This is a genomic window from Paenibacillus polymyxa M1, assembly GCF_000237325.1.
GTDB classification, from domain to species: domain Bacteria; phylum Bacillota; class Bacilli; order Paenibacillales; family Paenibacillaceae; genus Paenibacillus; species Paenibacillus polymyxa_C.
Window position 1 is genome coordinate 576,372 of record NC_017542.1, and the last position, 57,671, is coordinate 634,042.

Genomic DNA, 57,671 nt, shown 5'->3' on the forward strand with positions numbered 1-57,671 from the left:
ATACCGTAGTAAAATTGATGCGGACGGCTGGACCGCGCGTACGTTGGACGGCGGTTTGTCGGCACAATACGAGCATACGCTGGCAATTACAGCAGACGGTCCAATCATTTTGACTCAGCAATAAAAGCAGGCATCCATCAGTAACGTACAGACTAACGAATTAAATAAGTAAACATATTACAGAAAAGAGGCTGTTCAAAGGACAGCCTCTTTTACCACGTGCATTCTATAAAAGAATTCTCTGACGCGGATTAGTTCTGTAAGTGGACTGTATTTCACGGTTCTGCATGTAGTGAGAATGACCGGACTGACAACCTATGGAAGAAGGCTACTTTTCTGCTGAAAAAAAGAAGAGCCTGATGCTGATCCAGAGGTATGGGGGTGATGCTGACGGTGATGGGAAAGTATATATGTGAAATATACAAGGATGCTATTTTTTGGGGTAAGTAATTTTAAAAAGTACCAAGCCAACATCAATCGTTAACGTTGATCCAATTATATAGGAAGCTTCGTCAGAGAGAATCAAGCGAACCTTTTGCAACTGCTGGATCGCCAGCTCGCTTCATTGGTAAGACCTTGAATTGCATGTTTTGGTGCCACGTAAGCGCCGTATGCCGGAAATGCTTTCAGACCAGCAATGGAAGAACCATTGAGAATTGACCCTCCGCCATTTTAGCATTTGTTGGATCTCGATTTTCATGCTCCAATATACACTTAAATGCATTAGTTTTATGGTATTCAAAAACAAGGTCATTATCGGACTTTAGCTAATGATGCTTGCTCTAAAGCAATTGCCTGCATGCAATAGATCCAGTTAAATACTCACGATGTCTATAATGAAGAAAAACAAATTCAAAGGTTTAATGGATACAGTTGTAGAACTGATGTTGAAAAAAATCGGTTGGCGGTTATTAATTGGAATTTTTTACAAGTTGTAATCAGTAAAGCTAAATGGTATATTATTTGAGCTGACAACAAAACAGCCGTTTCGAAAAAGAATAACTAGGGCGAAACAACCTTCGAAAAGAAGAAAAAAATAACCCTTGCATTTTTGAAATGAACATGATATGATCTTATAGCTGCTGAAAAATGCAGCGAAAAAGAATTTGATCTTTGAAAACTGAACAACGAGTGAGTAAATGATTTTGTTCGTAAAATCAAACAAGAGATATTTTTTATCTCGTCAGTTTCAAAATGAGCTAATCGCTCTTTCTATAAACCGACTTCGGTTGGTCTTTAATGGAGAGTTTGATCCTGGCTCAGGACGAACGCTGGCGGCGTGCCTAATACATGCAAGTCGAGCGGGGTTGTTTAGAAGCTTGCTTCTACATAACCTAGCGGCGGACGGGTGAGTAACACGTAGGCAACCTGCCCACAAGACAGGGATAACTACCGGAAACGGTAGCTAATACCCGATACATCCTTTTCCTGCATGGGAGAAGGAGGAAAGACGGAGCAATCTGTCACTTGTGGATGGGCCTGCGGCGCATTAGCTAGTTGGTGGGGTAAAGGCCTACCAAGGCGACGATGCGTAGCCGACCTGAGAGGGTGATCGGCCACACTGGGACTGAGACACGGCCCAGACTCCTACGGGAGGCAGCAGTAGGGAATCTTCCGCAATGGGCGAAAGCCTGACGGAGCAACGCCGCGTGAGTGATGAAGGTTTTCGGATCGTAAAGCTCTGTTGCCAGGGAAGAACGTCTTGTAGAGTAACTGCTACAAGAGTGACGGTACCTGAGAAGAAAGCCCCGGCTAACTACGTGCCAGCAGCCGCGGTAATACGTAGGGGGCAAGCGTTGTCCGGAATTATTGGGCGTAAAGCGCGCGCAGGCGGCTCTTTAAGTCTGGTGTTTAATCCCGAGGCTCAACTTCGGGTCGCACTGGAAACTGGGGAGCTTGAGTGCAGAAGAGGAGAGTGGAATTCCACGTGTAGCGGTGAAATGCGTAGAGATGTGGAGGAACACCAGTGGCGAAGGCGACTCTCTGGGCTGTAACTGACGCTGAGGCGCGAAAGCGTGGGGAGCAAACAGGATTAGATACCCTGGTAGTCCACGCCGTAAACGATGAATGCTAGGTGTTAGGGGTTTCGATACCCTTGGTGCCGAAGTTAACACATTAAGCATTCCGCCTGGGGAGTACGGTCGCAAGACTGAAACTCAAAGGAATTGACGGGGACCCGCACAAGCAGTGGAGTATGTGGTTTAATTCGAAGCAACGCGAAGAACCTTACCAGGTCTTGACATCCCTCTGACCGGTCTAGAGATAGGCCTTTCCTTCGGGACAGAGGAGACAGGTGGTGCATGGTTGTCGTCAGCTCGTGTCGTGAGATGTTGGGTTAAGTCCCGCAACGAGCGCAACCCTTATGCTTAGTTGCCAGCAGGTCAAGCTGGGCACTCTAAGCAGACTGCCGGTGACAAACCGGAGGAAGGTGGGGATGACGTCAAATCATCATGCCCCTTATGACCTGGGCTACACACGTACTACAATGGCCGGTACAACGGGAAGCGAAGCCGCGAGGTGGAGCCAATCCTAGAAAAGCCGGTCTCAGTTCGGATTGTAGGCTGCAACTCGCCTACATGAAGTCGGAATTGCTAGTAATCGCGGATCAGCATGCCGCGGTGAATACGTTCCCGGGTCTTGTACACACCGCCCGTCACACCACGAGAGTTTACAACACCCGAAGTCGGTGAGGTAACCGCAAGGAGCCAGCCGCCGAAGGTGGGGTAGATGATTGGGGTGAAGTCGTAACAAGGTAGCCGTATCGGAAGGTGCGGCTGGATCACCTCCTTTCTATGGAGAATCGTTTCCTGCAATGGAAACATTCAAATATGAAGCATAAGCTTCAAACTTACTCACTCGTTGCTCAGTTTTGAGGGTTCAAACTCTCGAATTGCACCTTGAAAACTGGATACCGAAACGAAATTGCGTTTTAGAATATTCCTTTAAGCTGATCTTGTGTAAACAAGTGAAATAAAGGTAGCATATCGTATTTACAATGTAGATACTAGGTTAAGCTACAAAGAGCACACGGAGGATGCCTAGGCGCCAGGAGCCGACGAAGGACGTGGCGAACAACGATAAGGCCTCGGGGAGCTGTAAGCAAGCTTTGATCCGGGGATGTCCGAATGGGGAAACCCGGCTGTCTTCATCGACAGTCACTACTCACTGAATTCATAGGTGAGTGAGAGGCAGACCAGGGGAACTGAAACATCTAAGTACCCTGAGGAAGAGAAAACAATAGTGATTCCGTCAGTAGCGGCGAGCGAACGCGGATTAGCCCAAACCAAGGAGCTTGCTCCTTGGGGTTGTGGGACGTCTCACATGGAGTTACAAAGGAACCGGTTAGATGAAGAGGTCTGGAAAGGCCCGCCAGAGAAGGTAAAAGCCCTGTAGTTCAAAACTTGTTCTCTCCGAGACGGATCCCGAGTAGTGCGGGGCACGTGAAACCCCGTATGAATCCGGCAGGACCATCTGCCAAGGCTAAATACTCCCTGGCGACCGATAGTGAAGCAGTACCGTGAGGGAAAGGTGAAAAGCACCCCGGAAGGGGAGTGAAATAGATCCTGAAACCGTGTGCTTACAAGAAGTCAGAGCCCGATCTATGGGTGATGGCGTGCCTTTTGTAGAATGAACCGGCGAGTTACGTTCCCGTGCAAGGTTAAGGTGAAGAGCTGAAGCCGCAGCGAAAGCGAGTCTGAATAGGGCGACTGAGTACGTGGACGTAGACCCGAAACCGGGTGATCTACCCCTGTCCAGGGTGAAGGTGCGGTAACACGCACTGGAGGCCCGAACCCACGCATGTTGAAAAATGCGGGGATGAGGTGGGGGTAGCGGAGAAATTCCAATCGAACCCGGAGATAGCTGGTTCTCCCCGAAATAGCTTTAGGGCTAGCCTCGGAAAGAAGAATCGTGGAGGTAGAGCACTGATTGGGTGCGGGGCCCGCAAGGGTTACCAAGCTCAGTCAAACTCCGAATGCCATAGATTTAGTTCCGGGAGTCAGACAGTGAGTGCTAAGATCCATTGTCGAAAGGGAAACAGCCCAGACCATCAGCTAAGGTCCCCAAGTGTGTGTTAAGTGGGAAAGGATGTGGAGTTGCACAGACAACCAGGATGTTGGCTTAGAAGCAGCCACCATTGAAAGAGTGCGTAATAGCTCACTGGTCGAGTGACTCTGCGCCGAAAATGTAACGGGGCTAAACACACCACCGAAGCTATGGCTTGATGCTTTGCATCAGGGGTAGGGGAGCGTTGAATGCGGGTTGAAGGTGTACCGGAAGGAGCGCTGGACTGCATTCAAGTGAGAATGCCGGTATGAGTAACGAAAAGATCTGTGAGAATCAGATCCGCCGAAAGCCTAAGGGTTCCTGAGGAAGGTTCGTCCGCTCAGGGTAAGTCGGGACCTAAGGCGAGGCCGATAGGCGTAGTCGAAGGACAACAGGTCGAAATTCCTGTACCACCGTAATCCGTGATGAGCAATGGGGTGACGCAGTAGGGTAGTGACGCGGACTGATGGATGTCCGTCTAAGCAGTGAGGCTGATGTGTAGGCAAATCCGCACATCGTAAGGCTGGGCTGTGATGGGGAGCGAAAATTATAGTAGCGAAGGTCATGATCTCAGACTGCCAAGAAAAGCCTCTAGCCAGGAGAAGGTGCCCGTACCGCAAACCGACACAGGTAGGCGAGAAGAGAATTCTAAGGCGCGCGGAAGAACTCTCGTTAAGGAACTCGGCAAAATGACCCCGTAACTTCGGGAGAAGGGGTGCCTCGGTAGGGTGAATAGCCCGAGGGGGCCGCAGTGAAAAGGCCCAAGCGACTGTTTAGCAAAAACACAGGTCTGTGCGAAGCCGCAAGGCGAAGTATACGGGCTGACGCCTGCCCGGTGCTGGAAGGTTAAGGGGAGTGGTAAGCTCTTCGGAGCGAAGCTATGAACCGAAGCCCCAGTAAACGGCGGCCGTAACTATAACGGTCCTAAGGTAGCGAAATTCCTTGTCAGGTAAATTCTGACCCGCACGAATGGCGTAACGACTTGGGCGCTGTCTCAACGAGAGATCCGGTGAAATTTTAATACCTGTGAAGATGCAGGTTACCCGCGACAAGACGGAAAGACCCCATGGAGCTTTACTGCAGCTTGATATTGAATTTGGGTACGATCTGTACAGGATAGGTGGGAGCCGTTGAATCTTGAGCGCCAGCTTGAGAGGAGGCATCCTTGGGATACCACCCTGATCGTATCTAGGTTCTAACTTGGTACCGTGATCCGGTACGAGGACAGTGTCAGGTGGGCAGTTTGACTGGGGCGGTCGCCTCCTAAAGAGTAACGGAGGCGCCCCAAGGTTCCCTCAGAATGGTTGGAAATCATTCGAAGAGTGCAAAGGCAGAAGGGAGCTTGACTGCGAGACCTACAAGTCGAGCAGGGACGAAAGTCGGGCTTAGTGATCCGGTGGTACCGCATGGAAGGGCCATCGCTCAACGGATAAAAGCTACCCTGGGGATAACAGGCTTATCTCCCCCAAGAGTCCACATCGACGGGGAGGTTTGGCACCTCGATGTCGGCTCATCGCATCCTGGGGCTGAAGTAGGTCCCAAGGGTTGGGCTGTTCGCCCATTAAAGCGGTACGCGAGCTGGGTTCAGAACGTCGTGAGACAGTTCGGTCCCTATCTGTCGTGGGCGTAGGAAATTTGAGAGGAGCTGTCCTTAGTACGAGAGGACCGGGATGGACGTACCGCTGGTGTACCAGTTGTTCCGCCAGGAGCACCGCTGGGTAGCTATGTACGGAAGGGATAAGCGCTGAAAGCATCTAAGCGTGAAGCCCCCCTCAAGATGAGATTTCCCAGTATGTAAGACCCCTTGAAGACGACGAGGTAGATAGGTTGGGGGTGGAAGTGCAGTAATGCATGGAGCTGACCAATACTAATCGGTCGAGGGCTTATCCTAAAGATAAGGCGCAATGAAGTTTCGGATCCAGTTTTCAGGGTGTAACCTTGAAGTTAGAATTTGCGAGGCAAATTCATGTTTGGTGGCGATAGCGGAGGGGTTCCACACGTACCCATCCCGAACACGACCGTTAAGCCCTCCAGCGCCGATGGTACTTGGACCGCAGGGTCCTGGGAGAGTAGGACGCCGCCAAGCATAAGCCCCTTCTCTGGGGATTTTTTTTCGCCTGTAAGACTAACCTCTACATAATCAGAATTTTAATGGTTATTTCTAAGATGGGGCTATAGCTCAGCTGGGAGAGCGCCTGCCTTGCACGCAGGAGGTCAGGGGTTCGATCCCCCTTGGCTCCACCAATATTCCCTGATAGCTCAGTTGGTAGAGCACTCGACTGTTAATCGAGTTGTCACAGGTTCGAGTCCTGTTCGGGGAGCCATATGGAGAGGTGTCCGAGTTGGCCGAAGGAGCACGATTGGAAATCGTGTAGGCGCCAAAAGCGTCTCGAGGGTTCGAATCCCTCTCTCTCCGCCAGCTCTTATAATAGATATGTGGCCCGTTGGTCAAGGGGTTAAGACACCTCCCTTTCACGGAGGTAACAGGGGTTCGAATCCCCTACGGGTCATAGTAGTATGGAGGCTTAGCTCAGCTGGGAGAGCATCTGCCTTACAAGCAGAGGGTCGGGGGTTCGATCCCCTCAGCCTCCACCATTAATAATATTGAGAAGTACCTTCAATGTCGCGGGGTGGAGCAGTTCGGTAGCTCGTCGGGCTCATAACCCGAAGGTCGTAGGTTCAAATCCTGCCCCCGCAATTAATTTCCTGATGGAAATGCCTCTGGAACTGTGGTGTAGAGGCCTAACATGCCTGCCTGTCACGCAGGAGATCGCGGGTTCGAATCCCGTCAGTTCCGCCATTTAACTTAATATGCCGGTGTAGCTCAACTGGTAGAGCAACTGACTTGTAATCAGTAGGTTGGGGGTTCAAGTCCTCTCGCCGGCACCATTTTGGAGGATTAGCGAAGTGGCCAAACGCATCAGACTGTAAATCTGCTCCCTTACGGGTTCGGTGGTTCGAATCCATCATCCTCCACCAGTTTTATTATTATGGTGGTCGTGACGAATGGATTAACGTACCGAATTGTGGCTACGGCATTCGTGGGTCCAAGGCCCATTGATCGCCCTGTTAAATACATAATGGGGATTAGCCAAGCGGTAAGGCAACGGACTTTGACTCCGTCATGCATAGGTTCAAATCCTATATCCCCAGCCATTAAGAGCCATTAGCTCAGTTGGTAGAGCACCTGACTTTTAATCAGGGTGTCGAAGGTTCGAGTCCTTCATGGCTCACCATTATCATTGTATGCGCGTGTGGCGGAATTGGCAGACGCACTAGACTTAGGATCTAGCGTCTTTGACGTGGGGGTTCAAGTCCCTCCACGCGCATATTGTTTTTGCGGACGTGGCTCAGCGGTAGAGCATCGCCTTGCCAAGGCGAGGGTCGCGGGTTCGATTCCCGTCGTCCGCTCCATATTTGCGCCCTTAGCTCAGCTGGATAGAGCGTTTGACTACGAATCAAAAGGCCGGGAGTTCGAATCTCTCAGGGCGCGCCATTAATTTCATAAGCCGGTGTGGCGGAATTGGCAGACGCGCGCGACTCAAAATCGTGAGGGAAACCGTGGAGGTTCGAGTCCTCTCACCGGCATCTATTTCGGGATGTAGCTCAGCTTGGTAGAGCACCTGGTTTGGGACCAGGGGGTCGCATGTTCAAATCGTGTCATCCCGACCATTTTTTTGCGGGTGTAGTTCAATGGTAGAACTCCAGCCTTCCAAGCTGGTAGCGTGGGTTCGATTCCCATCACCCGCTTTATATAGATGAAAAAAGAGACGGCTTATGCCATCTCTTTTTTTTGTGCTTTTAAAAACCAGCGTGTCCTTAATCAATAAAGCTCAAGAGTTAGAACATTATAGTCTAAATCGATGATGGTTCTGCAGTTGTTATTATACTTCATGGATTTACACAGACTGGTTACTCATCGTCCTTACTAACCTAACATGCCCCGTTATTTGCCCCACTATTTTAAAACTCCTTTTCTAATTCAAGTCGCTCGGAGCTCCAATCTCCTAACTCGATAGCACGATTGTAGTTGTATGATTTCTCTGAAGATTTGATTTTTCTGGATCCGTCCCACTTTGAATAGAGTTGGCACGTACAAGTTTTTCCAGACCATTTCCTGGTTGTTTGGTTGTACGAATGCTGGAACGAAACGGAGTTATGGCATTACATTATTCCACATAAATCGCAGGAAGAAGAATAGGAAACTGGGGAATAATAGTTTCACCTCTAAAAACCGAATTTGGCCCAAAGGCCGAATATCGGTTTTTTTGTTTCATGAGTGCCAAGCCAACATTTTAAAGAAAATAAACGCTATGTTTTCAGAGTGATCAGTTTAGTTCTAATAGACGCTAGTGATCCACCGTTGCTAACTATTCTGCACGTGTGTTTATTTTCTAGGCTACTGATAACAGGATACGTTAAGTGTGTGATTATGAATCTTCTATATAGTCCAAAAATAGCAATAATTTGAATCTGAATTCATAAGAGTGAAATAAAAAGATTACCTTTATTACACACTTAGTCTCTACCACACTTTGCAAAGTTTGTTTATTTAGTGTTATCTGAATTAATTTTTGATCTAATAGAACTATTTCAACCTTTTTCCTTGATGTCGATATAATTGAGGGTCGCAAAAGTGTATTCCTTTAGGCAAATGGAGATCAACTCGCTAAAACGAAAAATATGTAGGTTGCGAATCAGAATTGTCTTATTGAACAGGAGGGGTGTACTAGAAAAAAGACTCATTACGGAACTCAGAATTGAGGAAAAACGGAGGTTATGTTTATGGACAATAAGAATGATAAAAGTTGCTGGATGAAGTGATTGACCATAAGCCTTGCGATTACAAGCAGCAAGATATAAACATTAGGAGGATAACCAATATGAATTCATTCAAGAAAACGAAGAGCTTGATCAGCGCCCTGACCGGGGCTGCACTATTATTCTCGCTACCAATAACGGCAGGCGCGGAGAGCAATATCAACTATACAGGCATGTTCCTGGGCTATGACGGAAGTGTAAACACCAGCCCTGTCTGGACCTACAACCCTGACATTGTCTCCTATGATCTGCTGAACTGGAACCAGGGGGGCACCGATGCAGCCTCCATTACCTCTAATAGCGCCTCCGTCATCCAAGACCTGGGGAAAATCGTCACCGTTTCCACCCACATGCCCAATCCTCAGGGTGGAAATGTAAACGCCCCAATGTCTGATTCCGATTTTAATATCTTGGCCAATACAGACATTTCATCCATCAATTCGTCCAGCCCCGCATGGCTACAAAATTATAAGGCCCAGGTTGACAATGTTGTGACCGGTCTGCAAAAGTTTAACTCATCCCCCGTTTACTACAGACCCTTCCATGAAATGAACGGAGGCTGGTTCTGGTGGGGAAACAAGAATACGACAGACTATAAGAACCTGTACATCAATTTGTACAATTACATCGTGACGACCAATGGCATGTCCAACGTCAATTTTGTCTATGCCCCAAATAAAGGAGCTAACGCGGCTGCTTATTACCCCGGCTCTAGCTATGTCACATGGATTGGCATCGATGCTTACAGCGATGATCCGTCCAATGACAATGAAATCAAGGTGGCTTACAATGACATCAAAGGACTTGGCAAAACTTACGGCTTTTGCGAAATTGGACCAGCCGTGGGTGGCGACCATGTGGATCGCAACAATAATCAGCTCAAGGAATTCGATTATTCGCTTTGGAACAACGCCCTGAATGAAGTCTACACTGGAGCAAGTTTCTTTATCACCTGGGATGGCGCTTATGCCCCGCAGAATAACACAAACGGCAGCGTGCTGTTTACAAAGGAGAGCTCCCAGTAAGTGCCTAGCGCCCGGCGTCCAGGCAGCACGGCATCAAGGCGTTAATCCCAAGCTGACCGCAGAGCCTTGGGAGAGTGAGACGTTTTCAAGAACGACAACAAAAAGCACCACCTTAATGAATTGGCCCCTGATAGACTAAAAAGACCCAAAAGACACGACCTCCTGTTAGGAGAACGGGTCTTTTGGGTCTACACAGCAACATGCGAGTATGCACGTTAAATATCGGTTGGTCAGATGCGGACTTCCGTCTCTTCCGGAATGAACTGACGATATTGAAAATACATCCGGAGCCGCCAGTGTAACAACGTCCCGAAGGCTAGTATGAAAAATAGCCCTGCTGTTTGCGGGATGGTAATGTAATGCTGAATAAATTCATGCAGCAGCAATCGGACGATCAGCAGGCTGATCAGGATAAAAAAGAAGGTGCGCGAGCGTTGCACGAAAACCAGCCCTTCTTGTAACTCAAATTTGGTGCTGCGGATCAACGGGTAGGAAAAAATAAACCAGCCGATCAGAAAAGCGCCCAGCGCCCAAAGCCAGGGAACCCGTACTTCTGGCACCACAAACATCATAAAGCCGGTGCTCATGCCGAGCGGAGGAATGATGATTTTTTTGGCATTAATCGGGCGATGACCTGTCTTCATACGGATGAAAATAGCCGATATAGCGATTAAGATCATACCGAAAGTTGCGCCATATTGCAGCAATGGGGTGCTGATATGAAACATGGACTGGCCCCCTCTATAAGGAATATAAGCGTTATTGGACAGACTGCAAACCTTTTACATTATAGCACATATGCAATGGATATATTTAGTTACAGTCTTTCCTCCGGCAAGCGGATTATACGCCTTTTGGTGGTAACCGGCCCTATAATCGGGTCTCTTTCATCTTATGCGAGTTCTTGTGCTTGTACCTCACCTGCGGCTGATTTTTTCTCTTGGCGCATGATATAAACCATCGCTGCAATAATAAGGATAAAAGCAATGAGTGCGAGAAACGGAATGGTGATGAAATCCAACCAGTTCAAATAATCCTGTTCACAGGACACTCTGCCGCAGGCCGTTGAAGTTTGTGTGGCAGCTTTGGCGGCTGCATGGATGCGCTGAATAATAAAATGATAGGCCGAAATCGCACCACCGATGACGGCTAATGGCATAACGTAAATACGTATTTTCGTATCGCCTCGAAAATATGCGATTCCGAGCAGAAGGGTCAGGGGATACATTAGAATGCGCTGAAACCAGCACAGCTTACAAGGCTCATACCCCAAGATTTCGCTGAGATACAGACTGCCCAATGTCGCCACACAAGCTACTACCCACGCGGCAAATAAAGCAATATCCGTTTTTTTAAACGATCCGATCATAGTAACGCTCCTTTTTAAATTCAAATGAGAACAGTATGAACTCATCGTGTCTTGTCCCATCGGCAGGCATTTGCCGATATGCATGTCTTTATCCGTATTGTACTGTATTTTGAGTGCGGGGTCATACTTAAACATATTGACATCATTCACTATCATTTTTATAATTGCAGTAGTTTGGGAAGTTAATAAAGATTCAAGATATATATTAAGAAATTAGGAGTGTGCCCAGAATGTCGAGCAGCCGGAAAAATGAAACCTTATCTGTTATTAGTGAAAGACACGCGGTAAAAAGCTATGTAAAGGATTTTAAAATGCCAGAGGAAGATCTGGAAGCTATCTTGACTGCCGCGGTAGAAGCTCCTTCCGCTTGGAACCTTCAACATTGGAAATTCCTTGTTATCGAAAGTGAAGCGGACAAACAAAAATTGCTGCCTATCGCCTACAACCAAGGTCAAGTAGCAGAGAGCTCTGTTACGATTGCCGTACTGGGTGATTTGGAAGCCAACCGCAATGCTGTCATTTATGATCAAGCGGTAGAAGCAGGCGCATTGCCAGCGGAAATCCGTGACGCATTGGTAGGTCAAATCAATGGTGCTTATCAAAACCCGCAGGTAGCTCGCGATGCAGCGATCCTGAACTCTGCTCTTGCAGCACAAAACATTATGCTGGCTGCTAAATCTTTGGGCTACGATACTTGCGCAATGGGCGGATTTATTCCAGCACAATTGATCGAGCAATTCAATATTCCAGCACGATACCTGCCAACCATGCTCATTAGTGTAGGTAAGGCACAAGTGCCAGCACGTCCATCAGGACGTTTCCCACTGTCTGACGTTGTTGTAAAAGGCAGCTTCTAAGAAAAATAGTGAATATAAAAGGGTGTTCCTGCAACCATTTGTGGCGGGGAACACCCTTTTTTACATCGTTTTAAACTGTCAAAATCCTTTTGTATCGTACCTTGTTTAGTCCGAGCGTTTGGACACGAGATATACCAGCTCCAGCGTCAGGATCGGCAGAAAAACAGAAGCGGGATAGGCCAGATAGCGCGGCTCCCACTGCGGCTTGAATTTATCCTTAAAGCGTCGAAGCCCCTGGAAGCCGTAAAAATGTCCCCCGTATTGAAAAACGAGTCGAGCCAGCTTTTCCTCGCGCAATGCCTTTTCGCTTTGTCCTACCTGGGACAGCGGGGCCATGCCCAGGTTAAATGTCGTATATCCACTTTCCTTGGCCCACTCAATGACCCGTGTGAATAAGTAATCCATCGTTCCATTGGGTGTGTCGGGCAGGTGACGCATCAGGTCGATAGAGACCGTCTGCCCATGATCATAAGCTGGGGCCATCGTAGCGAAAGCAATGACCTTCCCTTCGGAGTCTCTAAGCAATGCAATTGGAGCCAACTGAAGGTAAGATTCTTTGAACCAGCCGAGAGAATATCCCTTCTCCTTGCGCCCATCCAGCCAAATATCCGAAATATGACGCATCTCCTCAATTAATGACGCCTCTAGAGGCGGCTGGACCATTTCGAATGAATAGCCTTCGCGGTCAAAGCGATTTTTGGCGCTGCGCAGCGCCTGATTGCTTTTGCCCGTTAGTGTAAAGGACTCGAGCGGCACGAGCGCCTCCTCGCCCAATTTAAAAAAGCGATAGCCGTTCTCGTGATAGATGGACAAATATTCCGGTGATGCTTGGTAAAATACAGCCGTCAATGCATATCGATCCGCGAACCGTTGGAATTCCTGAATGGCTTCACTCACACGTTCTTTTGGACCGAGAGGGTCACCTAATACAATCAGTTTGTCCCGGCTGCGAGCATAGGGGAGAACCACCTGTTCGTCCTTAGTCCAATACAGATATTTATCGCCCAGAAAAAGCATATGAGAAACGAGGTTACCACCCTGTCGTTCCAAAAATTCTTTTAGCTTAACCAGCTCCTGTGCGTCGGGTAGATTACTGATGCTACGCTGAGGACGAAGAAAGAAATACACCGTCAGGAATACCCATGCCAAAATCAAACTAAATACGGCTGTAACTCCGTAATCGCTGCGGTTCATAAAAAAGTCCAGATGGACCTTGGCATGTATATGACGCATAAATGGTGTATTGGAGCCTGCCCCGATCATAAAATAAGCGCCGGTTACGAGTAGAGATAATCCGCCCCATATTAAAATGTTGTGCCGATTCAGCGGCGCACTGACCCGATAAAACCTTGAACGCGAAATCCACAGCATTAATGCCACGAACAGCAGGAAAAAGGCTTCTTCAAAATCCAGACCTTTAGTGAAGGTGAAAATGGCTCCTGTCAGCAGAAGTATCAAGGTCAGCCGCAATGCTCTGCGAATACGCAGAGAGATTCCGTGGGACAGAACGACAAGCATAATTCCGATGATGACCGAGATTTCGTGCGATAAGCGCATAACGGGCAGGCTGAGCAAATGTTCAGCAAAACGGAGCCGATACAACAGACCAGGCGTAGCGGCCGACAACAGAAGCACCACGCCGGAGATGAGTACCAGTTTCCCAAGCGCCCATACCCCCAGATCGGCCAAAAACCGGAATTGACCAGGCCAGCCCCATACCTTCTGCCAGGCATTAAGGGAGTAATCCCAGCCTGTCTCAGCGAGCTGGCTCAGGCGCTCGTTACGCGGAATCATTTCCAGCGCGGCTAATACCAAGCCGATGAGCCACGGAATGATGTAATAAAAGACGCGAAAGACCAGCAGCACAGCCAGCGCCCGGTCCGAGTTGGCTCCTGCCATTTGCAGCCCGAGCAGGGCGATAATATCGAATGCACCGACTCCTCCGGGTGCAAGACTGATTAACCCCGCAATTGCGGCTATTACATAAATACCGAACACAGCATGGAGCGGCAGCTCATGGAGCAAGTGCGAGCCGATCCATGCAAAGGTAAGACCAGCCAGCAGCCATTCCAGCAGAGAGGCGCCAATGGAGGCAGAGATGGTGAACCAGGAGAGCTGTCCTTCTCCCTTGTTGAACCATGTGGCATACCTTTTGGAGCGCTGCATGATCAGAAATAGAGGCAGGTAAAGTGCCATTCCCCATAGTGCCCAATGAAGCCATGGGTGAGCATCAAGCACAGGCTGCACCGGATACAAATGGACAATAGCACCCCAAGCTAGCAAAGATAGTCCGGTAATGACGACAGGCGAAAGAAATACGACTGCCGAGGTGATGACACCCAATGGCACACCGCTCTTTTTATACAGTACAGTACGTAGTCCAGCTCCTGTAAAGCCTGCAAAGCCGAAGACATTATTGAAGGTATTGGAGATCCAGGCGTACCGAAATGTCGTTCCAGGCTTGACTTGAAGCTTGAAATGATGCCTGATTACATAATCGTAAGCACTCATAGCAGCCACGGCTACCAGGGAGAACAAGCCAATTTCGATGAGAAACGTGGCATCCATTCGCCGCAGCTCATGAAGCATCCGTGCCAGATTAAAGTCTTTTAGCTCTCGTCCAGCCTCCCATATAATAAAAGCCAGTACAGCCAGCGGTAGTAAAATACGCGTCAATCGCTGCCTGTAGATGGTCATCATATACTGTACGATTTTAAAGGATTGGAACGGTTTGTGATTTGAATTCATAGATTCACCTGCTTGAAAAGGATAAGATTGAGACTGATAATGCGCGGAAACTTCCTGCCCAAATAAAAGGCTTCGTTATATTATACCTGTAATAATAGCTTGAATAACAACAGAAGGGTTACGAAATGGGAGTTCAGATTGATTGCTGTAAATAATTCCAATATAATGATGGAATACCTAGTAAATTGCTTGGCAATGGAGCTGACTGAACATGAGTATATGGGATCGAAATCTTTTTATACGTCGATTGGAGCTATTGTGGCCTCCAGATGCTGACAGGAGCCAATACCCTTTTAACTTAAAGGCTCTTCAACAGTGGAATGAACTCAAATTCCATCCTTCCGTTACCTATATTGTTGGAGAAAACGGTGTAGGTAAATCAACGCTTATGGAGGCAATCGCGGTTGCGTGGGGTTTTAATCCAGAGGGTGGCACTAAAAATTTCAACTTTTCTACACAAGCCACGCATTCCTCGCTGCATGAGCATATTCGGTTGGTGAGAGGGGTTGAAAAACCGAGGGATGGCTTCTTTTTCCGGGCGGAGAGCTACTATAATGTGGCGACTCATATTGACGAGCTGGATCGAGAAGGAGGAGGGCGACCCATTCGGGATTCGTACGGGGGGAAGTCGCTGCATGAGCAGTCGCATGGCGAGTCTTTTTTTGCTGCATTTGTGCATCGGTTTGGAGGACAAGGATTGTATATTTTGGATGAGCCAGAGGCAGCGCTATCGCCTTTGCGTCAGATGGCCATGCTTGCCCGGATTCATGAGCTTGTGCAGCAGGGATCACAGTTTATCATTTCTACCCATTCCCCCATCTTGATGTCTTATCCAGATTCGGTCCTGTATCATCTGACACATGAAGGGATCGACACACGGACGCTAGAGGAAACCGATCATTTTATCATTACCAAACAATTTCTGAATAACAAAGAAAGGTTATTGCAGGAGCTATTCGAAGATTCACCATAAGGATATAGTAAGTTTGGTAGTATCCACTTTGATGAGGAGGAAACCGTATGAGTTCAAATCTCGATGTAGTTATTCAGCGGATATCCGCTTTCAAGGTAGCAGCGCTGACTGCGCGAGCCCCTTTTGCCGAATTGGGTGATGAGGTACGCAGACAGTGGCAACAAGTGCAACAGAACGTCCCAGAGAACCACTCAGGTCGTCTGAACGCGGATATGGGCTATGTGTTAACTCCCCAATGGACAGTTGTTGAGGAGAACGGAAGTACTGCGGTCAAGGTGGGCGTTAAAGTGTCCTCGTGGAATGAAGTACCGGATAGTCTTGAACGCATCGAGGTGCCCGAAGGAGAGTATGCAGTGACCCGTTTTCAGGGAGATCGAGAACGATTAAATACGATTTATGATGATCTATTTGCTTGGTTGGACTGTAATGGCTATGAGCGTAATACGACAGAGGGGGTATATTGGATCGAGTCGAATCGACTAAAGCCGGTGAATCCTTTTGATATTCCATCCGCAGAAATTCAGAAATTTGATTATGATATTGCGATTGCTATTGTACAAAAATAAAGGAGTAACATTCAGGGGTATCGGAAGTATTTTATGATTGTTATTTGCCTCCCACTCTATTAATATAATGAAGAGTTTTGCTGAAATGGTTGCAAAATAAGAATTTCGTATACGAAATAAAGAACCTGAGGAGGACAAAACGCAACATGTCGGATTCACAACAATTGAAAATGGGACCGCTCGTCATTTTGATGATTAATATGTTTATTGCCATGCTGGGAATTGGACTCATTATTCCGATCCTCCCCAAGTTCATGGGTTCCTTGGGAGGCAGTGGTGAAACGGGAGGCTATCTGGTTGCCGTGTTTGGCTTGACCCAGTTTATATTTTCGCCGTTAGCGGGGGAATGGTCCGATAAATACGGACGTAAAAAAATGATTATTATCGGTCTGGTCATCATGACGGTGTCTTCTGTATTGTTTGCAATTGGACACTCATTGACCATGCTGTATATTTCCCGTTTGCTTGGAGGCGCAGGAGCGGCATTTATGATCCCTCCAATGATGGCTTATATTGCCGACATCACAACAGTCCATAACCGAGGCAGAGGAATGGGGCTGTTGGGGGCCGCGATGTCGCTTGGTTTTGTGATTGGTCCTGGTGTAGGTGGTTTGCTGGCAGATATCTCGCTTCGTACACCCTTATACGTTTCGGCGGCGGTATCAGGTTTAGCGGCACTGATCTCATTGATTTTACTGCCCGAAACCTTGTCGTTGGAGAAGCAGTTGAAGTTTCGAAATGTTAAGGTGAAACGGGACAATGTGATTAAACAGTTTGCGCTGTCTTTCCGCAAGCCGTACTTTATGCTGTTGATTATGATATTCACGTTAACCTTTGGCCTGACGCATTTTGAAACGATGTTTCCGTTCTTTGTAACAGGCAAGTTTCATTACAATGAACGTGATATTGCTATCATTATTACGGTAGGTGCGTTGGTCGGAACTATAATTCAAGCTGTGGTCATTAGTCCGATGTTGAACCGTTTTGGTGAAAAAGGTGTGATTATCGGTTCTTTTCTGTTTTCCGCGATTTCCCTTGTGCTTATGTTGCTCTCAGGGAACTTCTATTATGTACTCGGAGTATCGCTTATCTTCTTTACCGCTACGTCGTTGCTGCGACCAGCCATTAATACTGCTTTATCCAAAATGGCAGGGGATGAGCAGGGAGTTGCAGCCGGGATGAACAATGCTTATATGAGTATTGGTAATATTTTGGGACCTGCGCTTGCTGGTACATTGTTTGAGGTGCATATCAATTTGCCGTACATTTTTGGGGCGGTCATTCTCATGCTTAGTTTGGGGCTGGCTGTAAAATGGAAAAGCAGAGATACGCAATCCACAGCGGTTTAATGTTGTTTTTTCTGTAAAATAGTCTCTTTTGGTGTGAACTGTGGCGTTCTTATGAACTACTACAGATTACAGCGGAAGAGGCTATTTTTTTGCATACATAGCCAAATGTTAATGAAACGGCAGAATCTTGGGTAATAATGCATGATAAGTTTATAACCAGTTAGAAATTAGAACTTAAAAGTCGGATAACTTGTGAGGAATACGCTAAAAGGAGCTGAGATCGGATGAAAGAGCGGAATGAGCAGTTATTTTATATAGGAACTTATGCGTCTCGTGAGGAAAGAGGAATTTATATAGGCTCTTTGCATACGGACAATGGTGATTTGCGTATGGTTGGAGGTGTGGAAGGAATAGAGAGACCTTCTTTTCTGGCACTGCATCCGAATGGGGCGAAGTTGTATGCTGCCAGTGAAACAGACCAAGGCGAACTGTACACATATCAGGTGAACAACCAGACGGGGGAATTGCATCCTTTGGATCGAAAAGGAACGGAGGGAGCACATACTTGCTATGTATCCGTAACAACAGATGGACGATATGTGCTGGCTTCTAACTATTCTGGGGGCAATGCCGTTGTATTCCCTGCAACAGTTGCTGGAGGGTTGGGAGACATGTCGGGGCAGGTTCAGCATACGGGGTCAGGGATTCGCCAGGACCGCCAGGATACGCCACATCCACACTCGATTATTCCTGATCCTTCAGGACAGTATGCTATGGTATGTGATCTGGGGCTGGATCAGATTATAGGTTATCGTTTGACAGAGGATGGGAAATTGGTAACCCACCGTGAGACAGATTTGCCACCTGGTTCCGGCCCACGTCATCTGGTTTTTCATCCCTCGGGTCGATATGCCTTTGTCGCCAATGAATTGAATAATACCGTTACTGTGTTTGGTTATAACGAACGTAATGGTAAGCTTACCTTGCTGCAAAGTCTGTCCACACTGCCAGAAGGCATTATCGATGTAGAAAATACAGCAGCGGATATTCGGATTACACCCTGTGGACGTTTTCTGTATGTATCCAATCGAGGACATGACAGCATCGTACTCTACCATGTCGATCTAGACAGCGGGAAGCTGAAGACGATTGAATGGGTCGAGACTTTCGGCAGTACGGCGCGTAACTTCAACATCTTGTCTGGTTATTTGCTAGTGGCGAATCAAGAGGGAAACAACGTCGTATCCTTTGCTATCCATGGGGATGATGGACGGTTGACCCGAACGGGATATGTATTGGAGGTTCCTTCACCAGTTTGTATTGAACCTGTACGCTAATTACATAGCGCATGGCAAAAAGAGGCCAGTAAAATAGGATGAGAAAGTAAAACACGGCGCTTTGTCTCCCAAGAAAGGCATGGGCAAAACGCCGTGTTCAGGTTTTGAATGGTCTAATGATTACTTGCTGCTATCGCCAGCTTCTACCGTTGCTGTTTTGGTATGGTTTTCCGCAGGTTTGTAGTACAAACGGAACAGGATATCCTGGTTATAGTTACCGAATCCGGTACCGAACAGGGTTACCCCTCCAACATGCTGTGCATCATCCAAAATGGCAATACGGAATTTCCATTGCTTCTGATCAATCAGTACGTCGCTTAGAGTCACATCGGATATCTGCTTGCCATCCATAAACGTACCTTCGGACGTAACGCGAAGTCTCTTAAGCAGGCCATATTGATTGATAAAATCAGGCCACCATGAAGGTGTATATTTACCACGATTATCACCGAAATCCCCCGGACTGGTCCAAGTGCCCAAATTCACATCATTTAGAAAAAACGTGATGTCTGAAGGCCAATTATCATTGGTAAAAGGGGCCTCCGATGATAATTCCATCGAAATTTCCAGTTCCTCAGCTTTTTGACTGGACAATAGGAAATTCGGCACTTTATAATCCATATACCCTTGGCTAAACCACAGAATTTTGGAATTGAAGCGCTCAGGGTCTAAGAACGAACGAGGCTCATCGAATTCTCCGATAATCTTTTCGACGGTGGCTAGGCCGCAGGTTGCCTGAATTTCAAAATCTGTAAAGTGTCCCACGGAAATCTCCGTCTGATGAAATTGCCGTACATCCTGCTGATAGCGTGGCATGGCGATTTCAATTTTGTCCGTAGCCAATGAGCATACCTTCTGAACCCCGCCTCGTCCGGGCAGCATTTTAGTCGAAATAATGGATGCTCTCTCCAGTTTCTTAACATGCATGGTCATAATCGCACTACTGAGTCCCAGGGCTTCCGCCAGCTCACGTATATTCATAGGCTTCTCCGCAAGCAGAACAATCATGTTCAGCCGAACCTCACTGGCCAGCGCTTCATAAACGGGAAGTGATTTTTCAGAAATGTCCAGTTGCATAGTTCCTCCAATTCTAACGCACATCATAAATTGATGGTAGTTTAACATATATGGATTTTTTTCAATATTAATACATATAAAACGATATGATTTACATTTATATAAACAATATACCCTTTCCTTGATCGTTGGCACAAGCCTAACCCCGTAAAAAGCCAAAAATTGTTCAAAAAACAGGACACCCCATAAACTCTTTCTTTGTGTGTTGGGATGTCCTGTGATGGTATATGATTTGCGGGATGTATACAGGATCTAATTTCAGGCGCAACGGGTGTTTAGGACCGCATATGTTCATCAGCCAAAGAAGAATCAGCGGTTGTATCTTTGTCAGTTGCGTGTAATTCCTGATGCTGCGAAGCATCGGCCTTCATCAAGCTGGGATGACCCACATAAGGACGATCACTTCGCGAGCGGCCTCGGGTAAGTCGGAAGCCAATCAAGAACAGCACAAGCTGTGCAGCCAGTATGTAGGGAGACGCTTCTGGCCCGAGCCACTGAAACAGGGCGACAACGGCAATGACCATACATAACAGGCTTGTTGGGAAATGGGATGCCGTCACGTCCAGATCATTTTGTCTACGCAGGGTCATCAGACGATAGACATACAGCAAGGCGATCAAGCCAGAAACGAACCTTATCCATGCATACCCTATAAGCCATGATACAGATTGTGTGGTGTCGGGTAGACTAACATCGACATGACTGTAAGTCATCAGTTCCACAACCAGTCTTGAGGTCAACCAGACGATTCCCGCCAGCGTCAGCGGACCGGCCGCTGGGCGTAATAGCTTCCATAATGCTGTTCCCCAGCCTGGAGCATGGGATTCCAGCAGAACAAGTCGCCGTTCCTCGATCAGTTTGTTCATTTCACGCTCCAGTGACTTGAGAAGCAATTCCCTGCGGAATGGATCACATTCCCGCAGGGATGCTTGAACCTGCTCTTGAAGGTGAGGGGTCAAATAGGGGGCGGCCTTAGCCTCCTGAAGAGCATGGATTAGTCCATGCTGGTGCTGCTGCTTTTCGCTGTTGTTGATCGCGTTCTGGGTAGCAGTCTGGAGATAACCAGCTAACCGCCCATAGATACGCAGTGATTCCTGTAATTCTTCGAGCCGCTGCTGACGCGAATTCCGAAGCTGGGCTGCACTATGAACATACAGCCATACCAGCAAGGATAACGCCAGCAGGAAGGCGATCAGACCGGGTGAGATATATGCGACTAATGCCGCGAAGTCCGTCGGGGACACCCGCAATCCCTCCTTCCATTGTTCTTTCTACACTATTGCACAGACCACACAGGCATTTCAAGGGCTTGTATATCTCTAAACCAAGAACTATGAAGTATTTTTTGGTAAAATAGACAAGATTACAGCAGGAAGGGAGATTCGGCATGAATAAAAATATAGATTTTGCAACAGAACATCATGAGACATCGAATCAACCGTACGAGCTGCTTCGCGTAGATTACGCTATTCCAGCCGTCGAGGAATATCAGGCTTTACGCAAGGAGGCTGGTTTGTCGCAAATTACGGAAGAAGCGGCAGCTAAGGGCTTGCCGAACAGCCTATTTGCTGTAACGCTACGGCTTGGACAGGAATTGATCGGGATGGGCCGGGTGAGCGGTGATGGCGGTGTGTTTTTTCTGGTTACGGATATTGCAGTCAAGCCTTCCCATCAGGGGAAGGGTTATGGACGTAAGCTTATGGAAGAGATTATGGAGTATTTGAAACGGGAGGTTCCGGCGGGCAGCTTTGCAACGCTGATTGCGGATAAGCCAGCCGACCGGTTATATGCGCAGTTCGGTTTCCAACTGGTCAGTCCAAGGTCGGAAGGGATGTACTGGCGACAGCCGGGAGAACTGTAAGCTGAAATCCTGCACGAGTTTGAGCTGGTTATAAAACGGATAAATAACAGTAAGAAAATTATAGATAGGAAGAAGGCACGTTACTATGAAAGTGATTATTTTCGGAGCAACAGGAACAATTGGCAAAGCGTTAGTAAAGGAAGCAATCAAGCGTAAGTATGAGGTCACGGCGGCAGTGCGCGATCCGCAACGAGTGACAGAGCAAAATGAATATTTGACGGTGGTTCAGGCGGATATTCTAAACCCGAATTCCGTTACGGAGGTAGCCAAAGGGCACGATGCTATCATTAGCGCCTATGGTCCCAAGTTTGGAGCTGAGGAGGAATTGCTCGAAGCGACTCGTTCTTTACTGGAAGGAACTCGGCGTTCCGGTGCGGAGCGCATACTTGTCGTTGGCGGAGCGGGTAGTCTGAAAACAGAAAACGGTGAGCGTCTCATGGATACCGCTGAGTTTCCAGAGGAAGTGAAGCCACTGGCGGCGGCGCACGCTGATGCACTGGAGTTGTACCGTGCTGCGGATGTAGACTGGACATATTGTAGTCCTGCCGGAATTATTGAACCGGGTAAACGTACAGGACAGTTCCGTATTGGTTTGGATCATTTGGTGGTGGACGAATTAGGCCATAGTCGCATCTCTGTAGAGGATTATGCGGTAGCCCTGATTGATGAGTTAGTAGAAGGGGAATTTGTCAATTCCCGCTTTACCGTCGGATATTAATCACAGGGATGGCTGTATGGGAGGCGAATAAGCATGTATATGGTGACCGCCGAACAAATGCGGCAACTGGATCGGTACACGATTGATAAGCTGGGGATCCCGGCCCTGACCTTGATGGAAAATGCCGGGCGAGCAGTAGCTGACGAGGTACTGAAACTTTGTGCTGAGAGACGTGGAAAAAGCGGTGGCATAAATGAGGTTACACACACAGGAGCGGGGGATGTACCGGAACATGGCAGTGTTATACGGACGGATTCATCGAGCCGAGGGCGATATGATGTATGTGAACGAGCACACTGGTATATCCTCGTTGGTAAAGGCAACAACGGCGGTGACGGACTGGTGGCAGCCCGCCATCTGACCGATGCAGGTCTGCGCGTCACCGTTGTGTATGCCGAGCCGCCTGAAACGCTACGCGGTGAAGTGGCTGCCCAGCGCGACATCATCGCGGCGCTGGATATCCCGGTTATCCTCTATGGTTGGGATAACCTCGAACTGCACGGTGCCTCCGGCATCGTCGATGCCCTGCTGGGCACGGGCACGCAAGGTCCACCGCGTGAACCCTATGCCTCGCTAATCCGCGAGGCCAATGCCAGCGGCGCGCCAATCGTGTCGGTAGACGTGCCTAGCGGCCTCGACGCCGACACAGGTGCACTGCACGAGCCGTGCATTCATGCGCGTGTCACCGTATGCCTCGCCTACTTGAAGTGTGGGCTCGCCCAATATCCGGGCGCCGGAAACGCTGGTGATGTGGTGGTACGCTACATCGGTATTCCGCCCAGCCTTGCCCGTGAGCACGGCGTACAGTTGCAGCTCCTGACCAGCGCTACGCTACGCGACGCGCTGGACGTGGATGTCAGCCGTAGTCGTGTGCCGGACGGGCACAAGGGCACCTACGGCCACGTTCTGGTCGCAGCAGGAAGTCTGCGCATGAGCGGTGCAGGCCTACTGGCTGCACGCGCCGCCTTGCGCATCGGCAGCGGCCTTGTGACGTGGGCGGTGCCTGAGGCACTGCTTCCGCGCGTCATTGGTGCCGCGCCGGAGCTGATGCTCGCTGCCGCAGCAACAGGCGGAGACGGCGAATGGAACGCCGACTCCGCAGCCGAGCTGCTACAGCTCGCGCAGGCGCGCGATGTGCTGGCCGTCGGGCCCGGCCTCGGCCGCTTCGCAGGGGACACTGGCTGGCTGCGCCGCCTGTGGGAGGAATACAGCGGTCCGCTCGTGCTCGATGCGGACGCCTTAAACATCCTGGCCTCGGCGGAGCTGGATGCCTGGAAGTCGAGAGATGCGGCGGTCGTGTTAACGCCGCACCCCGGTGAAATGGCTCGTCTGCTGGGCATACCGACAGCAGAGGTGCAGCGTGACCGAATCAGCCATGCCCGGGAATACGCCCGGACACGCGGAGTCACGCTGGTGCTCAAGGGAGCACGCACGGTCATCGCGTGTCCCGACGGAAACGCCTATGTCAATACCACAGGCCATGCCGGGATGGCGACAGGCGGTGCGGGCGATGTGCTGACCGGCATCATCGCAGGGTTGTTGGCCCAAGGCTTGAACGCTTCGCAGGCAGCAGCCTTTGGCGTGTATCTGCATGGCGCGGCTGGGGAAACGGCCGCGCGCCAACGCCAGCATCCCGCCTCAGTGGTAGCTGGCGATATTATTGAAGCCCTATAATCCATAGCAGCAGTGGCAGGAGGAAGGCCAGCATGATCTGTACTCCATATTCACGGTTCAGCCAGTGCCTTCCCCCATAATAAAGCAGTGTAATCCCTGCACCTGCTATGCCGTTGCTCCATGATATGCCCGTTCCAGCAGGCGACATCAAAGATCCTAGCAGGAGAAAGACACTGGACCCTACGGCAAGGTATAGCGTGAACTGCTCAGGCTTGCGAAGCCAGGGTAAAAGATCACGTAGCGCATCAGCGGCAAGAGCCGCCGGAAGGGCAAAGCCATAGGCCCACAACTGCGCGGTCAGTTCACCGCTATTGCCTGCTATACTCACAGGCAATCCCGTTATTTCCTCTGTCAGATAGCAGTAGACCCATAAGAGACCAAAAACCAATCCTCCACAGGCTAGCTTATTCAGGGCATAACAACCAAGCTCCATCCGCCAAGGCATTTTGGAATTAAACTCATTCCAAGGCTGTCTCATATTGCGACTCCCTCCTCATTTCAATCGGTAAATCAAAACCATTCAAGGAATTTATTTTCAATTACAATCCGCTTACCGTTTGCGACATTTGAGTTTACGTTAGCTGTGTATCATGTTCCTAAGCGAAATAAAGATTGCGGATAGCCGCGGTACGGAAAGGCGGGGATTGCATGATACAGGCGGTTATTTTTAATCTTGAAAGTACATTGTTAGACCCCGGAGGACGGGGCTTAATCCAGGGAATGTGCGACATCTTCAGATGGAAGGGCATACAGGTAACTGAAGAGCAGGTATCTCATGGACGGGGACTGCCCATCCGGGATCATATTGCGAATGTGCTCGGACTTTCAGAGGTTCGTAGAAAATGGTTAGAGTGCTTTGGTGCGCATCCTGGCAGAATGGATATTGAGCATATTTATCTTGAGCTTGTCCCTGTTCTTCGCTCTTTGATCCAAGGGGCTGAGACTGCTACCGGTATAGATAGGGCGCTGCAGGAGCTTCAAGATCGCCGCATTCAGTCAGGCGCTACTGCATCTTGCCCGATGGAGATGCTGAGTCACGTATTCACGCCTGCACAGTCACCCTATACACTGGATTGCATGGTAGCCCCTTGTGAAGTTTCGCAGGGAAGGCCTTATCCGTGGATGATCTATGAAATTGCACATCGCCTGCAGGTATTCCCGCTTAGCGATATTGTAAAGGTAGGAGACACAGCAGCCGATATGCAAGAAGGACGGAATGCCGGCGTTTGGACGATTGGTGTGTTGAACCATAACGAGAGTGCTTTGACCCCGGATCACACTACAAGCTGTGAAACGGACGACAGAGTATCTGAGGAACGACGCAGACAAAGTATATATGGCTTGAAAAGGGCAGGGGCCCACATCGTGATGAACTCGGTCGCTGACTTGCCGCGTATTTTGCGTGAAATTGAAATGCTCCAGCATACGGGAGGCTATCCTTCTTATATGAAACCGATGAAAACAGCCGCGGCTCCCCCATCGTGAGAATAACGGCACAACTCTTAAGTACCTTTAATAGACCTTCTAGGTTATATATGTATGCATCTATCTGGATAAAGGTGTATTCAGTCCGACTTTCTAACCTCAAAAGGAGCATTCGCATGTTAGCGAATGCTCCTTTTGAATGTACTCCCTTTCGTCTGGAAAATGACCCGTAAGATAGACACTTTAGATCAAGTGTCCATCTTACGGGTCACAGTTCACCGAAATCATTATTGGTCTGAACTCTTCACCCGGAACTGATCAGCATGACGCTGTAGATTGTTTGATAGTGTAGTCAGATTACGTGCTACTGCGGATAGTTCTTTTACCGCTAAAGCCTGCTTCTGTGCGCTTGCGGATACGTCTTCCGTCATTCCGGCAGTTTGCTGCGCCGCGCTGGCTGTGTGATTCAGATGTTGATCTACGCTGTGACGTACCTCGTGCATTTCTGTCGTCAATTGGGCCAAATGTGCAGCAAGTTCCTGAACTTCCTCTGAAACCTGGGTGACTTTGTCAACAGACTGTAAACATAATGCAATTTGTTTTTCTTGTTCATTGACAGTGTTTATATTTTGATCAAATTGATCGCCCATTTGCTCAATTTGCTCGACAAAGCTGCTTAGGATTTGGTCGATTTCACGAATGGACATGGCAGATTGTTGGGCAAGTTGTCCCATCTCATGAGCTACGACAGAAAAGCCTTTACCAGCTTCCCCTGCACGCGAGGCCTCAATCGAGGCATTAAAGGATAAAATCTGCGTCTGCTTTACGATGCCCTGTACCTGCTGCCCGATGTTAGCTGCTTCGCGGGATTTTTCAGTTAGTGCGTGTGACATACGCTGCATCTGCTTGATTCGCAGGGCGCTTTCTCGTCCCTTCTCCAATAGCTGTTCATGTTCACTGGCTACCTGATTACGGACCTTATTGAGATGGCGCGCCGTATCCGTAAACTGGTGCACATGGCTTCCGACTTCATCCAGCGTTTGCCCTAAGCGGTCAGATTGCTGAACCGATTCTAACGTTTGATCCGCTTGGTTTGTAGATACATCGGCAATTTGCTGAAGTGTGCGGGACAGTTCCTCAGTCTGATGGAGTGTTCCTTCTGTTGTCACGACGATATTCTCCGATGCTTGCTGAAGTGTACTTGAACTGCTTTGAATGTCCACAATCATATTGGACATGGCTTCCACCATTCGGTTCGTCAAGCCGCTGATTTCACCTAGCTGATCATACGTAACTTGCTGCGATGTAACCGTAAGATTGCCGTCGGCTACTTGCTCCAGTGTATTTTTAATGAATCGCACCTGACGCAGTATTCGACGGGTTACCAGCACCATTGCCGCAATGGAAATGATCAGAATGATGGAGACCACAGGGATAACTAGCCGGTAGGCCTCAGGCAGGGTTTTCTCGTATACTTCAGTTACAGAGGCAAGGGATCTGTCAATTCCCAGATAGCCTATGATGGTTCCATCTGTATCCTTAATGGGTGTAAAGGAAGAAAACATCGTTCCCCAATCAGGGTCCGTTGTGATATCTGTAGTGACCGTCTCCCCTTGTTTCAATCTATCTGCCGTTTCTTTACGGGTGAAACTAACAGGGCTTCCAAAAGGACTGTAGTCTTTGTCGTCCCAAGCAGCTCCGTCCACCGTGAGCTTCCACTCATCGCCAACACGGTTGTACATATACATATACAGGACTCCGCTTTGCAGCCTAAGCGTATTTAACTCGTTCCGAAGTTCTTTATACTCGCTGCTCTGCTCGGATGGATTCGTATTTAAGCTTTTGACAGCTGATTTGTCCAATAGCTTGGCCGTATTCACTGCCAGCGCTTCATTGTTGAGCTGCATGGTTGATAGAGAAGCATTCTGAATAGATAGTTTGGTCGTCCACAGAATCATGACGCCAATCACAACTAAAGGAATGAGCAAGATGAAGTAGAGTTTGGATTGTAATCCCATTCTTTTTTTGACTTTGCTTTTCATAATATGCTCCTTACTATATTATTTCACCTTCATATAATATCGTGTTCAAGTAGGGAAATATGAATAGTATTTCATATGTTTCATGAAAATTTTGCGCATTTGTGCAAATTTCATCCCATAGAAAAAAGCCTTAACTCAGTAATAACCGAGTTAAGGCTTGTAGCGTATGACTTACAAATCGTCAAATCCGTTGTCATCTCCGACTTTGCCATAATTGCGTGATTTTGCTTCAAAAAAGTCCGTTTTTGTTGCATTCAGGGCTTCATCCGAAAATGGCTTGATCCAAGGCATACTATTTATATCTACACCTTCATAGGCTTTGTCCATACCCAGAAGTCTCAGGCGCATGTTTGCCATGTATTTGATATAATCGCTCAGCTCGTTCAAGTCAATGCCACGAACCTCCTTGAGCGTATAATGTGCCCAATTCGTTTCCAGCTCCACAGCGCGGTTGATCATACGATAGACGTAGTCCATGTTCTCTTTCGTGTTCAGCTCAGGGAAATCAGCCAAAAGCTGCTTGAACACTTCGGCAAAGAAGTAGCAATGCTGATTTTCATCGCGCTGAATATACGAGATCATCTGGCTGGTAGCCATCATTTTTTGGTCACGAGCCAAATTGTAAAAGAAGGCAAACGTACTGTAAAAGAAAATACCTTCCAGAATCAAATCCGCTACCATCGCTTGGAAGAAGGTTTGGGGATTCTGCTCATCGCGGAATTCCTGGTAAATGGCCGAGATGAATGTGTTGCGCTCCAGCAGGACAGGATCGTTTTTCCAGTATTCAAAAATTTCTTTCTGCTCCTGCTCCGATACCAGGGAAGATAGCACGTAAGAGTAGGACTGGTTATGCACGACTTCCTGTTGTCCGATAATGGCCGAAATGGCTTCCAGCGAGGAATCGGTAAAATATCGTTTTACATCTCCGACAAACATGGTCTGCATGGAATCCAGCACGGCCAGCAGGCCGATATTAATTTTGAAGGTGCGCTGTTCTTCGGCATCCAGCATAGGGAACTGGGACGCATCCTTGGACATCGGAATTTCATCCGGGATCCAGTGGTTCAGCAGCAGTACTTTATATAGTTTGTACATATGCGGCATCCGAATATCATTCCAGTTCAGAATACCGGAGTTTTCGCCTTCAATAATACGGGTAGAGCGGTTAGGCGCTTCTGTGTTAAAAATCTTTTGTAACTGCATGAGAGCCTCTCTCCTTTAGTTTAGGATGCGCAGCTTTCGCATTCTTCAATCGTCAGTGCGCGGCTGCGTACATAATAGGTCGACTTCATACCTGATTTCCAAGCATGGATGTGCAGCTCTAAAAATTCGGTAGCTTTAATATCTGGGCGCACATACAGGTTAAAGCTTTGACCTTGGTCAATATGACGCTGACGTGCAGAAGCCATGTTGATCGAAGCATGTTGATCCAGCAAGAAAGCTGTTTTGTAGTACCAGATGGTTTTTTCATTCAAGTCTGGTGCAGGGTTAGCGATCTTGTAGGTTGTTTTCTCTTCATAGGAAAGCAACTCATACAGTGGATCAATGCTAGCGGTAGAGCCTGCAATGATGGACGTGGAACCATTAGGCGCGATGGCGAACAGCCATGCGTTACGGACACCGTTTTGTTGGACTTCTTCCGCAAGCTCGCTCCACTCGGATGTAGTGACGAATTTGCCTTCACGTGTACCGTCTGTATAGCCACGGGAAGTGAAATAATGCCCGGTCGCCCAGTCGGAACCCTCGAATTTGGCATAACGGCCTTTTTCTTTCGCCAGCTCCATGCTGGATTTTACAGCCAGGTAGTTGATTTTTTCATACAAATGATCGTTATAGGTTACCGCTTCATCGGACTCCCAGCGGATGCCCTCAAGTGCGAGCAGATGATGCAGCCCAAATGTACCCAAGCCGACTGCACGATATTGGCTGTTCGTGTATTGTGCTTGCAGCACCTCAATGTTGTTGATGTCAATAACATTATCCAGCATACGTACCTGAATCGGTACGAGACGATCCAGCACACCTGCCGGAACAGCACGAGCCAGATGAATGGAGTTCAGGTTGCACACCACAAAGTCGCCAGGAATTTTGGAAATAACAATGCGTGTTTGTCCGTCCTTGGTGACCAGTTCTTCTTTTTCTACTACCGTTGCAGATTGATTTTGCATAATTTCCGTACACAGGTTGGAGGAATACACCATACCATGGGCACGGTTCGGGTTAGCCCGGTTTACCGTATCGCGGTAGAACATGTACGGCGTACCTGTTTCCAACTGTGATTTCATTAGACGCTTCATGATGTCAATGGCAGGCACTGTAATACGAGAGAGGATCGGATGCTTTGACGCCTCCTCATACTTCTCGCGGAAGGAGCCTGAACCGAAGGCTTCATCATAAAAATCTTCCAGTCCCAGTGGACGACCCTTGTCATCTTTCCAGCCCATGACCTTCTTCACTTCATGCGGACAGAACAGATTCCATTCGCCCCGTGCTTCGACCCGCTCCATGAACAGATCGGGTAGACATACGCCGTGGAACACATCATGCGCACGCATCCGCTCGTCACCGTTGTTCAGCTTTAGGTCCAGGAATGCCAGAATGTCTTTGTGGAATACGTCCAGATAAACAGCAATTGCACCTTTGCGTGTACCCAGTTGGTCTACGCTAACCGCTGTATTGTTCAACTGGCGAATCCAAGGAATAACACCAGAGCTTGTATTTTTATGTCCGCGGATATCGGAGCCGCGCGCTCGTACTTTACCGAGGTATACGCCGATGCCGCCACCCATTTTGCTAAGACGGGCTACATCGGTATTGGAATCAAAAATACCTTCCAGTGAGTCGTCTACGGTGTCGATAAAGCAGCTGGAAAGCTGTCCAGCCACCTTTTTTCCGGCATTAGACATGGTAGGTGTAGCTGCTGTCATGTACATGTTGCTCATCGCCCAGTATGCTTCCTTAACCAACTCCATACGCTTGTCGGCAGGCTCTTGATGCATCAGGTACATTGCGATAATCATGTAGCGTTCTTGCGGAAGTTCCATCACGCGTCCGTCAAAATCATTGGCCAAATAGCGCTCAGACAGCGTCAACAGTCCGATATAGTCGAATAGCAGGTCATTCTGCGGCAATATGGAATCGCCGAGTTCATCAATCTGCTCCTTGGTGTAGCAGTCAAGCAGCTCTTGACGGTAGATTCCTTTTTGAACTAAATCGGTGATCAGTGGATAAAAGGCGCCGTAAGGCTCGTCTGCATACGATTTGTAACGGCGGTGAGTAGCTGCTTTTTTATATAAAGAAGTGAGCAAAGCACGCGCAGCGGCAAATTTCCAGTCCGGTTCTTCCTTGCTAACCAGTTCAAGGGCAGCCATTGCAAATGCATTGCTAATTTCATCCCCCGTGACTTCATCCCGGCGCAGCTTACTGGTTACACCGCGAATAAGTCGATCTTTATCCAGCTTGTCCAGCCCGCTGAGCACACGGTCAGCATATACGGATATACGTATTTCATCAAAAGCCAACTGGCGATTGTTTGGTTTGGTTACGAGTTGTGGCATAGGATTAATTCCTCGCTTTCTTGATTTGGAATTCATACTTAGGGAATAGGCATGAAAATGATCTGAGAAAAGAAAATGATGAAAAAAGCGATGGTCAGACAGCATTTTGGGGCTGTATGTAATCCAATAACATAGAAATAGCGATGCGCCTGCCAATGAAGGGGAAAAAGATGGTTCCCGTAGGATTTATCGGCTACATCACTATATTTAGAGGTGTTATGAATATTTAACCCAACATATTGTGTATATAAACTTAAAATTTCAAATAAGTGCAAGGAGTATTATAGCAACATTCGAAGCCATACGTAAAGGAAAAGGACTGGAAAATCAAAATATGCAGAGAAGTAACGGGCTGTATTTGAATTGAGACGGAGTGAACGGTACAATAAATAATATAGAGGTTTCCTACGGAAACAAGCAGTATACATATGGAACTTTTCTTGCAAAACAAGGTTGCTTTATGGACTGGGTTTTAGAATCTTAAAAAAAGAAGATTTTTTTAAATTAAAGGAGGAACTTGGTGATGGCTATTGCAGAAGTGACAGTGATCCCGATTGGAACGGGGAGTACGAGCCTGAGCGACTATGTTGCTCAAATGCAAAAAGTGTTGAAGACGCAAAAAGGAATTACCTATGAGCTTACCTCCATGAGTACGATTATTGAGGGGTCGTTGGATGATGTGTTCACCGCTATTGCTGCGCTGCACGAAGCGCCATTCCTGGCAGGAGCCAAGCGTGTTTCCACCTCGGTCAAAATTGATGATCGCCGTGATAAGCCTTCATCCAGTCGCCAAAAGCTCAGATCCGTTGCAGATAAACTATCCGGAGCCACGGCAGGGAATGTTACAGAATTAAATCCAAATCCTAGTTGATAAAGTTGATGTAAGTGATTGATTTTTATGTAACTAAGAGTATAATAGTTTTTGTTGTCAGTCATACTGACCTGCTGGTGTAGCTCAGGGGTAGAGCAACGCACTCGTAATGCGTAGGTCGGGGGTTCAATTCCCTTCACCAGCATCTTATAAAACTCAAGCACAGCGCGGCTTCCAAGCTTTTTGGAGGTCGCGCTTTTTTTGTGATTTTGGACAATCTTCTACCATTTTTCTAACCTTTAGTCTAGTAAAGTAGGTTCTTCAGTGCTAATGCTCTCTCCTGTAATTGAATCGCCAATGTTTTTTAACACCGCTTCTTGGAGATTCGGAAGAACATGTGAATAGGTATCCAGAGTTACATTGATAGACGAATGTCCAAGTCGTTCTTGAACAATCTTTGGATGGATACCAGCTTTGAGAAGTAGTATTGCATGAGTGTGTCGCAAATCATGGAAACGAATCCGATGAAAATCGGGATGTTCCTTTACAATTCTGTCCAAAATACGATAGTAATGTCTCATTAGATTGCGGGTCCAAGAGGCGTTTCCACACTCGTTTGAATTACTAAACCTGAATCATTATATAGCTTATTTCTGGTTTGCTCATGCTCTTGCTTTCTAAAGTGCTTTCCAAAAATTTAGCGGTATTAGTAAACAGTGCGATGGAGCGAACGCTGCTATCATTTTTAGTATCATCAAGACCATGTCCTATTTCAGAAATGGTATATGCTTGTCGAACCGAAGCTGTTTTTTCTGTAAATCTACCTCTGATCGGGGTAGTGCAAGTATCTCACTTTGACGCATGCCAGTAGAAGCAGCGAGCTCGAAGGCCATAAAGTATTGATCTTCAGATGCAGCATCGAGGAACATTTTGGGGATTGGCTCGTAGTGTCGGCCTATCTTCTGGACAGCTCACTGGAAAGTTGAACAAATACAAAGAGCGCGTTAAAGAGCAAACGGTTCAATCAACTGCTGTTTAAATAAATCCTTTGCAGGGTGGCCTCTACCTCACGGGCTACGGCGGCCACCTGCATTTTATAAACGGAACGTATGTTCTTAATCCTCTTTCATTTTCATTTCAACTAATGTCTGCAATGAGGGCACTGGGAAGTCAATGAAAAAGTTTTCTTCTCATTGATGTTAAGCAGGGATACCAGTTGAACAACTATTCCCGGCAGTGAAAGCATTCCTAATATTAATGCAATTGAGTTAACAGCTGATCGTATCCTTACGTTTGAAGTAAGTGAATACTCTAAATAAATTAAAAAGCTCTGCTAACCTTAAGGTCGGCAGAGCTTTTTAGTTGAAAAATTGCTTACAGACGGACATTTAAGGCGGAACTGATATGAATCAACTTTAAATGTATGTTGAAAATAAAGTTTTGATAACTACAATAAAAGAAACAACGGTAGGCTAGGACGAGAAAATATGCCCTAGACTGTCGCTGCTTCATCTGTTTCATTGAACTAACGTTTCCCGTTAGCGTAATGGGTTCATTGTCATTAGCCTCAACCGCTTACCTGTTTGCTCAGACTCCTGGCAACAGCTGGGGCATGATGCTTTTGCCATAATCCAAGACGTACTTATTAATCTCTGAGACAAGTTTTGTGTCCTTAGTTTTGTAGTGCACCTTGTTAATTACGAAGTAACCTGTACTAGAATATTGCTCATCACTCGAAAACATCAACGTAAAACGATAAAACAAAAAAGCCGCTAAAATAGCGACTTCAAATGGGACTATGCTCTTGTCCCCCGACAGTTAATCCAGATACAAAATTTCAATCTCGCCCGGAGCGAAGGATTGCTCTGCGTAATTTCCCCCCCAATCACAAAGCGATCTCAAAATGGGTTCAAGTGATTGACCCAGTTCCGTCGTTGAATATTCCACCTTAGGCGGTACCTGATTGTACATCTTTCTGCGAATTAATCCGTCTGTTTCCAGTTCCCGAAGAGTTTGAATCAGCATCTTTTGCGATATATTATGAACGAGTCGCTTAAGCTCTCCCGTCCGTTTAGGTCCTTTTATTAAATAGTACAGAACAAGCCCCTTCCACTTTCCTCCGATAACCTCTAGTGTAACTTCCAGTTCACAGAAAAATGTTTTCATATCAATGACCATCTCCCGATCTAAGAATATCCCCTTCATGTATCGCTTGGTCCTTCAAGGATCACTGAAGGAAAGATTGAACGTTACATGGAGGGGATAATACAATCGCATTTAAGTTGATTTAAAAGTCTTTGTCGTTTGAAAATTATTATGTCCTGGTTAAACTTGAGCTACTCCGCCATCTACGAATAATTCAACGCCGTTCATATAGCTGCTTTCATTAGAGGCTAGGAACATGACAGCATTGGAGATCTCTTCAACCTGCCCCACTCTGCCGAGCGGAATATCATTTTTTGCCTGTTCAAGTAAATGATCTAGTTCAGAGCCAAATAACTCATCGTATGCCGGCGTTACGATTGTTCCCGGACTAAGGATGTTTATACGAATTTCGGTCCCTCTCATATCAAGAATCCAGCTGCGGACGAGCTGTCTGATCGCTGCCTTGGATGCACCATAGATACTAAAAGCTGGCATCCCCGTCGAGCCAGCAGTGGATCCCGTTAGAATAATCGAACCTCTTTTATTTGGAAACAAAGCTAATGCCTTTTGTACTGTAAAGATGGTTCCTTTCACGTTGACATCGAAAGTCTTGTAGTATTGTGCTTCTGTAATTTCTCCTAATGGAAGAAATGACCCTAGTCCGGCATTTGCAAAGAGAATGTCCAAGTGTCCCTTTTCTCGCTTAACTGTTTCGAATAAAATATCTAGATCTTCCGATTTAGATATGTCACCTCGGACACCTGTAACATTCTTTCCGATCTGCTTTACTGCTTCATCCAGTTCACGTTGTCTGCGTCCCGTGATAAAAACGTAAGCCCCTTCTTTTACGAACTGTTGTGCCGACGCGAGACCGATGCCGCTTGTACCTCCGGTTACAACTGCTACCTTCCCGTCAAATTTCCCCATTCTATTACACTCCTTTTATAATGATTTATATGGTATAGGATGCTCTGTCTGCTTCATGAACCTCCTATGAACGATAGTATGGGGGAAAAGTTACAAGAAAAACAGTACCCACTTTTTTGTGATATAGTCACCAAAAAGTGATAATTGAGGCGGCACAAGCGTTTGTTTTTACAGCCTAACAGATGGAAGTGAGCTCCATTAAGTTTGAGATTGTATATGTGCTTTTAATTTCTGCCGGACTTATTTGTCCGGTTCTGTTGACCCAACAGGTGTCAATGCCCGACTGAAGACCACCTTTGATATCCGTATTTAATGAATCTCCAATGACAAGTGCATCCTTTCTATTAAATTCTGAAATATGACTTATGACGTAATTGAAAAATTCTTCCTTCGGTTTTTGATAACCAATGCTTTGCGAATCAAAGATATCCTCGAAAAACTTATATAGCCCAGACTGCTTCAAGCGTTTGATTTGCGTGTGAGTGATACCATTCGTGATTACGAACATACGATGGGTCTTTGATAAGCGATGACAGACATCCATTGCGCCTTCCATAAGCAATTGGTTTCCATCTCCCAACAATTCTCTATACAAACCTCCCCATTCCAAGCCGACCACGATTTCCCCCATTCTCAACATTGTAAAAGAGGGCTCCATTAATTACTCACCACATGATACCACGTATTTGAACTATCCTGCCCGTTAGCTTAACGTCGCGGTTCAGTCTACAGTTTTCAGCAGGCGACCGTAGGATGCTGCTATGAAGGATCTGGAGATGAGACGGAGGGACTTGAGACCATTAAGGCATCTACCTTGTACTTGTTGCCTCAATTATTTTCTTCTACCAAATCTTCTACCGAAATACGGATATCTGTAATACCTGACGGAACCCTATTTATTGTTGGACAGGCTATAGGAGCTTTGTAAAACCCATCAAAACTCTATTTCAACGCACTCGTAATACGTAGGTCGGGGGTTCAATTCCCTTCACCAGCATCTTATAAAACTCAAGCACAGCGGGGCTTCCAAGCTTTTTGGGGGTCGCGCTTTTTTTGTGATTTTGGACAATCTTCTACCATTTTTCTAACCTTTAGTCTAGTAAAGGTGGGGCTGTTTTCACATTTTCGGGAACATGCAGTCCTGAAACCAAAGCTGTTTTTTTAAATCTTATTGCAAAGGTGTGGATGACTAATGTTGAAAAAAACGGTACTGCTGATTATCGCGGCTAGCTTTTTGTTGTTTATTATAACTGTTCCAGATCAAGCCTTTTACCACCATAGTATCCAGCCTCAGGTTACCATTGGAGGAGCTTAAACGTAAGCAAAGCAAATCCCCGCTAACCTGAACTGTTCGGCGGGGATTTTTGTTGAACAATCTAAGGACAGTGTATTGTACAGTACCCCTTGTACAAATTTATGATTCTCAGAAGTGATGAATTAATGTGTAATTAAAAGCAATGCTGCATTACAAATAATGTATACAAAATAAGCTGTCTGTTATGATTAATTGAATTGGCAGGTTAAGACAAAGTAACCATAGAGATCAGATAAATAGTCGAGGGGTGCGCTTCAATAATATGGTTATTTACCTGCTTATTAACCAAAAGAAAAAATAGGTACTAACTATAAGCCCTTCTCTTCTTCTTCCGAATTAGCATGGTCAGGAAAAGGAGGACAGGTAGAGCAATCTGAAAGATAGGCCAGATTTGAATCAAAGCAACATTAAGACCGAACCACAAAAATTCGGTTAACCTTGGGGAGAGAAACGTAAGGCCGTATATGATGATGCTTAGCAACAGTAACGCAGGCTTATATCTAAGAGGGGTTATTGTTTGAAGTCCAATGACGGCGCCAAACATAAAACCAGTAGTTTTAACTCCGATTCCAATAAATAGAATCATCGAAAATAGGACATCAGCTCTCTCGAAGATTTTTGGTAGCTGAATAAGTTGTGTAACTTCAAATAAGGGATAGGTGCTTGATGCTGCCCATTCCGGACCTAGAACTAGGATTGTTAGCTCATTCATTAAAATAAGGAACACAGCAGTGATCCAGTAAACAATGACGATCGATCGCTTTAATTTACGTTTATCCGTGACAAGCTTGAACAACACAAGAAAAAGAATCGTCTGACCGAAGGGAAAAGACATGATCTCGGGAATAGCAGCCTTCACTACGGGAGTTAAACCGTTCTCCAATACAGGAAACAAAAACTCAAAGTGGATGAGTCCCGTAAAAGGAGTAAGCAAGAGTAAAGTGCTGTAACCAAAAAAAAGCAGAAGAAAAAATATATGACATAGAAGGAACCAGACTCTCGGCCCAAACCATGCCACATCGGCACAGGCAATTAATGCTATAAACGTAATAACTTCGGTAGGGGTTCTGTTCAGCAATGTCAATGCGCCGAGCTCACCCATGTCTCTGGCATTCCTGGAAGCTTCATAAGCAAAGTAACTGATGAACAGAAGACCACCCAAACTACCAACCCATTTTCCCCAATAATGGCATAGGAGTTCATACAAATCTCGGTGTGGGTCAAGCTTATGCATGTATAAATACATGATTAGCAGGACGAAGCCTGCAAGTGCACCGATCAGCATGGCTAGCCATGCATCCTGCTTGGCTTTAGCTCCCAATAGGAATAATGTTGTACTGCCAACCTGAAACAAGGAAAAGGCGATAGCTAACCCGGATACCCTGGTGACGGTTTCCCTCATACTTTTTGAGTCCCTTCATACAAATTGGTTTAGGTTTGACTTCCGATACGCTTTTGTAGGAGTCCAGGACGCTTAATCCGTGCATCCACTTGAATGTCCAGTTCTATCCTCTTGAATTCCTGCTCCCAGTCTTTTTTCACTGTCTTCCACTCTTTTGGGAACCTCCGGTGAATCCGGTCAGCGAAACCAGTTGCATCTACCCCAAGTTCCTGAAGTCTAGCCCAGCCCTCATTTATCGTACTGGTCACTTCTTTTGCAATCTCTTCTTCCAAATCATGTATGGTCTTCGTCTTGGAAATATCCTTAGTGCATGTTGTTTCACTTAAAGTCCCGTTAATTTTCACTCCAACCTGCATAGTGTAATGAGAATTCGTTTTTCTGGGTGTAAGCTTTACATCAGCAGAGTTTACTAGCAGGGAAGAGTACATTTCCCTATTAGATTGTTCACCGCATGGAAACGAAACTTCAGTATTGCTAACCTTTTGAGACAGATAAGATACTCCCAGACTCTCTTTCTTGTTGAGAAACCCTTTGAGCTTTCCTTTTTGGAACACCGCCAATTTAGTCAGTGCCAGCTTGAGCGGGGTTGAGGTTTTTTTGAAGACATCCAGACTCTCTGCTTCCTTCTCATCCTGATAGTCCCTTTCTCCAATCAACTCGGCGACTGGTACTCCAATAGATTTGGAATCCGAGTTCATACTTAATACGAACTCATAAACCCTAACTTTTGGAAACAACGATATCATATCGCTCTCTTTGTTGACCAATTCAGCCATAGCGGCGCCTTGAAGTTTTTCAGGCGGCAATAATTTCTTTATTAGATCGGATGCTAATCCGTCCGTTACAATCATATTGACCATCTCCCTCGCTTCCGTATTACGAAGATAAAAATCGATTAAACGGTCCATTCCCTTCTCAGCCGCTCTTTTGCCGATATATACAACACGATTATGTGCTACGTAAATTCGTCTTGATGTTTTTAAATTGCTGTACGATAACGCCTGATTATAGGTTTTGGACTTTACTGAGAATACATGGGATGCCGGTTGAGAAGACCCTCCCGTTCCTCCACCGGTACCACTTGCAAGGGCGGAGGGAACAATAATCTGATAGGACACCATCCACTGTCCGTCATCCATCATATCTACTCCTGTAGCCGCAGTTACCCACAGCTCATTCAGTTCGACTCGGTTCCAGCAACCCGGCAAAATGAATAATATGACCAAGACCCAAATAAACCTGCCTAATTGGGACATATCGATTCCTCCTTACGCCATGGGATCTCGGCCGTGTTCCCCTGCCTGTTCTGCAAATGATTCCTGTTCCGTTGCCTGCTTTACTGGATTGGAATCCCCAATCATTACAGGCCGCTTCTTCATCTTCCACCTAGGTACACGCACAAACAGGTCTTTCATATTGCTCTTATAGAAAGGTGCGAGCGGCATCATATAAGGAACGCCAAACGAATTCACAGATACTAATCGAACGAGGATGGGAACCAAGACTGACAAAACGCCGTATAACCCCAATAAACCTGCCATTAGCATAAGTACAAACCTGAGCAAACGAACAGACCCAGCCATATTGAATGCAGGTAACACAAAATTGCAGATGGCTGTGAATGATACCACAATGACCATAGCTGCGGAAACCAATCCCGCCTGAACGGCAGCTTGTCCAAGAACCAAAGCCCCAACGATAGAGATTGCAGGCCCTACGGCACGAGGCATTCGTACTCCTGCTTCGCGGATGACTTCGAAGGTGAGCTCCATTATCATTGCCTCAAGTAGGGCTGGCAATGGTGTGTTTTCTCTCTGTGCAGCTAAAGTGATGAGCATTGTTGTAGGCAGCATTTCCTGGTGAAACGTAGTTGTTGCAATAAAGAACGCGGGTAAAAGCAATGCCAAGAAAAAGGATGCCATCCGAACGATCCGAAGAAAAGATGCTAGATCATAACGTTGGTAGTAGTCCTCACTGGAAGAGATGAACCGAAAAAAGGTTACGGGAGCAATCAGTACAAATGGGGTCCCATCAACCAATATCGCTACTTGCCCTTCAAGCAAGCTGCCTGCTACAGTATCCGGCCGCTCGGTGTTAACCATGGTTGGAAAGGGCGTCCATACCCCATCTTGAATAAATTCCTCGATATATCCACTTTCGAGAATACTATCAGTGTTAATGGAATCTAATCGTTTGGAGATTTCCTTAACCACCTCTGGATCTGCAATGCCTCGAACATATGCTACCGATACCTTCGTTTGCGTGTATGATCCGATAATTCGAGAATCAAAGTGGAGTTCAGTTGATTTGATCCTTCTCCGGAGGAGTGCGATATTGGTGGATATATCCTCGGTAAACCCCTCTTTAGGGCCGCGAATTACTGTCTGCGATGTTGGCTCCTCAACCGCTCTTTTAGCCCCCCCGCCCATAGAAGCAGCAAAGGCCTTGGTGCTGCCTTCGACAAGGAGAACCACCTGTCCATAAAGAACGGCATCGATAAGTGCTTTCTCATTTTTAAGGCAAGTGATGCCCCCAATAGGAATACGATCCATCAACCAACTTTCAACATTACGATCAGAGAGATCCCCATTTCGAATACCTGCAGTAAGTTCCTCCAGCAGTGTCGTTAAAATTTGCTGATCAATCAGGCCTTGAAGAAAACCTACAGCGAGAACCGGATTGCCCTGTTTATCATTCAAACAACGAAGAATGAAATCCGTGCTATGTCCTATTTCCTGCTTCAGCAGGATTATGTTGTCCTTAAGCGTAACACTCAGCTTTTCGGATAGCTCAGTCGATTTTTCGTCATTAACTGGTTCAGGGCTCGTGCCACTATTAGATCGTGAAGGCTGCTTAAATAGCCATTTTTTTAACTTGTCAACCATAGCAATACAGTTCCCTTCTAGATAACGGTCAACTGTAATATGCTACTATTCCACAGTTTATATGTACTGTTCTTGTCAAAAGATGGTCGCATATCAATCCATTGCAGCTATGTTTATTGTGGAGATGCCCGTTAGCTTAACAGTGTACTGGCAGTGCTTCTTTACTTCCAATTTACAGGGCGATGGGCTATTTATGTTCTATTTAAGGCAGATAAAAGACATCATCATCAGCTAACTCATCTACCTGACGTTCGTAAACTTCTAAATTAGCTGGGATGGTAGTTCTATGTCACGTAGATGACTGATATCTCTCATCGGTGGGCGTCCGAATAAGCGAGCGTATTCTCGGTTGAACTGAGAAGGGCTTTCGTAACCGACCTGAAATCCTGCCGTTGCAGCATCGTAGCCTTCCGTGAGCATCAGTCGACGTGCGCTCTGCAATCGAATGATCTTTTGATACTGAAGGGGGCTCATTCCCGTTACTCTTTTGAAGTGCTTGTGAAAGGTTGTTGGGTTCATGTTCACTTTTTTTGCTAACTCTTCAATGACTAGCTGTTCAGAATAGTCACGATTGATTACATGTATTGCATTTGAAATACCTTGTGCATAGCTTCCGATCACGGCGAACTGCCTGAGTAACGCTCCTTGCTCTCCCTCCAGCACACGATAAAATATCTCCCGGATGTAGAGTGGAGCTAGTATCTCGATATCCGTGGGTGAATCTAAAAGATTGACGAGGCGTAGAATCGCATCTAAAAGAAAGGAAGTGGACGGATTAACCAAAATGCCCCTTCCCGTGACTCCCTTTTTCTGCGAACTAGATTTCTTGCTTATATCTATAATGACATCAGGGCTAAGTGTTAATTGTAAACTTAGGTACGGCAACTGTGGAGAAGCATGAGTGATTTTCCCAATCACTGGTAGATGTACGGATGCAACCATATAACTGGACGAATCGCACATGAGGCTTTCCCCAACAAACGTGACAGTTTTAGAGCCTTGGGCAATTATGTAAAGAGAGGGCATGTTGAGGGTATGCGTCGGTTTCGACTCCGCGGATGCGCGCCTGAAACAAAGCTCTGGAATCGCTGTTTGGTGTAAACCATCCTTAGGCGTATGCCGTGCTATTTGCTTAGCTAACTCCGTAATGAGTTGGTTCAAACTTGTTCACCAATCCTTTTTCATTTAATCTGATATGAATATTGTAATTCAAACCGGACAGGAATAGGCAAGGAACGCGTATGAATCGTCTATCTGCTTTATTTTGATATTTCTTATAATTCAAGGCGAAAGACAAATTTCCAGATGAAAGAAGGATTCGGAAATGAGATTAATCCAGAATGCAACCCTGTCCGGAATCAAAGATAAAGTTGTTGTCATTACGGGTGCAAGCAGTGGGATTGGTGAAGCAACTACACTTTTACTGGCTGAGCATGGGGCAAAAGTCGTACTTGGGGCACGGCGACCTGAGCGCCTTGAAGCTCTTGCGGCCCGCATCGCGGAGGTTGGCGGTGAAGTCGTGTATGCTAGCACAGACGTCAGACGGCGGGAGGACGTAACCAAGCTCATCCATTTGGCATGTGAGCGATTCGGCACGATTGACGTTCTCGTGAATAATGCCGGCGTGATGCCGATTTCTCCCCTTGACGACTTGCGTGTTGAGGATTGGGAGGACATGATCGACGTCAACATTAAAGGTGTTTTGTACGGCATCGCCGCAGCACTGCCTGTCTTTCGCAAGCTGGGTTCCGGACATTTCGTCAACATTGCTTCTACAGCAGGACATAAAACTGTACCGCACCAGTCTGTTTATTCTGCCACGAAATTCGCTGTCCGCGCCATCTCTGAGGGTTTGCGACAGGAAGCCGGTGATAAGGTGCGGGTAACGATCATTTCACCCGGTTTGGTTCGGACGAATTTCGCTGAAGGTGTGACGAATCTGGAGGTGAGGGCCCGGCTCGAAGAGTCTCGTGACCAGTTCGCGTTGCCACCGGAGGCGATTGCCCGTGCCATTGCGTACGCGATTGAGCAGCCGGTTGACGTTGATGTGAATGAGATCGTAATTCGCCCCACATCTCAAGTGTAAGGTATAAGGGGTATGATAAGTAAGCCAGTGCTTCAGCGAAAGTAATGTGGGCGCGATTACAAGAGCACTTAATCCCTGGACAGGACAAAAAAAGCAGGCCAAACGAGCAAATGTACTCGTTGAGGCTTGCTTTTTTTGCTCCTATAGGAGCTGAGCAACCCACATAGAAACCGGCTGAATGACTTTTTAATTTATTTTCAAAAAGACATTGAAATTTTTGTAACTACTAGTTATAATACAAGGCATAACAATTAAAAGCGCTTACATGAGAGGGGGTGAAGCAGATGAAGATTGCAGGAATGAATATTACGTACAGGTATTTTCCTTTCGAGCACTTCTTGGACCAAGTCGCCGAGCTTGGGATTGAGCACATCGAGCTGTGGGCGGGCGAGCCTCATTTATACGTCTACCGGAATGTTCTTGGCAACTTGAGGCACGTGAGGCAGCAGCTGAAATCCCGAGACATGAAGGTCGTCTGTTATACGACGGAACAGTGTGTCTATCCCTTCAATATTGCCGCTTCTGACCTCCAGCTACGGCAGAAGAGCATCGATTACTTCATAGATAATCTGTACGCGGCGCTGGAGCTGGAGACCGATATGATGCTTGTGACTTCAGGAATAGGAGACTTCGCTGTACCGCAATTGGAATCATGGAAATATGCGAGCGACTCCATCTATCAGATATCCAGGGTGGCTGAGAAGGAAGGGATGACTTTAGCGTTGGAGCCTCTGACCCGATTCGAATCGAATCTTATTATCGATGCTAAGGGAATCAAGAGGATGTTGGAGGAGATCCGTTCCCCGTCATTAAAAGGGATGATCGACACCGTAGCGATGCAACTCGCTAACGAGACACCCGAAGATTATTTCTCCTTACTCCCGGAGATGGTTCATTTTCATCTGATCGACGGTGACGGCTCGTCTGATGCGCATCTGGCTCTCGATGATGGGGTGCTGAATTGGCGGGAATATCTAACCAGTCTTCAGAGCCATAATTACGAGGGAGCTTGTACACTAGAAATTATGGGGTTCAATTATTATCAGAATCCGCAGGAAGCACTTAGGGAATCGGTCAGGAAAATAAGGGGAATGCAATTCTTATCACCTTGATTTGGAGGAACTCGTTATGAGTAATGACTCACTTAAACGAAAACTGGGCTTTTGGTCGGCCCTAGCCATCGCTGTTGGAACTACGATAGGTTCCGGAATCTTTGTCTCTTCCGGTGATGTCGCAAAAGCTGCGGGTATGCCCTCGATCTCAATTCTAGCCTGGATTATTGGTGGGGTTATTGCGATTCCGCAGGTCATGGTGTTGGCCGAATTGGCGACTGCCTACCCGCAAAATGGAAGCGGTTACGTATACTTGAATAAAGCAGGATGGAGGCCTTTGGCCTTTCTATACGGATGGGCAACCTTCTGGGCACTCGATCCTCCGTCCATTTCAATTATGGCTCTGGCCATTGTTGCATACCTGGCGAGCTTCTTCCCTTTTTTCGTTGGAATTGCTGGCAAGCTGTTAGGGGTAGCAATCATTTTGATCATCACGTCCATCCATTACCGAAGTGTCAAGGCAGGCGGTAGTTTTCAAGTCATTATTACGGCTGTCAAAATCATCCCTTTCCTGATTGTTATTGTGTTGGGCCTCATGTACATGAACTTTGACAACTTTGCATACACACCTGCTGCAGGAGCGACAAGTTCAAGCTTAATTGGTGGCGTATCTGCCACGACGTGGGCTTACACGGGAATGGCCGCCATTTGTTTTATGGCTGGAGAATTCAAAAATCCAGGGAAAGTTCTCCCTCGGGCATTAATTATTTCAGTACTGATTGTATTGGGTCTATATACACTGCTTGCGGTATGTGTCACTGGCCTAATGCCGTTCGATAAACTGATGGGTTCCAGCTCGGCTGTGTCCGACGCCGTTAAGTATATTCCCGGATTATCCGGCATGGCCTCATCCTTTGTAGCCGTTACCGCGATTATTGTTATTCTGGGTTCTTTGAGCTCTTGCATTATGTTTCAGCCTCGCCTGGAGTATGCCATGGCGAAAGATGGGCTGTTCTTTCAGCGTTTTGCAAAAGTTCATCCTAAATTCGAAACACCAAGCTTCTCGATTATTGCTCAGGTTACCTTGGCCTGTATTCTTGTGTTCTTCAGCAATTTAACCGAACTGCTTGGTTATTTCACGCTGATTCAGCTGGTCATTAACATTCTGGATTTTGCCGCAGTCTATAAATGCCGTAAGAGAGAGGATTATAACCCGATTTACCGCATGCCAATGTGGAGAGTAACCACTGTTCTGGCTATCCTTGGGGCAGGATGGCTGGCTTGGGGAACCTTTACGTGGGCTCCAGTGCAGGGCATGATTGCCGCAGCGATAGTCATCGCAACCGGGCTGCCTGTGTATTACTACTGGGAGAAGAAGTATGGATCTAAAAGCAGTCATGACAGCAGCAATATAGTCATTTAGCCCGGATGAAATGAAGGGAGCGAACTCTAACATACTGATTTCCTTCAGATTTTACAAAAAGAGTTGTTTTAATTGTATTACCTGGTTATACTACTGTATATAACAAATAAAATTGGATGATATTGGAGAGGAACCGCTCCAGTATTAGGGAGGGAACGTAAATGTTGAATTTTGACGAACAGTTATTCCTTAAGCTTGTGGAGCAAGAGGGCCTGGCCTTTAGAGGACAAATTGAAGAGATTGTAGACGGGATTGCCAAGAAAGGGTACAGCAATATTTTTCTGATTGGTGCAGGTGGCACAATTGCGATGATGTATCCTTATGAGTATATTCTGAAATCAAACTCGACCATTGATGTGCATGCGGCGATTGCCGCTGAGTTTATGGTGATGAACAACAGACATTTCAGTAAGGATTCCGTATGTATTTTTACATCTGTGTCGGGAACCACGCAGGAGACCGTTGCGGCAGCCGAGTTCTGTAAGGAACGGGGAGCGACTACGATTGCACTTGTGGCAGAAAGGGATACTCCATTAACTAAAATTGTAGATCACTGCATCACTACTGGCTCGGAGAAACATTCCTTCGATACATTCTTCATGCTCCTGTACATGGTTGTGTTCCGGTTCATGTATAACAACAATGAGTTCCCTCAATATGAGCAGTTCACGAAGGAAGTTGCCTTATTGCCGCGTGCGATTCTGGACGCAGTCAAGACCTTTGACCCTAAAGCGGAAGCTTTTGCAAAAGAACATAAAGATACTGACTATCATATGATGGTTGGCTCCGGCAACCTGTGGGGGAATACGTACTCCTACGCGATGTGTATCCTGGAAGAAATGCAGTGGATTCATGCGAAGTCGATTCATGCGGCGGAATTCTTCCATGGCACGCTTGAGCTTGTGGTTGAAGATACCAGTGTTATTTTGTTGAAAGGCGAAGATGAGACCAGACCTCTGATGGACCGAGTGGAGAGATTCGCCGAGAAGATTACGAAGAAACTGACGATTATTGATACCAAAGACTTTGCCTTGGAAGGTATCAGCGAGGAATTCAGAAAGCATTTTGCCGTAAGTATCAACTGGTCTGTACTAAGCCGTATCAGCGCCTACCTGGAGCGTGAGAGAAATCATCCGTTAACACTTAGAAGATACTATCGCCAAATGGAATATTAAGATACACAGTCTTTAGTTCATTCTATATTGATGCATTTGATTTGAGCACTACTTTGTAGTGCTCATTCTTTAATAGCAGGGAAGGCGGGAGCAAGATGAGAATCATTACAATCGGGGATAATTGCATGGATGTCTATCAAGCAAGTGGAAAGGCTTATCCTGGAGGCAATCCGGTGAATGTGGCCGTCTATTTAACTGAAATGGGTGCAGAGACGGCGTATCTGGGCTGGGTGGGCACCGACATTTATGGGGAGATCATGATCCAGGCTATTCAGGACAAGGGTGTGGATACTTCCCGGATTTCAAAAAAGGACGGAAAAACAGCGGTAACTTACGTGGAGATGGTGGAGAATGACCGGAGGTTCGGCGATTACGATGAGGGAGTTATGGCACAATTTTTCCTTACAGCAGAAGAGCTCGATTTTGCTGGACATTATCAGCTTGTCCACTCGGGGATATGGGGTCATGCCGATGCGTACTTTCCTCTCTTTAAGGAAAAGGGCCTGATCACTTCCTTTGATTTCTCGGATCAGTTGCAGGATGATCGAGTACTGACGTTAACGCCCTATGTAGACTATCCATTCTTTTCGTACACTCAGGATGATGATTATATTCGCCAGCTCTTGGTAGAGGTCAAGCAAAGAGGAGCACAGATTGCTGTAGCTACCTTGGGAGAGAACGGTTCGCTTGCTTACGACGGGGAACAATTCTTTCCGCACGGCGTGGGTAAGGTGAACGTCGTAGATACGATGGGAGCTGGGGATTCCTTCATTGCCGGGTTTATTTACGGCCGATTGAAAGGGTTTTCAACGGAGAACTGCCTGGAGCTTGGGGCAATCACAGCTGGGAAGACGATAGGTTATTTCGGTGCATGGTGACTGGAGATGATCATCAATGTATAATACTTATTATAATCATTGATGGATAAGGATGAATTTACCATGAATTTGAATCCTTCAACCCCCCAGCCGCTGTACATGCAGATCAGGCAAATGTTGAAGAACGATATCCAGGACGGACGATACAAACCGGATGAACAGATTCCAACGGAAGCAGAGCTCTGTGATACGTATAGTGTAAGCCGAATCACCATACGGAAAGCGATTGAGGAACTCGTGCGGGAAGGAACCCTGACGCGAATTCCTCGTAGAGGCACCTTTGTGGCCTCCAACAAATTTCATAATGAACTGTTATCCGTAAGCGGTTTCTCAGAGTTCAGCCACCAGCTGGGCATGATCCCAAACTCACGGATATTAAGGAGCGAAGTAATCCCGGCGTCTGAAGAGGTGGCTGTACATCTTCTTATTGAAGAAGGCAGCCCTGTGTTGGAGCTTGAACGGTTGATGTATGTAGATGACCGCCCGCTTTTCTATGATATAGCCCATTATTCACTCACCCGGTTTCCGGATTTAGAAAAGAAGATCGCAATGAAAGAATCGACTTACAAGATTCTGTCGGAGGATTATAACACCGAAATCGTGAGTAATGATAAGATCATTGATGTAATCGGTGCGACCAAAGATTATGCGAAATTGCTTGAATGTGATATTGGAGCGAACTTGTTCCGGATATTGAAAATTGCTTTTGACGCAAACGATGAGCCTGTTCATCTCTCCACATTTATGTGTGAGACGAATCGGGTCAACCTGACGGTCCACCGGGCAAAATAGTTCATGCCCATCGGCATGGCCTATTCTCCAAAAGGATCTAGCATCGAAACGAGTATACGGCTACTTCAGGACGTAGCTTGTTCATCAGCATTGCTTCTTTTACTTGGACCATGGAATCATGGGCTCTGCTGGCTAAGCGCCGGCAGGCCTTTTTTGTGTGTTGAAATACGAAATCATGTTTTTGTAAGATCGTTACGAGGGTGATCAGCATGTTAGATGGTAACGGCTGAAAGCTATAAATATTCCTGCGCATAGAATCGTATACTTCAACCATAATAAGACAGCCTGTTTATTCCAAACGTAAGAGGAGCGGATGAATATGAAAAATAAATGGTTACTGGCATTGTCGTTAACCTTGACGTTCGTTTTTAGCATGACTCCGGTAGTAGTCTCGCAAGCGAAGGCGGGTGAGGAAAAGGGTTTCACTTGCCTAAGTCCCAAAATGGTGCAACTGAAAGGAGATATGCAGAAGGTATGGATCGACCATACGATATGGACGAGAAGCTATATTGTCAGCGCCATATCTAATCGCCCGGACCAAAAGGACGTATTGGACCGGCTTTTACGGAACCAGCAGGATATAGGCAATGTGATCAAGCCTTATTATGGGGAAGCTGCCGGTAATAAGCTGGCTGACCTTCTGAGAGAGCATATTCTGATCGCAGGAAAAATTGTAGCCGCTGCCAAAGCGGGCAATCAGGCGGATATGAAAAAGCTAGATGCGGATTGGCATGCAAACGCCGACGATATTGCCAAATTTTTAAGTGAAGCGAATCCGAACTGGCAGTTCAAAACACTACAAGATATGCTGTATACGCACCTTCAGTTGATTACGGAAATAGTCCTTAACTGTCTCAAAGGAGATTGGAAAGCAGATATTGCAGCAACCGATAAAAATGAGATCCATATGATTCACTTAGCGGACATCCTGACAGAAGGCATTGCCAAACAGTTCCCTGAAAAATTTTAAGCGAGCGCTATAGACGCCGCAAAGCAGATTACAAAGGAAGAAAGCCCCTCTCGTTAATTACCTTGGAGGGGTTTTTCATTTTGTGAGAGTTGGCTAGTCCGTGTACAATCTGCTGAGAAAATCTTGTTAGGACGATATTGCACGAGCTGGTCAATTGAGCCGCCGTGCCTGACTATCGAATCCCCAAAAAGCATAGTTTTACTACAACAATTAAAATCTAATGTCACGGATGTCGCCTACCTAGTAGGATTTAATGGTACAAGGCTACTTTATTGATAAACTCCGAAATTCAATATTCTATTATTTTCGATAATATACTATTTGATGTTTTATTAGATACGAGTCTCAATAGCTCAATTTTCGGAATTAGATTCGTATGAGACGTGGAACTTTTATATTCATAATAACCTGGCATATCCCATATGACTAAGTAGGTGCTTTTTGGCTCACATAGAGGAGGGATATGATTGGATGCATTCGTGGCGCGTTCATTAGATGAAATACGGTTTTGGTCGAGGATCATGAAGGAGCATTCCTTTTTTCTGGGGTTAGGTTTTAGAGCAGAAGATACTCAGCTTAAAACAGAAGCCAATCGGTTTTACTCCATTTTTGAGGATATTGAGAAAAGATCGTATGAATTTAAGACTGACACAGATCCTTATACAATTAGAGAGTTTAATACGGAAGTTCAGAATGCGGCGACGAATATTTGGGCATTTAAGAGAATGGTATTGGGCCTTATATTACAATGCAAACTTCCTGGGCAAACCAATTTTCCCTTACTGGTAGATCACGTAAGCCGGGAAGCAAATTACTTCAGAAATCGTTTAGGGGAACTCAATTCAGGAACGCTTGAACCCTTACCTGATGCTATTATTGACGAAAATGTATTTTTCTTAAAGATTATGGCCGATCACGCAAAATTCATAGGCCATCTGCTAGATCCCTCCGAACGTAAACTGGTTGAACAAGCTAGGGAGTTTAGTAATGATTTTGATACACTGATGTTTCAAGCGATTGATTTAAGTTATATGCGCCCACAGTCGCAGACGGTTCCACTTCTGAGTCAATTTGTGGATGAAAACCGTATCTCTGTGAAGTCCTTGCGAGATTTTAAGAAAACAGCGCGTGATTTGATCGACGAGTGTCGAATAAAAAGCATTATCCATCCTTTATTAGCTGATCATGTATTTCGTGAGGCTGAGCGTTTCCTTTTTATTCTCGATATGTTTGATCAGTCCTTATCCGGTGTCAAGGTGAATAAGAATGAAATTATGCACTGAGATCCCCCTACAAAACGAATACAGTTTCTGTAAAATGTGCATTGGAAATAAAGTTTTAGATTGAGCAAAAAAATCAAACAGCGGCGGACCAAGACTTAAAAATAAAGTCTTAGACTGCCGCTGTTGTTATTCCACTAACGTATTCTGTTAGGTTGTCCAATATTATTGGCTGCCGTTAATTCTGACTCCGATCCTCCGGTATTTACTACACCTCTCGGCTCTACTAGCGTTCACTAAACTTAGATATCCTCTGATGGATTTATAATCGCCAGAACCTGATGGTCCTCCCATTTTCCATTAATTTTTACGTTGCTTCGAGAAATGCCTTCTTTGTGAAAGCCAGCCTTCTCAAGCACACGGATGGATCCTGGATTCCGAGGGGAGGCTTCTCCGACGATCCGATGAAACTTTAGTTCATCGAAAGCGTAGCGAACCACCTGCTTCACCGCCTCCGTCATATAACCTTTGCCGTTATAAGCTTGGTCTAGGCTGTATCCGATCATACAGCTCTGAAGGGGTCCCCTCACCACAAACGATAGACCTATGCTGCCTATAATCCGGTCGTCCTCCTTGTGGCATACCACGAAGGAATATTTCCGATCCTCCATCATGTCAGCCTTACTCTTAATAATCGTTTGGAGCTGGTGCTCCTCCGTATAGTGCTCTTCTTGGTGGTTTGGCGAAAACTTATCAAAGAACTCGCGATTGCGTCTGTACATCGCTGTCAATTCTGTGACGTCCACCTCTTCTGGGAATCGGACGTATACTTGCTGTTCCGACATCTGCACCATCCTTTCATACGATGATATTGAAGGAATTATATCACAGGAAGAGGATGAGGATGAGGATGAGGATGAGGATGCAGAAACTGACTTGATGAGTGTGTGTATGAGAAGCATTTCTCTAAATTATAACCAAAAATATATAGCGAAATGATCATATTGGATATAGTATTTTCTAAAAAAGGGAGGCTGGAAAGTATGAATAATGCTTACCAAGTGCTCGAGGAGCGTATATTCGAGCAGCACTGGTTGTATCCATTGAACTGTTCAACCGGTTATCCTTAGAAGTGGCGCTAAGTATAAATATATGTATCCGGAGGATTTGTTTTACCATATTCAAACCTGTTTGGGGGAGCAACATGATAAGCATAGATAAAAAATCGGACACCCTAATTGTCGTGCTGCATGAGATTTATGGGATTAACCAGCATATACAAAATTTTTGTAGTTTATTATCGGGTCAGGGTTATGACGTCATTTGTCCAAATTTAATAGGCAAAGAAACGCCTTTTGACTATTCGCAAGAGGAGGCGGCCTATGCCCATTTTATGGGGAGTGTAGGATTTGAACGCGCTTCCTATCATATCGAAAGTGTATTATTAAGTATTCGAGCTCGCTATAAAAAGATATTTATCGTCGGATTTAGCATCGGGGCAACGATTGCCTGGTTGTGTAGCAAAGAAAAATATGCTGATGGAATCGTAGGATACTATGGCTCTCGTATTCGAAATTATTTGGAAATAACTCCACATTGTCCAACACTGCTTTTTTTCCCACAGGAAGAAAAATCATTTAATGTGGATGAGCTCATTTCAACTTTAGACAACTATAATATCCGGGTACATAAATTCAACGGACAGCACGGATTCAGTGACCCCTACTCTACCCGATATCACGTACACTCAGCGCAGCAATCATTTAACGAAATGGTAGAGCTCTTCAGGAAGGTTGATCAATAAAAGCAGTCGTTTGCTTCTAGCCCACACCTTTTTCACTGTTCTGGGGAAACGCACAGTCATGATGTGCCGATTAGTCATAGGTATATACATCATTGACTATGATGAAAAGGAGATGCATGTGGCTGTGGCTACCTTTTATCAAGCTTTCAAGTTGAAGAGTCGGATTTGGCGAACGATGCTAAAGCGAAACGGAGTAACAGGGATTGGAGTAGGTTATGCTGATCCCAATAGACCGGCAAAGGGTGCGGCGATTGTGTTATACACCTTGAGAAATCTTTCGGCTGTGTCGCAAACCAAATTACAAGCAGTAACCCAAAATATAAGTCGGGCTTCTGCGGTACCTATCCGAATTTTAGGTGTGGGTTCCTTCAAAAGGGAAGCGGCCACGCCTACCCAAACGAACCCTCGCCAAAGATGGCGCCCCGTGCCCGGTGCAGTCAGTGTAGGAACAACGGTTCCCACCACTGCAGGAGGGACCGGAGGACTCATTGTTATTAAGAATAATACTTTGTTTATTTTGAGTAATGCCCATGTTCTAGTCCCAACGAATACAAGCCAATTTCACAATACCATTCAGCCTTCTCCGGCAGATGGGGGTAGAACGGCGGATCAGATCGGGAGAGCTTTTCAATTTGTCCCGCTTACCACGACAGGTGTTAACTTTCAGGACTCTGCCATAGCTATTGCCAATTCAAATAGCCTGCTTAATCCGAGGTATCTGATTAACCAAAGTGGTGGTCTCATTACCGTACCTGGGCACTTATTGAGCTATCGTCTGGGGATGACGTTTAAAAGAATGGCTAAAACAAATGGCTTCGCCAGAGGAGTTGTGGAGGCGATTGGCGTGGAGCAAAGAGTGAGGGGCGATTCGGGAATCAAGACTTTCCGTGATCAAACCGTCATTCGTTTTACCCAGGGACGAACTGGGCCTGGAGATTCGGGTTCCGTATGGCTGAATGACAGTAACGACCGGCTGAACAATTATGCAGCCGCGGTTCATTTTGCCGGATCTACCGATGGAACGCGCTCTGTATCTTTCCCAATTGAACGGGCGATGAGAACCTATGGAACCTTGGTTGCCATTCCGGCTGCTGCTGGAGGATATAAGGCAGGTGTGGCAAAAGGAAAGGCTCCAAAAAACAATTATGCCTATGTCCGGCCATTGACCAGAAAACAAAGGTCCTTGTCTCCGGTCATAACATCCAATACAGAACAAGAAAAGCATTAGACTATGGTTATCTAGCCGATCTCTATCGAAAACACCTCTTTAAAACCTCTTTTACCCTCGGCTGTAATGCGTATCGCTCGGGTTGTGGGCAGATGCTCGACCCAATGTAATTCGAATAATCTGTCCAGAAGAGCACTTCCTAAAGCACCGGCAAGGTGATGGCGTCGTTCACTCCAATCCAGGCATTTATGTGAGAAGGAGCGACGCTTTTGTCTTGTGTTCTTGAGGTCTATCTGAAAGTCAGCGAAGAAAATCTCTCCTTGTTGGGTAATATGAAGTCCGTCCTGATCCTCGGAAAGAATCCCCCTTTGAATGAAAAAACTCATGATTTGTACGCCTAAATGACCCGCAACATGATCGTAGCAAGTTCTTGCCAACCGTATGGCCTCGTTTTCGGAGGCTTGTTTGAATGACTTGATTGGAACAGGTGGAGCTATGGATAAAAGTGACTCCATCACCTGGGCAACCTCGGGGTCTTGAATGCCATAGTAACGGTGCCGACCTTGTTTTTCTACGGTAACGACTTGTGCCTCGGTCATTTTAGCCAGATGGAAGCTGGCGGTTTGCGGTTTGATACCTGCCATATGGGCTAATTCACTTGCCGTGTGAAATCTGCCGTCTAATAGAGCGGTGAGAATGGCTGCACGGGAAGGCTCACTGACGAGAGAAGCAATCATGGCTACATTTGATTTGGTGCTCATGGCACGGTTATCCCCCTTTGTAATCCATACTTCGATGAAGGTTGAAATGTTTACATTTTACAATAAGGAGGCAGATCTGAACAGAAGGAGAAGAGAAAATGGACCCAATGAATCAAATAAATCAGATGAACTACAGCCCAAGTATAAAAACGATAACCCCTAGCATTTTATATTACGGAACCCCTGTGATTTTACTCAACACGCTGAATGAGGATGGAACGACCAATATTAGCCCTATTTCCTCCTCGTGGGCATTAGGAGATTGTGTGGTACTAGGCATTGGAACAGGTGGCAAAGCATTAGAAAATATGGAGCGGCATTCCGAATGTGTAATCAATGTTCCTGGGCCTTCCATGTGGGAAAATGTAGAGCGTTTGGCTCCTTTTACAGGTAAGAATCCCGTTCCAGTGGAAAAAGAGAAACATGGATTTACATATCAAAAAGATAAGTATGAGATCAGCGGACTGACTGCGATTGACTCGAATAGGGTCAAGCCCGCTCGGATCAGGGAGTGCCCTATTCAAATCGAAGCCAAGGTGAAGGAGGCCCGGATTCCTGACCATTCTCCTTATTTTGCGATCGTCGAAACCCAAGCCATTCAGGTGCATGTTCATCAGGATATCATCCTCGGTGAGAATCATATTGATCCGGCAAAGTGGAGCCCACTCATCTATAATTTTCGCCATTATTTTGGTTTGGGTGAGCATTTGGGCAAAACTTTCCGATCCGAAACCTGATACTTCAAATAAAATAATATTATCCTACCTGAATAATGAGAATTATCTTCCCAAATCGTCCTTTTTGTGCGAGAATAATTGAAAAATCATCCATGACTACGCATACAGGAAGAGACGATTCATACAGCACGTATAACAAGGGAGGAAATAATCATGTCAGAAGAACGCAAGCTGTCATTCGAAACCCTCGCTGTCCATGCCGGACAAGAGATTGATCCTACTACCTTTTCCCGCGCCGTTCCGTTGTACCAAACCACTTCATATGGATTTCGGGATGCCGAGCATGCGGCTGATTTGTTCTCGCTGAAAGAATTCGGTAACATTTATACGCGTCTGATGAATCCAACTACGGATGTGTTCGAGCAACGGATCGCCGCACTGGAAGGCGGGGCTGGTGCGTTGGCCACAGCTTCGGGAATGGCGGCGATTTCCTTCTCCATTCTGAACATTGCGGGAGCTGGAGATGAAATTGTATCAGCCTCCAGCCTGTATGGCGGTACATATAATCTGTTTTCTACCACACTGCCTAAATTGGGTATTAAGGTGCATTTTGTCGATTCGGATGATCCGGAGAATTTCCGTCATGCCATTACGGATAAAACGAAGGCCATATTTGCCGAAACGATTGGCAATCCACAGGGCAATGTGCTGGATGTGGAAGCAGTATCTGCGATTGCGCACGAATATGGTATTCCGCTGATTGTGGATAACACGTTCCCGAGCCCTTATTTATTGCGTCCTATCGAATATGGAGCGGACATTGTTGTGCATTCGGCAACGAAGTTCATTGGCGGACACGGTACGTCTATTGGCGGAGTGATTGTGGACAGCGGCAAGTTTGACTGGAAAGCGAGTGGCCGTTTTCCAGGACTGACTGGGCCGGACCCGAGCTACCATGGGGTTGTATACACCGAGGCGGTGGGACCTATTGCGTACATTATCAAGGCACGGGTGCAATTGCTGCGTGACTTGGGAGCAGCCATTTCTCCGTTCAATTCATGGCTGCTGCTTCAAGGCTTGGAAACATTGCATCTGCGGCTGGAAAGACATAGTCAGAATGCCCTGAAGGTAGCGCAATATCTCGAAAGTCACAAGGATGTGGAGTGGGTCAGCTATGCCGGATTGCCGAGCCATCCATCCTACGAGTTAGCCCAAAAATATTTGCCAAAAGGACAAGGGGCAATTCTGACCTTTGGTATCAAAGGCGGGAGCCAGGCGGGAAGCAAGCTGATTGCGAATGTAAAGCTGTTTTCTCATCTGGCGAATGTGGGCGATTCCAAGTCTTTGATTATTCATCCGGCAAGCACGACTCACCAGCAACTGAATGCAGAGGAACAGGTGGCTGCCGGAGTCAAACCGGAGCTGTTACGTTTATCTGTTGGGACCGAAGCGATAGACGATATTTTGTATGATCTGGAGCAGGCAATCACGGCCAGTCAACAATAACAAACAGTAGTTGGCGTCTTGTTAGGCCCAGTGAGATAGGGAAGTTTTGTAGCATTCGCAAGTGATTTTTGATTCCGATCGGTTTTCATTCAGAGTTTGATCAGGCGGGGGGCAACCTTCGCCTTTTTTGTATGTTGACAACATACCCCCATAGGTATATATTATACCCCATAGGGTATATAAGGAGGGGAAGAAATTGGGTAGGAAAATAATTATTATTGGCGGGGTAGCAGGTGGAGCTTCTGCTGCGGCAAGATTGCGTAGATGGAGTGAGGAAGACGAGATTATTCTATTTGAACGCGGTGAGCATGTTTCTTTTGCAAACTGTGGCCTTCCCTACTATATTGGGGGGACAATCCAGGCGCGGGAGAAGCTGTTTCTCCAGACGCCTCAAGGCATTAGAGACCGTTTTAATATAGATGTACGGGTACAAAAAGAAGTAATACAAATAGACCGCGAGCATAAGCTTGTCCATTACCGCGATATGATCACAGGAGAGACGGATGAGCAGCCATACGATATTGTGGTATTATCGCCGGGAGCCAAACCGATGATACCGGATATTCCCGGATTACATGAAGCTACAAATGTATTTACGTTAAGAAACATTCATGACACCGACCTTATTAAGGCATATGTAGATGAAAGGCATCCCAAGCATGCCACGGTAATCGGGGCCGGATTTGTTGGGCTGGAGATGGCTGAAAATTTGCGGGAGCGTGGACTTGCAGTAACCATCATGGATAAGGGACAACAATTGTTGAATCCGCTTGACCCCGAAATGGCTAAACTGGTGGAACAGCATGTGAAGCTGAACGGGGTGGAGGTGCGTTTAGAGGAAGGAGTCGCAGCTTTTGAAGAACAGGGTACACAGCTCCGTTTGACTTCCGGGGAGATGCTTCAGACGGACCTGGTTATTCTGGCGATTGGTGTTGTGCCTGAAAATGAGCTGGCCAAGCAATGCGGATTGGAACTAGGTTTTCGCGGTGCCATTCAGGTGAATGCTCAGCTGCAAACCAGTGATCCGTCCATTTATGCGGTAGGGGATGCCATCCAGGTCAAAGACCGCAATCATGGGTTTGCAACGATGGTATCGCTGGCCTGGGGAGCCAATCGGCAGGGGCGTTTGGCCGCAGATCATATTAATGGTCAGGCGATTTCCTATGATGGTGCGCTCGGAACATCCGTAATTAAGACCTTTGCATTGACCGCAGCTTCTACAGGCAACAATGAAAAAACATTGCAGCGACTGGCTGTTCCTTATCAGGCTATTCATATTCATCCCGGTTCA

46 protein-coding genes, 18 tRNA genes and 3 rRNA genes (2 of these 67 cut by a window edge) are annotated in these 57,671 nt (G+C 46.5%); 47 read left to right on the top strand and 20 right to left on the bottom strand.

What is annotated here, in order from left to right:
* Positions 1–124 carry the end of a type I methionyl aminopeptidase gene (gene map, locus PPM_RS02495; protein ID WP_013369117.1) on the top strand. It extends 623 nt beyond the left edge of the window, so 124 of the gene's 747 nt are visible here — the last part of the coding sequence; its start codon lies beyond the left edge, outside the window; its stop codon occupies positions 122–124.
* A gap of 398 nt (positions 125–522) precedes the next feature.
* On the opposite strand, the gene PPM_RS30550 is transcribed toward map, so the two are convergent.
* On the bottom strand, positions 523–657 hold the full coding sequence (locus PPM_RS30550) for a hypothetical protein (protein WP_148266411.1): 135 nt from the start codon (positions 655–657) through the stop codon (positions 523–525).
* A 579-nt stretch (positions 658–1,236) separates the two neighbouring features.
* On the opposite strand from PPM_RS30550, the gene PPM_RS02500 reads away from it, so the two are divergent.
* The 21 genes from PPM_RS02500 to PPM_RS02600 all read left to right on the top strand — a co-directional run bounded on the left by PPM_RS02500 (position 1,237) and on the right by PPM_RS02600 (position 9,890).
* A 16S ribosomal RNA gene (locus PPM_RS02500) occupies positions 1,237–2,790 on the top strand.
* A 217-nt stretch (positions 2,791–3,007) separates the two neighbouring features.
* Positions 3,008–5,935: ribosomal RNA gene (locus PPM_RS02505) — 23S ribosomal RNA — on the top strand.
* 78 nt (positions 5,936–6,013) lie between these two features.
* Positions 6,014–6,130, top strand: a 5S ribosomal RNA gene (gene rrf, locus PPM_RS02510).
* Together the 16S, 23S and 5S rRNA genes with 17 tRNA genes alongside form the textbook arrangement of a ribosomal RNA operon.
* Positions 6,131–6,212: 82 nt before the next feature.
* A tRNA-Ala gene (locus PPM_RS02515) sits at positions 6,213–6,288 on the top strand.
* 4 nt (positions 6,289–6,292) lie between these two features.
* A tRNA-Asn gene (locus tag PPM_RS02520) sits at positions 6,293–6,368 on the top strand.
* 3 nt (positions 6,369–6,371) lie between these two features.
* Positions 6,372–6,463, top strand: a tRNA-Ser gene (locus tag PPM_RS02525).
* A gap of 19 nt (positions 6,464–6,482) precedes the next feature.
* Positions 6,483–6,554: transfer RNA gene (locus PPM_RS02530), tRNA-Glu, on the top strand.
* A gap of 9 nt (positions 6,555–6,563) precedes the next feature.
* A tRNA-Val gene (locus tag PPM_RS02535) sits at positions 6,564–6,639 on the top strand.
* A 29-nt stretch (positions 6,640–6,668) separates the two neighbouring features.
* Positions 6,669–6,742 (top strand) — tRNA-Met (locus PPM_RS02540).
* A 25-nt stretch (positions 6,743–6,767) separates the two neighbouring features.
* A tRNA-Asp gene (locus PPM_RS02545) sits at positions 6,768–6,844 on the top strand.
* 13 nt (positions 6,845–6,857) lie between these two features.
* Positions 6,858–6,933: transfer RNA gene (locus PPM_RS02550), tRNA-Thr, on the top strand.
* Positions 6,934–6,937: 4 nt separating this feature from the next.
* Positions 6,938–7,023, top strand: a tRNA-Tyr gene (locus PPM_RS02555).
* 102 nt (positions 7,024–7,125) lie between these two features.
* Positions 7,126–7,200, top strand: a tRNA-Gln gene (locus PPM_RS02560).
* Positions 7,201–7,204: 4 nt separating this feature from the next.
* Positions 7,205–7,280 (top strand) — tRNA-Lys (locus PPM_RS02565).
* Positions 7,281–7,292: 12 nt separating this feature from the next.
* Positions 7,293–7,373 (top strand) — tRNA-Leu (locus PPM_RS02570).
* Between the two features lie 10 nt (positions 7,374–7,383).
* Positions 7,384–7,458: transfer RNA gene (locus PPM_RS02575), tRNA-Gly, on the top strand.
* Positions 7,459–7,463: 5 nt separating this feature from the next.
* Positions 7,464–7,540: transfer RNA gene (locus PPM_RS02580), tRNA-Arg, on the top strand.
* Between the two features lie 12 nt (positions 7,541–7,552).
* A tRNA-Leu gene (locus tag PPM_RS02585) sits at positions 7,553–7,632 on the top strand.
* Positions 7,633–7,639: 7 nt separating this feature from the next.
* A tRNA-Pro gene (locus PPM_RS02590) sits at positions 7,640–7,716 on the top strand.
* Positions 7,717–7,723: 7 nt separating this feature from the next.
* Positions 7,724–7,794, top strand: a tRNA-Gly gene (locus PPM_RS02595).
* 1,133 nt (positions 7,795–8,927) lie between these two features.
* Positions 8,928–9,890 (top strand): glycoside hydrolase family 26 protein, encoded by a 963-nt coding sequence (locus tag PPM_RS02600; RefSeq protein WP_013369118.1) that lies wholly within the window; start codon positions 8,928–8,930, stop codon positions 9,888–9,890.
* 230 nt (positions 9,891–10,120) lie between these two features.
* Here PPM_RS02600 and PPM_RS02605 read toward each other — a convergent pair whose 3' ends face one another.
* Entirely contained in the window at positions 10,121–10,618 is a 498-nt protein-coding gene (locus PPM_RS02605) for a CcdC family protein (protein ID WP_013369119.1), read from the bottom strand.
* Between the two features lie 164 nt (positions 10,619–10,782).
* Positions 10,783–11,259 (bottom strand): disulfide oxidoreductase, encoded by a 477-nt coding sequence (locus tag PPM_RS02610; protein WP_013369120.1) that lies wholly within the window; start codon positions 11,257–11,259, stop codon positions 10,783–10,785.
* A gap of 230 nt (positions 11,260–11,489) precedes the next feature.
* Here PPM_RS02610 and PPM_RS02615 point away from each other — a divergent pair, with 230 nt between their 5' ends.
* Entirely contained in the window at positions 11,490–12,116 is a 627-nt protein-coding gene (locus PPM_RS02615) for a nitroreductase family protein (RefSeq protein ID WP_013369121.1), read from the top strand.
* 105 nt (positions 12,117–12,221) lie between these two features.
* On the opposite strand, the gene mprF is transcribed toward PPM_RS02615, so the two are convergent.
* Positions 12,222–14,864, bottom strand: a complete 2,643-nt coding sequence (gene mprF / locus PPM_RS02620) for a bifunctional lysylphosphatidylglycerol flippase/synthetase MprF (RefSeq protein WP_013369122.1) — start codon at positions 14,862–14,864, stop codon at positions 12,222–12,224.
* A 211-nt stretch (positions 14,865–15,075) separates the two neighbouring features.
* On the opposite strand from mprF, the gene PPM_RS02625 reads away from it, so the two are divergent.
* The 4 genes from PPM_RS02625 to PPM_RS02640 all read left to right on the top strand — a co-directional run bounded on the left by PPM_RS02625 (position 15,076) and on the right by PPM_RS02640 (position 19,029).
* Complete coding sequence (locus tag PPM_RS02625) at positions 15,076–15,837, top strand: AAA family ATPase (protein WP_013369123.1); 762 nt, start codon at positions 15,076–15,078, stop codon at positions 15,835–15,837.
* A gap of 47 nt (positions 15,838–15,884) precedes the next feature.
* Complete coding sequence (locus tag PPM_RS02630) at positions 15,885–16,403, top strand: GyrI-like domain-containing protein (protein ID WP_013369124.1); 519 nt, start codon at positions 15,885–15,887, stop codon at positions 16,401–16,403.
* Between the two features lie 146 nt (positions 16,404–16,549).
* Positions 16,550–17,752, top strand: a complete 1,203-nt coding sequence (locus tag PPM_RS02635; RefSeq protein WP_013369125.1) for an MFS transporter — start codon at positions 16,550–16,552, stop codon at positions 17,750–17,752.
* Between the two features lie 224 nt (positions 17,753–17,976).
* On the top strand, positions 17,977–19,029 hold the full coding sequence (locus tag PPM_RS02640; RefSeq protein WP_013369126.1) for a lactonase family protein: 1,053 nt from the start codon (positions 17,977–17,979) through the stop codon (positions 19,027–19,029).
* Between the two features lie 120 nt (positions 19,030–19,149).
* On the opposite strand, the gene PPM_RS02645 is transcribed toward PPM_RS02640, so the two are convergent.
* Positions 19,150–20,106 (bottom strand): ArsR/SmtB family transcription factor, encoded by a 957-nt coding sequence (locus PPM_RS02645; RefSeq protein ID WP_013369127.1) that lies wholly within the window; start codon positions 20,104–20,106, stop codon positions 19,150–19,152.
* A gap of 275 nt (positions 20,107–20,381) precedes the next feature.
* Positions 20,382–21,350 carry a hypothetical protein gene (locus tag PPM_RS02650; protein ID WP_013369128.1) on the bottom strand — a complete coding sequence of 323 codons (969 nt, stop codon included), beginning with the start codon at positions 21,348–21,350 and terminating at the stop codon, positions 20,382–20,384.
* A 143-nt stretch (positions 21,351–21,493) separates the two neighbouring features.
* On the opposite strand from PPM_RS02650, the gene PPM_RS02655 reads away from it, so the two are divergent.
* From PPM_RS02655 to PPM_RS02665, 3 genes are all read left to right on the top strand, one after another.
* Positions 21,494–21,967, top strand: a complete 474-nt coding sequence (locus tag PPM_RS02655) for a GNAT family N-acetyltransferase (RefSeq protein ID WP_013369129.1) — start codon at positions 21,494–21,496, stop codon at positions 21,965–21,967.
* 85 nt (positions 21,968–22,052) lie between these two features.
* Positions 22,053–22,685, top strand: a complete 633-nt coding sequence (locus tag PPM_RS02660) for an NAD(P)-dependent oxidoreductase (protein WP_013369130.1) — start codon at positions 22,053–22,055, stop codon at positions 22,683–22,685.
* 33 nt (positions 22,686–22,718) lie between these two features.
* A complete protein-coding gene (locus PPM_RS02665) occupies positions 22,719–24,359 on the top strand; it encodes a bifunctional ADP-dependent NAD(P)H-hydrate dehydratase/NAD(P)H-hydrate epimerase (protein ID WP_013369131.1) in 1,641 nt (546 codons plus the stop codon).
* On the opposite strand, the gene PPM_RS02670 is transcribed toward PPM_RS02665, so the two are convergent.
* The gene (locus tag PPM_RS02670; RefSeq protein WP_013369132.1) at positions 24,343–24,837 is read right to left on the bottom strand and encodes a hypothetical protein; all 495 of its coding nucleotides are present in this window, start codon (positions 24,835–24,837) and stop codon (positions 24,343–24,345) included. The genes PPM_RS02665 and PPM_RS02670 overlap by 17 nt on opposite strands.
* A 170-nt stretch (positions 24,838–25,007) precedes the next feature.
* Between PPM_RS02670 and PPM_RS02675 the strand changes: the two genes are divergently transcribed.
* The gene (locus tag PPM_RS02675) at positions 25,008–25,844 is read left to right on the top strand and encodes an HAD hydrolase-like protein (protein WP_013369133.1); all 837 of its coding nucleotides are present in this window, start codon (positions 25,008–25,010) and stop codon (positions 25,842–25,844) included.
* Positions 25,845–26,071: 227 nt separating this feature from the next.
* Here the strand turns inward: PPM_RS02675 and PPM_RS02680 are convergent, their stop codons facing one another.
* The 3 genes from PPM_RS02680 to PPM_RS02690 form a co-directional block, all read right to left on the bottom strand.
* Positions 26,072–27,826, bottom strand: a complete 1,755-nt coding sequence (locus tag PPM_RS02680; RefSeq protein WP_013369134.1) for a methyl-accepting chemotaxis protein — start codon at positions 27,824–27,826, stop codon at positions 26,072–26,074.
* 171 nt (positions 27,827–27,997) lie between these two features.
* Positions 27,998–29,029: a ribonucleotide-diphosphate reductase subunit beta gene (locus tag PPM_RS02685; RefSeq protein ID WP_013369135.1), complete on the bottom strand. Its 1,032-nt coding sequence runs from the start codon at positions 29,027–29,029 to the stop codon at positions 27,998–28,000.
* Between the two features lie 20 nt (positions 29,030–29,049).
* On the bottom strand, positions 29,050–31,383 hold the full coding sequence (locus tag PPM_RS02690) for a ribonucleoside-diphosphate reductase subunit alpha (protein WP_014599421.1): 2,334 nt from the start codon (positions 31,381–31,383) through the stop codon (positions 29,050–29,052).
* Positions 31,384–31,906: 523 nt separating this feature from the next.
* Here PPM_RS02690 and PPM_RS02695 point away from each other — a divergent pair.
* Positions 31,907–32,254 carry an MTH1187 family thiamine-binding protein gene (locus PPM_RS02695; protein WP_013369137.1) on the top strand — a complete coding sequence of 116 codons (348 nt, stop codon included), beginning with the start codon at positions 31,907–31,909 and terminating at the stop codon, positions 32,252–32,254.
* Between the two features lie 73 nt (positions 32,255–32,327).
* A tRNA-Thr gene (locus PPM_RS02700) sits at positions 32,328–32,399 on the top strand.
* A gap of 94 nt (positions 32,400–32,493) precedes the next feature.
* On the opposite strand, the gene PPM_RS28290 is transcribed toward PPM_RS02700, so the two are convergent.
* From PPM_RS28290 to PPM_RS02715, 4 genes are all read right to left on the bottom strand, one after another.
* Complete coding sequence (locus PPM_RS28290) at positions 32,494–32,775, bottom strand: tyrosine-type recombinase/integrase (RefSeq protein WP_013369138.1); 282 nt, start codon at positions 32,773–32,775, stop codon at positions 32,494–32,496.
* 1,237 nt (positions 32,776–34,012) lie between these two features.
* On the bottom strand, positions 34,013–34,360 hold the full coding sequence (locus PPM_RS02705; protein WP_019685981.1) for a winged helix-turn-helix transcriptional regulator: 348 nt from the start codon (positions 34,358–34,360) through the stop codon (positions 34,013–34,015).
* A 159-nt stretch (positions 34,361–34,519) separates the two neighbouring features.
* Positions 34,520–35,266 (bottom strand): SDR family NAD(P)-dependent oxidoreductase, encoded by a 747-nt coding sequence (locus PPM_RS02710; RefSeq protein ID WP_013369142.1) that lies wholly within the window; start codon positions 35,264–35,266, stop codon positions 34,520–34,522.
* 175 nt (positions 35,267–35,441) lie between these two features.
* Positions 35,442–35,906, bottom strand: coding sequence for an HAD-IA family hydrolase (locus tag PPM_RS02715; protein ID WP_014599422.1), 465 nt, complete (start codon positions 35,904–35,906; stop codon positions 35,442–35,444).
* A 552-nt stretch (positions 35,907–36,458) separates the two neighbouring features.
* Here PPM_RS02715 and PPM_RS30365 point away from each other — a divergent pair.
* Positions 36,459–36,581 (top strand): hypothetical protein, encoded by a 123-nt coding sequence (locus PPM_RS30365; protein WP_013369144.1) that lies wholly within the window; start codon positions 36,459–36,461, stop codon positions 36,579–36,581.
* A gap of 304 nt (positions 36,582–36,885) precedes the next feature.
* Here PPM_RS30365 and PPM_RS02720 read toward each other — a convergent pair whose 3' ends face one another.
* The 4 genes from PPM_RS02720 to PPM_RS02735 all read right to left on the bottom strand — a co-directional run bounded on the left by PPM_RS02720 (position 36,886) and on the right by PPM_RS02735 (position 42,029).
* Complete coding sequence (locus PPM_RS02720; RefSeq protein WP_013369145.1) at positions 36,886–37,983, bottom strand: GerAB/ArcD/ProY family transporter; 1,098 nt, start codon at positions 37,981–37,983, stop codon at positions 36,886–36,888.
* Positions 37,984–38,012: 29 nt separating this feature from the next.
* Positions 38,013–39,239, bottom strand: coding sequence for a Ger(x)C family spore germination protein (locus tag PPM_RS02725; protein WP_013369146.1), 1,227 nt, complete (start codon positions 39,237–39,239; stop codon positions 38,013–38,015).
* Between the two features lie 12 nt (positions 39,240–39,251).
* The gene (locus tag PPM_RS02730) at positions 39,252–40,868 is read right to left on the bottom strand and encodes a spore germination protein (protein WP_013369147.1); all 1,617 of its coding nucleotides are present in this window, start codon (positions 40,866–40,868) and stop codon (positions 39,252–39,254) included.
* Positions 40,869–41,129: 261 nt separating this feature from the next.
* Entirely contained in the window at positions 41,130–42,029 is a 900-nt protein-coding gene (locus PPM_RS02735) for an AraC family transcriptional regulator (RefSeq protein ID WP_013369148.1), read from the bottom strand.
* A 163-nt stretch (positions 42,030–42,192) separates the two neighbouring features.
* Between PPM_RS02735 and PPM_RS02740 the strand changes: the two genes are divergently transcribed.
* The 8 genes from PPM_RS02740 (at position 42,193) to PPM_RS02775 (ending at position 50,527) form a co-directional block, all read left to right on the top strand.
* Entirely contained in the window at positions 42,193–42,954 is a 762-nt protein-coding gene (locus PPM_RS02740; protein WP_013369149.1) for an SDR family oxidoreductase, read from the top strand.
* A 284-nt stretch (positions 42,955–43,238) separates the two neighbouring features.
* A complete protein-coding gene (locus tag PPM_RS02745; RefSeq protein ID WP_013369150.1) occupies positions 43,239–44,066 on the top strand; it encodes a TIM barrel protein in 828 nt (275 codons plus the stop codon).
* 16 nt (positions 44,067–44,082) lie between these two features.
* Positions 44,083–45,429 (top strand): amino acid permease, encoded by a 1,347-nt coding sequence (locus PPM_RS02750; protein WP_013369151.1) that lies wholly within the window; start codon positions 44,083–44,085, stop codon positions 45,427–45,429.
* A 161-nt stretch (positions 45,430–45,590) separates the two neighbouring features.
* Positions 45,591–46,604 (top strand): SIS domain-containing protein, encoded by a 1,014-nt coding sequence (locus PPM_RS02755; RefSeq protein ID WP_013369152.1) that lies wholly within the window; start codon positions 45,591–45,593, stop codon positions 46,602–46,604.
* A gap of 95 nt (positions 46,605–46,699) precedes the next feature.
* Complete coding sequence (gene frlD / locus PPM_RS02760; protein WP_014599426.1) at positions 46,700–47,482, top strand: fructoselysine 6-kinase; 783 nt, start codon at positions 46,700–46,702, stop codon at positions 47,480–47,482.
* 63 nt (positions 47,483–47,545) lie between these two features.
* On the top strand, positions 47,546–48,274 hold the full coding sequence (locus tag PPM_RS02765; protein ID WP_013369154.1) for a GntR family transcriptional regulator: 729 nt from the start codon (positions 47,546–47,548) through the stop codon (positions 48,272–48,274).
* A gap of 319 nt (positions 48,275–48,593) precedes the next feature.
* A complete protein-coding gene (locus PPM_RS02770; RefSeq protein ID WP_013369155.1) occupies positions 48,594–49,244 on the top strand; it encodes a glycosyl transferase in 651 nt (216 codons plus the stop codon).
* A 467-nt stretch (positions 49,245–49,711) separates the two neighbouring features.
* Positions 49,712–50,527, top strand: coding sequence for a DUF2935 domain-containing protein (locus PPM_RS02775; protein WP_013369156.1), 816 nt, complete (start codon positions 49,712–49,714; stop codon positions 50,525–50,527).
* A 239-nt stretch (positions 50,528–50,766) separates the two neighbouring features.
* On the opposite strand, the gene PPM_RS02780 is transcribed toward PPM_RS02775, so the two are convergent.
* On the bottom strand, positions 50,767–51,309 hold the full coding sequence (locus PPM_RS02780) for a GNAT family N-acetyltransferase (RefSeq protein ID WP_013369157.1): 543 nt from the start codon (positions 51,307–51,309) through the stop codon (positions 50,767–50,769).
* A 359-nt stretch (positions 51,310–51,668) separates the two neighbouring features.
* Between PPM_RS02780 and PPM_RS02785 the strand changes: the two genes are divergently transcribed.
* Together PPM_RS02785 and PPM_RS02790 are read left to right on the top strand one after the other, a co-directional pair.
* On the top strand, positions 51,669–52,268 hold the full coding sequence (locus PPM_RS02785) for a dienelactone hydrolase family protein (RefSeq protein ID WP_013369159.1): 600 nt from the start codon (positions 51,669–51,671) through the stop codon (positions 52,266–52,268).
* A 58-nt stretch (positions 52,269–52,326) separates the two neighbouring features.
* Positions 52,327–53,496, top strand: a complete 1,170-nt coding sequence (locus PPM_RS02790; RefSeq protein ID WP_013369160.1) for a hypothetical protein — start codon at positions 52,327–52,329, stop codon at positions 53,494–53,496.
* A gap of 11 nt (positions 53,497–53,507) precedes the next feature.
* Here PPM_RS02790 and PPM_RS02795 read toward each other — a convergent pair whose 3' ends face one another.
* A complete protein-coding gene (locus PPM_RS02795) occupies positions 53,508–54,197 on the bottom strand; it encodes an ArsR/SmtB family transcription factor (RefSeq protein ID WP_013369161.1) in 690 nt (229 codons plus the stop codon).
* 98 nt (positions 54,198–54,295) lie between these two features.
* Between PPM_RS02795 and PPM_RS02800 the strand changes: the two genes are divergently transcribed.
* From PPM_RS02800 to PPM_RS02810, 3 genes are all read left to right on the top strand, one after another.
* The gene (locus PPM_RS02800) at positions 54,296–54,934 is read left to right on the top strand and encodes a flavin reductase family protein (RefSeq protein WP_013369162.1); all 639 of its coding nucleotides are present in this window, start codon (positions 54,296–54,298) and stop codon (positions 54,932–54,934) included.
* Positions 54,935–55,087: 153 nt separating this feature from the next.
* Positions 55,088–56,380 (top strand): homocysteine synthase, encoded by a 1,293-nt coding sequence (locus PPM_RS02805; RefSeq protein WP_013369163.1) that lies wholly within the window; start codon positions 55,088–55,090, stop codon positions 56,378–56,380.
* 196 nt (positions 56,381–56,576) lie between these two features.
* Positions 56,577–57,671: the 5' portion of a CoA-disulfide reductase gene (locus tag PPM_RS02810; protein ID WP_013369164.1), read on the top strand. The gene runs 570 nt beyond the window's last position; only the first 1,095 of its 1,665 coding nucleotides appear in the window; the start codon lies at positions 56,577–56,579; its stop codon lies off the right edge, out of view.

What these genes read in the sequence shown, in the direction of transcription:
- PPM_RS02600 (WP_013369118.1), top strand. Translation starts at nt 8,928, where the DNA reads ATGAATTCATTCAAGAAAACGAAGAGCTTGATCAGCGCCCTGACCGGG.
- PPM_RS02605 (WP_013369119.1), bottom strand. Translation starts at nt 10,618, where the DNA reads ATGTTTCATATCAGCACCCCATTGCTGCAATATGGCGCAACTTTCGGT.
- PPM_RS02610 (WP_013369120.1), bottom strand. Translation starts at nt 11,259, where the DNA reads ATGATCGGATCGTTTAAAAAAACGGATATTGCTTTATTTGCCGCGTGG.
- PPM_RS02615 (WP_013369121.1), top strand. Translation starts at nt 11,490, where the DNA reads ATGTCGAGCAGCCGGAAAAATGAAACCTTATCTGTTATTAGTGAAAGA.
- mprF (WP_013369122.1), bottom strand. Translation starts at nt 14,864, where the DNA reads ATGAATTCAAATCACAAACCGTTCCAATCCTTTAAAATCGTACAGTAT.
- PPM_RS02625 (WP_013369123.1), top strand. Translation starts at nt 15,076, where the DNA reads ATGAGTATATGGGATCGAAATCTTTTTATACGTCGATTGGAGCTATTG.
- PPM_RS02630 (WP_013369124.1), top strand. Translation starts at nt 15,885, where the DNA reads ATGAGTTCAAATCTCGATGTAGTTATTCAGCGGATATCCGCTTTCAAG.
- PPM_RS02635 (WP_013369125.1), top strand. Translation starts at nt 16,550, where the DNA reads ATGTCGGATTCACAACAATTGAAAATGGGACCGCTCGTCATTTTGATG.
- PPM_RS02640 (WP_013369126.1), top strand. Translation starts at nt 17,977, where the DNA reads ATGAAAGAGCGGAATGAGCAGTTATTTTATATAGGAACTTATGCGTCT.
- PPM_RS02645 (WP_013369127.1), bottom strand. Translation starts at nt 20,106, where the DNA reads ATGCAACTGGACATTTCTGAAAAATCACTTCCCGTTTATGAAGCGCTG.
- PPM_RS02655 (WP_013369129.1), top strand. Translation starts at nt 21,494, where the DNA reads ATGAATAAAAATATAGATTTTGCAACAGAACATCATGAGACATCGAAT.
- PPM_RS02660 (WP_013369130.1), top strand. Translation starts at nt 22,053, where the DNA reads ATGAAAGTGATTATTTTCGGAGCAACAGGAACAATTGGCAAAGCGTTA.
- PPM_RS02665 (WP_013369131.1), top strand. Translation starts at nt 22,719, where the DNA reads ATGTATATGGTGACCGCCGAACAAATGCGGCAACTGGATCGGTACACG.
- PPM_RS02670 (WP_013369132.1), bottom strand. Translation starts at nt 24,837, where the DNA reads ATGAGACAGCCTTGGAATGAGTTTAATTCCAAAATGCCTTGGCGGATG.
- PPM_RS02675 (WP_013369133.1), top strand. Translation starts at nt 25,008, where the DNA reads ATGATACAGGCGGTTATTTTTAATCTTGAAAGTACATTGTTAGACCCC.
- PPM_RS02680 (WP_013369134.1), bottom strand. Translation starts at nt 27,826, where the DNA reads ATGAAAAGCAAAGTCAAAAAAAGAATGGGATTACAATCCAAACTCTAC.
- PPM_RS02685 (WP_013369135.1), bottom strand. Translation starts at nt 29,029, where the DNA reads ATGCAGTTACAAAAGATTTTTAACACAGAAGCGCCTAACCGCTCTACC.
- PPM_RS02690 (WP_014599421.1), bottom strand. Translation starts at nt 31,383, where the DNA reads ATGCCACAACTCGTAACCAAACCAAACAATCGCCAGTTGGCTTTTGAT.
- PPM_RS02695 (WP_013369137.1), top strand. Translation starts at nt 31,907, where the DNA reads ATGGCTATTGCAGAAGTGACAGTGATCCCGATTGGAACGGGGAGTACG.
- PPM_RS28290 (WP_013369138.1), bottom strand. Translation starts at nt 32,775, where the DNA reads ATGAGACATTACTATCGTATTTTGGACAGAATTGTAAAGGAACATCCC.
- PPM_RS02705 (WP_019685981.1), bottom strand. Translation starts at nt 34,360, where the DNA reads ATGAAAACATTTTTCTGTGAACTGGAAGTTACACTAGAGGTTATCGGA.
- PPM_RS02710 (WP_013369142.1), bottom strand. Translation starts at nt 35,266, where the DNA reads ATGGGGAAATTTGACGGGAAGGTAGCAGTTGTAACCGGAGGTACAAGC.
- PPM_RS02715 (WP_014599422.1), bottom strand. Translation starts at nt 35,906, where the DNA reads ATGTTGAGAATGGGGGAAATCGTGGTCGGCTTGGAATGGGGAGGTTTG.
- PPM_RS30365 (WP_013369144.1), top strand. Translation starts at nt 36,459, where the DNA reads ATGTTGAAAAAAACGGTACTGCTGATTATCGCGGCTAGCTTTTTGTTG.
- PPM_RS02720 (WP_013369145.1), bottom strand. Translation starts at nt 37,983, where the DNA reads ATGAGGGAAACCGTCACCAGGGTATCCGGGTTAGCTATCGCCTTTTCC.
- PPM_RS02725 (WP_013369146.1), bottom strand. Translation starts at nt 39,239, where the DNA reads ATGTCCCAATTAGGCAGGTTTATTTGGGTCTTGGTCATATTATTCATT.
- PPM_RS02730 (WP_013369147.1), bottom strand. Translation starts at nt 40,868, where the DNA reads ATGGTTGACAAGTTAAAAAAATGGCTATTTAAGCAGCCTTCACGATCT.
- PPM_RS02740 (WP_013369149.1), top strand. Translation starts at nt 42,193, where the DNA reads ATGAGATTAATCCAGAATGCAACCCTGTCCGGAATCAAAGATAAAGTT.
- PPM_RS02745 (WP_013369150.1), top strand. Translation starts at nt 43,239, where the DNA reads ATGAAGATTGCAGGAATGAATATTACGTACAGGTATTTTCCTTTCGAG.
- PPM_RS02750 (WP_013369151.1), top strand. Translation starts at nt 44,083, where the DNA reads ATGAGTAATGACTCACTTAAACGAAAACTGGGCTTTTGGTCGGCCCTA.
- PPM_RS02755 (WP_013369152.1), top strand. Translation starts at nt 45,591, where the DNA reads ATGTTGAATTTTGACGAACAGTTATTCCTTAAGCTTGTGGAGCAAGAG.
- frlD (WP_014599426.1), top strand. Translation starts at nt 46,700, where the DNA reads ATGAGAATCATTACAATCGGGGATAATTGCATGGATGTCTATCAAGCA.
- PPM_RS02765 (WP_013369154.1), top strand. Translation starts at nt 47,546, where the DNA reads ATGAATTTGAATCCTTCAACCCCCCAGCCGCTGTACATGCAGATCAGG.
- PPM_RS02770 (WP_013369155.1), top strand. Translation starts at nt 48,594, where the DNA reads ATGAAAAATAAATGGTTACTGGCATTGTCGTTAACCTTGACGTTCGTT.
- PPM_RS02780 (WP_013369157.1), bottom strand. Translation starts at nt 51,309, where the DNA reads ATGTCGGAACAGCAAGTATACGTCCGATTCCCAGAAGAGGTGGACGTC.
- PPM_RS02785 (WP_013369159.1), top strand. Translation starts at nt 51,669, where the DNA reads ATGATAAGCATAGATAAAAAATCGGACACCCTAATTGTCGTGCTGCAT.
- PPM_RS02790 (WP_013369160.1), top strand. Translation starts at nt 52,327, where the DNA reads ATGATGTGCCGATTAGTCATAGGTATATACATCATTGACTATGATGAA.
- PPM_RS02795 (WP_013369161.1), bottom strand. Translation starts at nt 54,197, where the DNA reads ATGAGCACCAAATCAAATGTAGCCATGATTGCTTCTCTCGTCAGTGAG.
- PPM_RS02800 (WP_013369162.1), top strand. Translation starts at nt 54,296, where the DNA reads ATGGACCCAATGAATCAAATAAATCAGATGAACTACAGCCCAAGTATA.
- PPM_RS02805 (WP_013369163.1), top strand. Translation starts at nt 55,088, where the DNA reads ATGTCAGAAGAACGCAAGCTGTCATTCGAAACCCTCGCTGTCCATGCC.